Annotated in this window: 48 protein-coding genes and 1 pseudogene; 25 read left to right on the forward strand and 24 right to left on the reverse strand. The window is 68.3% G+C overall.

The features are described from left to right. A pseudogene (locus UK23_RS54795) lies at positions 1-332 on the forward strand (hypothetical protein); the annotation flags it as partial. Between the two features lie 123 nt (positions 333-455). Here UK23_RS54795 and UK23_RS10980 read toward each other — a convergent pair. From UK23_RS10980 to UK23_RS11005, 6 genes are all read right to left on the reverse strand, one after another. Then, positions 456-983, reverse strand: a complete 528-nt coding sequence (locus tag UK23_RS10980; RefSeq protein ID WP_045311370.1) for a pyridoxamine 5'-phosphate oxidase family protein — start codon at positions 981-983, stop codon at positions 456-458. Positions 984-1,374: 391 nt separating this feature from the next. Continuing rightward, positions 1,375-2,694 carry a hypothetical protein gene (locus UK23_RS10985; RefSeq protein ID WP_045311335.1) on the reverse strand — a complete coding sequence of 440 codons (1,320 nt, stop codon included), beginning with the start codon at positions 2,692-2,694 and terminating at the stop codon, positions 1,375-1,377. Between the two features lie 37 nt (positions 2,695-2,731). Beyond that, positions 2,732-4,228 carry a beta-xylosidase gene (locus tag UK23_RS10990; RefSeq protein ID WP_045311336.1) on the reverse strand — a complete coding sequence of 499 codons (1,497 nt, stop codon included), beginning with the start codon at positions 4,226-4,228 and terminating at the stop codon, positions 2,732-2,734. A gap of 79 nt (positions 4,229-4,307) precedes the next feature. Continuing rightward, a complete protein-coding gene (locus tag UK23_RS48510; protein WP_196777695.1) occupies positions 4,308-5,090 on the reverse strand; it encodes a phosphotransferase in 783 nt (260 codons plus the stop codon). A 5-nt stretch (positions 5,091-5,095) separates the two neighbouring features. Then, positions 5,096-5,740 carry a response regulator transcription factor gene (locus UK23_RS11000; RefSeq protein ID WP_045311337.1) on the reverse strand — a complete coding sequence of 215 codons (645 nt, stop codon included), beginning with the start codon at positions 5,738-5,740 and terminating at the stop codon, positions 5,096-5,098. Further along, a complete protein-coding gene (locus tag UK23_RS11005) occupies positions 5,731-6,855 on the reverse strand; it encodes a sensor histidine kinase (protein WP_045311338.1) in 1,125 nt (374 codons plus the stop codon). Before UK23_RS11005 ends, UK23_RS11000 begins: the two co-directional genes overlap by 10 nt. Positions 6,856-7,017: 162 nt before the next feature. On the opposite strand from UK23_RS11005, the gene UK23_RS11010 reads away from it, so the two are divergent. Next, positions 7,018-7,659 carry a DedA family protein gene (locus UK23_RS11010; RefSeq protein ID WP_156213025.1) on the forward strand — a complete coding sequence of 214 codons (642 nt, stop codon included), beginning with the start codon at positions 7,018-7,020 and terminating at the stop codon, positions 7,657-7,659. A 321-nt stretch (positions 7,660-7,980) separates the two neighbouring features. Here the strand turns inward: UK23_RS11010 and UK23_RS51410 are convergent, their stop codons facing one another. From UK23_RS51410 to UK23_RS11030, 5 genes are all read right to left on the reverse strand, one after another. Further along, positions 7,981-8,151: a hypothetical protein gene (locus UK23_RS51410; protein ID WP_156213026.1), complete on the reverse strand. Its 171-nt coding sequence runs from the start codon at positions 8,149-8,151 to the stop codon at positions 7,981-7,983. 237 nt (positions 8,152-8,388) lie between these two features. After that, a complete protein-coding gene (locus UK23_RS11015) occupies positions 8,389-9,342 on the reverse strand; it encodes an amidohydrolase family protein (protein ID WP_231114458.1) in 954 nt (317 codons plus the stop codon). 123 nt (positions 9,343-9,465) lie between these two features. Continuing rightward, the gene (katG, locus tag UK23_RS11020; RefSeq protein ID WP_045311341.1) at positions 9,466-11,697 is read right to left on the reverse strand and encodes a catalase/peroxidase HPI; all 2,232 of its coding nucleotides are present in this window, start codon (positions 11,695-11,697) and stop codon (positions 9,466-9,468) included. Positions 11,698-11,715: 18 nt separating this feature from the next. After that, positions 11,716-12,150 carry a Fur family transcriptional regulator gene (locus UK23_RS11025; protein ID WP_045311342.1) on the reverse strand — a complete coding sequence of 145 codons (435 nt, stop codon included), beginning with the start codon at positions 12,148-12,150 and terminating at the stop codon, positions 11,716-11,718. Positions 12,151-12,217: 67 nt separating this feature from the next. Further along, positions 12,218-13,612: a PLP-dependent aminotransferase family protein gene (locus UK23_RS11030; RefSeq protein WP_045311343.1), complete on the reverse strand. Its 1,395-nt coding sequence runs from the start codon at positions 13,610-13,612 to the stop codon at positions 12,218-12,220. Between UK23_RS11030 and UK23_RS11035 the strand changes: the two genes are divergently transcribed. Then, positions 13,611-14,525, forward strand: a complete 915-nt coding sequence (locus UK23_RS11035) for a DMT family transporter (protein ID WP_082114569.1) — start codon at positions 13,611-13,613, stop codon at positions 14,523-14,525. The genes UK23_RS11030 and UK23_RS11035 overlap by 2 nt on opposite strands. On the opposite strand, the gene UK23_RS11040 is transcribed toward UK23_RS11035, so the two are convergent. Then, on the reverse strand, positions 14,485-15,078 hold the full coding sequence (locus UK23_RS11040) for a suppressor of fused domain protein (RefSeq protein ID WP_045311344.1): 594 nt from the start codon (positions 15,076-15,078) through the stop codon (positions 14,485-14,487). The two genes, UK23_RS11035 and UK23_RS11040, sit on opposite strands and share 41 nt — an antisense overlap. A 72-nt stretch (positions 15,079-15,150) precedes the next feature. On the opposite strand from UK23_RS11040, the gene UK23_RS11045 reads away from it, so the two are divergent. Further along, positions 15,151-15,678, forward strand: a complete 528-nt coding sequence (locus tag UK23_RS11045) for a DUF6939 family protein (RefSeq protein WP_045311345.1) — start codon at positions 15,151-15,153, stop codon at positions 15,676-15,678. Between the two features lie 472 nt (positions 15,679-16,150). Beyond that, on the forward strand, positions 16,151-16,498 hold the full coding sequence (locus UK23_RS11050; protein WP_045311346.1) for an MmcQ/YjbR family DNA-binding protein: 348 nt from the start codon (positions 16,151-16,153) through the stop codon (positions 16,496-16,498). Between the two features lie 115 nt (positions 16,499-16,613). On the opposite strand, the gene UK23_RS50135 is transcribed toward UK23_RS11050, so the two are convergent. The 4 genes from UK23_RS50135 to UK23_RS11075 all read right to left on the reverse strand — a co-directional run bounded on the left by UK23_RS50135 (position 16,614) and on the right by UK23_RS11075 (position 20,621). Continuing rightward, positions 16,614-17,780 (reverse strand): hypothetical protein, encoded by a 1,167-nt coding sequence (locus UK23_RS50135; RefSeq protein WP_052684560.1) that lies wholly within the window; start codon positions 17,778-17,780, stop codon positions 16,614-16,616. After that, positions 17,777-19,273, reverse strand: coding sequence for a WXG100 family type VII secretion target (locus tag UK23_RS11065; RefSeq protein WP_045311347.1), 1,497 nt, complete (start codon positions 19,271-19,273; stop codon positions 17,777-17,779). The genes UK23_RS50135 and UK23_RS11065 overlap by 4 nt, the downstream gene beginning before the upstream one ends. Before the next feature lie 7 nt (positions 19,274-19,280). Next, positions 19,281-19,826 (reverse strand): YbaB/EbfC family nucleoid-associated protein, encoded by a 546-nt coding sequence (locus tag UK23_RS11070; RefSeq protein WP_330770086.1) that lies wholly within the window; start codon positions 19,824-19,826, stop codon positions 19,281-19,283. 69 nt (positions 19,827-19,895) lie between these two features. Next, the gene (locus tag UK23_RS11075; RefSeq protein WP_045311376.1) at positions 19,896-20,621 is read right to left on the reverse strand and encodes a tat pathway signal sequence; all 726 of its coding nucleotides are present in this window, start codon (positions 20,619-20,621) and stop codon (positions 19,896-19,898) included. Between the two features lie 295 nt (positions 20,622-20,916). Here UK23_RS11075 and UK23_RS11080 point away from each other — a divergent pair, with 295 nt between their 5' ends. The 3 genes from UK23_RS11080 to UK23_RS11090 are packed head-to-tail and all read left to right on the forward strand — an operon-like array spanning position 20,917 to position 22,501. After that, positions 20,917-21,339 (forward strand): hypothetical protein, encoded by a 423-nt coding sequence (locus UK23_RS11080; RefSeq protein ID WP_045311348.1) that lies wholly within the window; start codon positions 20,917-20,919, stop codon positions 21,337-21,339. Next, entirely contained in the window at positions 21,336-21,560 is a 225-nt protein-coding gene (locus UK23_RS11085) for a helix-turn-helix transcriptional regulator (RefSeq protein WP_419503875.1), read from the forward strand. Before UK23_RS11080 ends, UK23_RS11085 begins: the two co-directional genes overlap by 4 nt. Further along, entirely contained in the window at positions 21,557-22,501 is a 945-nt protein-coding gene (locus tag UK23_RS11090) for an NAD(P)-dependent alcohol dehydrogenase (protein WP_045311349.1), read from the forward strand. Before UK23_RS11085 ends, UK23_RS11090 begins: the two co-directional genes overlap by 4 nt. Here the strand turns inward: UK23_RS11090 and UK23_RS11095 are convergent. Together UK23_RS11095 and ribA are read right to left on the reverse strand one after the other, a co-directional pair. Beyond that, on the reverse strand, positions 22,459-23,640 hold the full coding sequence (locus UK23_RS11095) for an amidohydrolase family protein (protein ID WP_045311350.1): 1,182 nt from the start codon (positions 23,638-23,640) through the stop codon (positions 22,459-22,461). The genes UK23_RS11090 and UK23_RS11095 overlap by 43 nt on opposite strands. 31 nt (positions 23,641-23,671) lie before the next feature. Continuing rightward, the gene (gene ribA, locus UK23_RS11100) at positions 23,672-24,304 is read right to left on the reverse strand and encodes a GTP cyclohydrolase II (RefSeq protein WP_045311351.1); all 633 of its coding nucleotides are present in this window, start codon (positions 24,302-24,304) and stop codon (positions 23,672-23,674) included. A 94-nt stretch (positions 24,305-24,398) separates the two neighbouring features. On the opposite strand from ribA, the gene UK23_RS11105 reads away from it, so the two are divergent. From UK23_RS11105 to UK23_RS11120, 4 genes are read left to right on the forward strand one after another with little or no spacing between them, the layout of a single operon-like run. Beyond that, positions 24,399-24,809 (forward strand): 6-pyruvoyl trahydropterin synthase family protein, encoded by a 411-nt coding sequence (locus UK23_RS11105; protein ID WP_045311352.1) that lies wholly within the window; start codon positions 24,399-24,401, stop codon positions 24,807-24,809. Beyond that, positions 24,763-25,758: a glycosyltransferase family 4 protein gene (locus UK23_RS11110; protein WP_196777697.1), complete on the forward strand. Its 996-nt coding sequence runs from the start codon at positions 24,763-24,765 to the stop codon at positions 25,756-25,758. The genes UK23_RS11105 and UK23_RS11110 overlap by 47 nt, the downstream gene beginning before the upstream one ends. After that, a complete protein-coding gene (locus UK23_RS11115) occupies positions 25,755-26,534 on the forward strand; it encodes a class I SAM-dependent methyltransferase (RefSeq protein ID WP_045311354.1) in 780 nt (259 codons plus the stop codon). Before UK23_RS11110 ends, UK23_RS11115 begins: the two co-directional genes overlap by 4 nt. Before the next feature lies 1 nt (position 26,535). Continuing rightward, on the forward strand, positions 26,536-27,501 hold the full coding sequence (locus UK23_RS11120; protein ID WP_045311355.1) for a lysylphosphatidylglycerol synthase transmembrane domain-containing protein: 966 nt from the start codon (positions 26,536-26,538) through the stop codon (positions 27,499-27,501). On the opposite strand, the gene UK23_RS11125 is transcribed toward UK23_RS11120, so the two are convergent. Both UK23_RS11125 and UK23_RS11130 read right to left on the reverse strand, forming a co-directional pair. After that, positions 27,412-28,107, reverse strand: coding sequence for a creatininase family protein (locus tag UK23_RS11125; RefSeq protein ID WP_045311356.1), 696 nt, complete (start codon positions 28,105-28,107; stop codon positions 27,412-27,414). The two genes, UK23_RS11120 and UK23_RS11125, sit on opposite strands and share 90 nt — an antisense overlap. Next, entirely contained in the window at positions 28,094-29,071 is a 978-nt protein-coding gene (locus UK23_RS11130; RefSeq protein ID WP_045311357.1) for a zinc-dependent alcohol dehydrogenase, read from the reverse strand. The genes UK23_RS11125 and UK23_RS11130 overlap by 14 nt, the downstream gene beginning before the upstream one ends. Before the next feature lie 41 nt (positions 29,072-29,112). Between UK23_RS11130 and UK23_RS11135 the strand changes: the two genes are divergently transcribed. Together UK23_RS11135 and UK23_RS11140 are read left to right on the forward strand one after the other, a co-directional pair. Further along, a complete protein-coding gene (locus UK23_RS11135) occupies positions 29,113-29,847 on the forward strand; it encodes a CDP-alcohol phosphatidyltransferase family protein (protein WP_196777698.1) in 735 nt (244 codons plus the stop codon). Next, positions 29,840-30,241, forward strand: coding sequence for a DoxX family protein (locus UK23_RS11140; RefSeq protein ID WP_045311358.1), 402 nt, complete (start codon positions 29,840-29,842; stop codon positions 30,239-30,241). The genes UK23_RS11135 and UK23_RS11140 overlap by 8 nt, the downstream gene beginning before the upstream one ends. On the opposite strand, the gene UK23_RS11145 is transcribed toward UK23_RS11140, so the two are convergent. Beyond that, positions 30,231-30,857, reverse strand: a complete 627-nt coding sequence (locus UK23_RS11145; protein WP_231114459.1) for a dihydrofolate reductase family protein — start codon at positions 30,855-30,857, stop codon at positions 30,231-30,233. The two genes, UK23_RS11140 and UK23_RS11145, sit on opposite strands and share 11 nt — an antisense overlap. A 111-nt stretch (positions 30,858-30,968) precedes the next feature. Here UK23_RS11145 and UK23_RS11150 point away from each other — a divergent pair, with 111 nt between their 5' ends. After that, positions 30,969-32,543, forward strand: coding sequence for a sulfatase (locus UK23_RS11150; protein ID WP_045311379.1), 1,575 nt, complete (start codon positions 30,969-30,971; stop codon positions 32,541-32,543). Here UK23_RS11150 and UK23_RS11155 read toward each other — a convergent pair. Then, positions 32,540-33,055, reverse strand: a complete 516-nt coding sequence (locus tag UK23_RS11155; RefSeq protein ID WP_045311360.1) for a DinB family protein — start codon at positions 33,053-33,055, stop codon at positions 32,540-32,542. The two genes, UK23_RS11150 and UK23_RS11155, sit on opposite strands and share 4 nt — an antisense overlap. A gap of 189 nt (positions 33,056-33,244) precedes the next feature. After that, positions 33,245-34,168 (reverse strand): prenyltransferase/squalene oxidase repeat-containing protein, encoded by a 924-nt coding sequence (locus UK23_RS11160; RefSeq protein WP_231114460.1) that lies wholly within the window; start codon positions 34,166-34,168, stop codon positions 33,245-33,247. 57 nt (positions 34,169-34,225) lie between these two features. On the opposite strand from UK23_RS11160, the gene UK23_RS11165 reads away from it, so the two are divergent. Next, positions 34,226-34,945, forward strand: a complete 720-nt coding sequence (locus UK23_RS11165) for a hypothetical protein (RefSeq protein ID WP_045311361.1) — start codon at positions 34,226-34,228, stop codon at positions 34,943-34,945. A gap of 9 nt (positions 34,946-34,954) precedes the next feature. Continuing rightward, on the forward strand, positions 34,955-35,521 hold the full coding sequence (locus UK23_RS11170; RefSeq protein WP_052684561.1) for a DinB family protein: 567 nt from the start codon (positions 34,955-34,957) through the stop codon (positions 35,519-35,521). Here the strand turns inward: UK23_RS11170 and UK23_RS11175 are convergent. Continuing rightward, a complete protein-coding gene (locus UK23_RS11175; protein ID WP_045311362.1) occupies positions 35,452-36,579 on the reverse strand; it encodes an MFS transporter in 1,128 nt (375 codons plus the stop codon). The genes UK23_RS11170 and UK23_RS11175 overlap by 70 nt on opposite strands. Before the next feature lie 424 nt (positions 36,580-37,003). Here UK23_RS11175 and UK23_RS11180 point away from each other — a divergent pair, with 424 nt between their 5' ends. The 8 genes from UK23_RS11180 (at position 37,004) to UK23_RS11215 (ending at position 42,958) form a co-directional block, all read left to right on the forward strand. Next, positions 37,004-37,480, forward strand: a complete 477-nt coding sequence (locus UK23_RS11180) for a phosphatase PAP2 family protein (protein ID WP_045311363.1) — start codon at positions 37,004-37,006, stop codon at positions 37,478-37,480. 8 nt (positions 37,481-37,488) lie between these two features. Then, on the forward strand, positions 37,489-38,955 hold the full coding sequence (locus UK23_RS11185) for a sensor histidine kinase (RefSeq protein ID WP_196777699.1): 1,467 nt from the start codon (positions 37,489-37,491) through the stop codon (positions 38,953-38,955). Then, complete coding sequence (locus UK23_RS11190; protein WP_045311365.1) at positions 38,952-39,599, forward strand: response regulator; 648 nt, start codon at positions 38,952-38,954, stop codon at positions 39,597-39,599. Before UK23_RS11185 ends, UK23_RS11190 begins: the two co-directional genes overlap by 4 nt. A gap of 162 nt (positions 39,600-39,761) precedes the next feature. After that, positions 39,762-40,460, forward strand: a complete 699-nt coding sequence (queC, locus tag UK23_RS11195; RefSeq protein ID WP_045311366.1) for a 7-cyano-7-deazaguanine synthase QueC — start codon at positions 39,762-39,764, stop codon at positions 40,458-40,460. Beyond that, positions 40,457-41,092, forward strand: coding sequence for a 7-carboxy-7-deazaguanine synthase (gene queE / locus UK23_RS11200; RefSeq protein WP_045311367.1), 636 nt, complete (start codon positions 40,457-40,459; stop codon positions 41,090-41,092). Before queC ends, queE begins: the two co-directional genes overlap by 4 nt. Next, positions 41,089-41,577 carry a 6-pyruvoyl trahydropterin synthase family protein gene (locus tag UK23_RS11205; RefSeq protein WP_045311368.1) on the forward strand — a complete coding sequence of 163 codons (489 nt, stop codon included), beginning with the start codon at positions 41,089-41,091 and terminating at the stop codon, positions 41,575-41,577. Before queE ends, UK23_RS11205 begins: the two co-directional genes overlap by 4 nt. Beyond that, positions 41,574-42,182 carry a GTP cyclohydrolase I gene (gene folE / locus UK23_RS11210; RefSeq protein ID WP_082114570.1) on the forward strand — a complete coding sequence of 203 codons (609 nt, stop codon included), beginning with the start codon at positions 41,574-41,576 and terminating at the stop codon, positions 42,180-42,182. The genes UK23_RS11205 and folE overlap by 4 nt, the downstream gene beginning before the upstream one ends. Before the next feature lie 2 nt (positions 42,183-42,184). Next, positions 42,185-42,958 (forward strand): class I SAM-dependent methyltransferase, encoded by a 774-nt coding sequence (locus tag UK23_RS11215; RefSeq protein ID WP_196777700.1) that lies wholly within the window; start codon positions 42,185-42,187, stop codon positions 42,956-42,958. Positions 42,959-42,992 lie beyond the last annotated feature (34 nt).

The following is a 42,992-nucleotide window of genomic DNA, read 5'->3' on the forward strand; positions in this document are numbered from 1 at the left end:
CGTCGAAGTGGCCGGGCATGAACCCGTTGGCCCGTCGGCGATCGCGGCGCGCACCGACGTGTTCCTGTCCAGCGGTGCGGTGCGGTGCGGTGCGGTGCGGTGCGGTGCCCGCGCCCGTGCTGCGTGCGTTGAGCGTTGCCGAGGTCCGCGAGCAGGCGCAGGCGTTCGGTGATGCCGCTCGGTACGCGATCGAGGCCGGGTTCCACGGGGTCGAGCTGTACGGCGCCAACGGGTACCTGATCCAGCAGTTCCTGTCCTCCAGCGCGAACCTGCGCACCGACTCGTACGGCGCGAGCAGGGGGAGCGGTGGCTCGCCAACGGTGCCGACCTGATCAGCTACGGCCGCGCGTACCTGGGCAATCCTGACCTCGTGGAACGGTTCCGCCTCGGCCTGCCGCTCGTCAGCACCGATCGTGAGACGTGGTTCCAGACCGAGGCGGGGTACGTCGACTACCTCAGCTACCAGCACTGAACGTCCAGCGCGTCGCCCCACCCGGTCCGGCGGTCGCCACGGCGTGCGCGGCCGTCAGCGTGACGCGGTAGACGTACCAGGGCGCAGGGCCACCGCTCGGCGCGGTGTAGGGCGCGGTGAACGCCTGCCCTTCCCGTTCGGCCGGCCACCCGGACTCGCGGTACCTCGCGGCGATCCGGTCCAAAGTGGACTCGTCGGTGATCCGGTGGGCGTCGCCCTCCAGCACGAGGTCCATTCCGGTGAGCCGCACCGACACCGTGCAGGCCGGGTTCTCCGCGAGGTTGCGGGACTTGCGGGTGCCCGGCCCGCTCACGAAGTGCAGGGCGCCCTCGAACCAGACGGCGCCGATGCCGGCCGAGTGCGGCCGTCCGTCCGGTCGCACGGTGTTCAGGAAGAACGGCACGTCCGCCGACGCGGACTCCTCGGACAGCAAGCTTTCGGCTTGAGACCACGGCAGAGCGGCGTTTCCGTACTGGTCGAGGTTGCGGGTCTTGGCAGCTGAGTTCGTCATGCCCAATCGTCGAACGGGAACGCGCGTTTTCGACAGCCAGCTCGCGTGGTGGACCTCCTGCAGCCCGTAGACCGCCGTCTGCAGGCCCTCGAAACGTGCCTTGAGCTGCAGCGCGAGGTAGAGCGAAAAAAATCGCGACTGGGCCAGGTCGCCGCCGTGGAACCACAGTCCTGGCTGCTGCGTGGGCTTCCACATCGCGGTCGCGGGTGACAGTCCAGCCGTCGTCGTAGGAGTTCTCCTTACCTCGGACCGGGTCCAGTACGGGATCTCCATGACGCGCGTGTACATCCCGAGCCAGTCGGCGATCTCGTCGCGTCCCTCGGCGGTCTTGATGTTCCAGGTGAACGCCACCAGGTCGCGCCAGTAGCTCTCGGGCGCGCGGCGGCGCCTGTCATCGGCCCACTGAGCGGCACGGCACGATGAAGAACCAGTCCTTCGGCTCATGCTCCAGCCGTGCGTCCGCGGCTCCTGCAGCACATTGAGCACGGGCCCGTGCGACGCTCTCGTCCCACGGAACGCCCTTCAGCACGGTGTCGGGCTCACGGAGGTGGCCGAAGACGCTGACCACCACGGCGATCCCGACGAGGTAGCGGCTGCCGGCCACCACCGCGCGTTCCCACGTCCTCGCCGGCGTCGCGTCGAGACCCACGAAGATCGCGGTGAACAGGAACAGGCACGGCGCGATGCTGTAGCGCTGCCCGGCCATCACGACGTCGGGCGTCTGCACCTGCAGCACCTGCGCCCAGTTCAGCACCAGGCACGCGACGATGACGATCACGCTGTACGCGGCCGCGACCAGCACCAGCGTCCGTCCGGCCCGATCGGCGAACCTGAGGCCCGCCGCCATCGGCACCGCCGCGACCAGCAGTGCCAGCAGGATCACCAGGTTGCCGTGCGCAGGGTAGAACTCGCTGACCCGCTCGGACCCCGTGAACGCCACCACCGGCACCCGCAGCAGGCTCGCCAGCAACACCTGCACCGGATCGACCTCGTCGTGCGAGTACGCGTTCCTGCTCGCGAACACCATCACCACCGCCTGGACCGCCAGCCCGGCGAGGAACGTGAGCGGAACTTCCTTGCGCTGTTGCAGAAGCCGGACGAGCGCGATCGGCGCCAGGATGAAGACCAGCGGGCTGGAGACGGCGGCGAGGAACACGAAGATCGCGACCGGCACGCGCGGGGCGTTGCGCCACAACAACGCCCAGAAGGCGCCGTAGAGCAGGAACCAGTGCAGGTTCGACATGTTGTTCAACGTCTCGGAGTTTCCCGCCGGCAACACGATCACGAGAGCTGCCAGCGCGAACCGCCACGGCGTGGACCTGAGGTACGACTTGGAGCCCGCGAAGGCGATCAACGCGACCAGCGCCCGCAGCATCGCCGCGATGATCGCGAACCCGGCGGCGGTCCACTCGATCGGCAGCAGCGTGACCAGTTCGGCGACCAGGCGCGGCAACGTGTGCAGGTAGCCGCCGTAGGGCGTGACGAGGTTGTGGAGCGCGGGAAGGCTCAGCGCGTCGACGGTGAACCGGGCGCCGTCCTCGGCCCACAGGTGGTCGAGCCGGGCCCAGCCGGCCGGGATGAGCAGCAGGAACGCCACGGACGCGAGGTACGCGGCAGTCATGCCGAGCCACGCCCGTTCGTGCGGAGGGTCGGCGGGCAGCGGGATCACGCCGTCTGCGAGTGTCCTGCCGCGTTCGGTGGTCGTCGTCATCGGTCCCCCATGTGTCGAACGGGGAAAACCGTACGGGTCAGGTGGTCAGCCGCTCGAACCGGTCCCATTCCTCCTGGCTCACCAGGGTGACCTCGGAGGAGTTGAGCTCGGCGGCCTCGAGGGCGTTCATGATCATGAGCTTGTTGTTGACCAGCAGGCCCAGTTGGCGTGAGGGACTGCGGACAGCGGGAACACCCGCGGGGACGCGGACCGCGACCTTCAGCGAGTCGGCGATCTTCGGACGTCTGGCGAGCATGCCGGACGCGTACTTGGCCGCGACCGAGCCGCGTTCGAACCGGACGATCTTGCCGCCGACCACGACGTCCGCGGTGCGTTCGGGGGAGGGCATCGAAAAGCCGTTGAGCACCTTGGCCTCCTCGGCCGTCGCGCAGCCGTCGAGACCGAGCGCGTCGATGCCGAAGTGGCGGATGTTCGTCGGCGCACCGGAGCCGTCTTTGGCGGTGGATCGCAGGACGTCGATGCTCACGCGCTCGCACGGGTCGGCGGTGTTGATCGGCGCGTGACCCTCGGGGGTGCGCACCAGGCCGGGGCCTTCCGTCCACGGTCCGGGGATCACCACGGCCTCGTACGGGTGGCGGGTGAACTCCTTGTTCCAGAAGGTGATGGTGGTGCCGGTCTCGGTTTCGTGGGCGATCGCGAACGCCGACGCGGCCTCGATCCACATCCAGTCCGAGCTGTACGCCTCGACGACCGACCGGGTCCTGGCCTTGTTCGTGCCCTCGACCGGCTTGAAACCCTGCGGGGTCAGCGCCTCGACGCCGGTGGTGAACACCGGGTCCTTCGAGCGCAGCACGTACTGGCCGGCGCCGTTCGACGCCGCCGCGTACCCGGTCGTGTCGGTGAAGAGCAGGTAGATCCAGCCGTCGAGGTAGATCGCGGACTGCTGGCCGGCGCCATAGGCGTTCTCGCGGACGATGTCACCGGCCGGGCCGAGGATCGTCTGGCCGCCGTTGGCGCGCGTCCAGTTCGTGCCGTCCTTGCTGGTCGCGACGCCGACCGAGCTGCCGTTCGCGTGGTTGTCCCGCGAGGCGCCGGTGTAGTACAGGTAGTACGTGTCGCCGATCTTGATCAGCGACGGGTCGCACGTGTGCATCGCGTCGAAGCTGCCGCCGCTGCCGGACAGCACCGCGCGGGCCGTGCTGAACGGGCCGTCCAGGCTGGGGCCCTCGCTGTAGAGGATGTCGTCGCCGTTCGGCTTGGCGCTGCCCATCTGGCTGCACCACCACGTGCGGACCTTGCCGTTCTCGAGCATCACGGCCGGCGCGTAGTTGTAGACCGCGTCCTCGACCCCCGTGACGACCGTGCCGGGGCTTTCCCGCCCGTTCTCCGCGGTGAGCTTCAGATAGTTCCTCTGCTGAGGCGGCGGTGGTTCCGGGACGTGCTCTGACGTGGGCGAATGCTGGTTCGTGGGAGAGCCGGTGGGGTCGCCGACCGCAGTGCTGGTGCACGCCGTGACCGCGCCGAGCAGCGCGAGCGCAGCGAGCAGCGCAGGGGGTCGACGACTCAGGGGCACCCACTCATCATAGTGATCAAGTCCTCCGTCCGGGTGAAGTCCGCGTTCCGAGGTCCGATTCATCCCTTCTCAATGCATCTCAGCTGGTCGGAGGGTGTTCGCGCACCGCGCATCGGCGGCGGAACCAGGCGAGGAACTTCGCCGGGTCACCGCCGTGGCTGATCATGGACACCGCGCCGGTCAGCGGGAACATCGCAGCGTGCGTGAGGGCCCGTTCGTACAGGTCGGGCCGGACTCTTCGCACGAGAGGCCAGCCGTAGTTGGCGAACGCGGCCGCGTCCAGTGCTGGATCGCCGGCACAGGCGAAGTCCCAGTCGATGATTCCGGTGATCTTTCCGTTGTGCCAGCGCAGGTTCACGGGCGCGAGGTCGCCGTGCACGAAGCCTCTGGCTGCCGGTAGCTCTGCGAACCGCTGGAGAACCTCCGCTGCCTGCCCGCGTTCGTCGTCGGTGAGCAACGGGAACACGAGCTCGGTGATCGTTTCCGCGGTCCTGCTTCCACCCGCGTGGTGCAGTGGTTCGTCAAGCAGGGCAACGAGTTCCGGGCTGAGCTCGACCTTCGCCAGCGCGTCGAGGACTTCGAGGACCGCCTCGTCGCTCGCCGACTCCGAGGGTCCGCCGGGCAGGTACGAGATGATGACGTGAGCTCGGCCCAGCGGCAGGTCCAGCCGGTCCTCGATGACCTCCGGTACCACGAAAGGCAGATCGAGCCGCCCGATCAACTTGAGCGCCTGAGCTCGTCGGCGTGCGTCCTCCAGTTCGGTGCGCGGGAAGCGGGCGACCCACTTTCCCGGCACCACGACGGCGTCGTTGAACGTCCCACGCGCGAGCTCCGCGCCGGGTGTCCTGAGCAGCTCGTTCACGTCCATCAGCTGCCCAGGAAGCGCACGACGGCCACCACCCGGCGGCTCAGGCCGGACGAACCGGAGAGTCCGAGCTTGTCGAAGATCGCGTTGATGTGCTTCTCCGCGGAGCTCTGCGAGATGTGGAGGTGTTCGGAGATGCGGGCGTTGGTGAGGCCTCGCGCCATCAGTTCCAGGACGGCCTTCTCTCGCTGGGTCAGGGTCTCGAGCGGGTCGACCTGCGTGGTCCTGGTCAGCAGCCTGCGCACGACCTCCGGGTCGAACGCCGCACCGCCCGCCGCGACCCGGTCCAGCGCCTCCAGGAACTCGTCGACCTGGGCCACGCGATCTTTGAGCAGGTAGCCGACTTTGCCGCCGGTGCTGGTGATCAGCTCCGTCGCGTAGCGGTTCTCGACGTACTGGGACAGTACGAGCACACCGACGTCCGGCCACTTCTCGCGGATCGTGAGCGCAGCGCGCATGCCGTCGTCCTTGTGGTCCGGCGGCATCCGGACGTCCGTGACGACGACGTCCGGCCGGTGCTCCTCGGTGGCTTTCAGGAGCTCCGGTGCGGTGCCGACCGCGGCGACAACCTCGTGGCCCTCCTCGGTGAGCAACCGGATCAGGCCCTCTCGCAGCAGCGTCGAGTCCTCGGCCAGGATCACTCGCACGGCACCCTCGCGTAGATCGTGGTGGGACCGCCGAGCGGGCTGATGACCTCGAAGTCGCCGTCGACGGCCTTGACCCGGCGAGCTAGTCCGGACAGCCCGGTACCGGTCGCGTCCGCTCCGCCCGTCCCGTTGTCCTGCACCGTGACCGTGATGTCGTCCTCACCCGGCCGCACGCAGACCTCGACCACGGACGGGTCGGCGTGCTTGGCCGCGTTGTTGACGGCTTCGGACACGACGAAGTAGATCACCGTCTCCAGCGCGGTGCCCGGCGCCGATTCCAGCATGTTGTCGATCTCCACGCGCACGCTGGACCGTTCCGCGAGCACCTCCAGAGCCATGTCCAGCCCGGAGTCGTCGAGCACGGCCGGGTAGACCCGCGTCGCGACCTCGCGCAGCTCGTCGATGGTCTCGGCCGCCGTGTCGTGCGCCTGCCGCAGCAACCGCTGGAGCTGCTCGTCGTCCTTGGTCCTGCGTGCCCGGCCGATCAGCATGCCGAGCGCGACGAGCCGCTGCTGGACCCCGTCGTGCAGATCCCGCTCGATGCGCCTGCGTTCGTCGTCGATCGCCTCGATCACCTCGGCCCGCGTGCTCGTCAGCTCAGCAACCCGTTGGCGCAGCAACGCATGCTGACTGATGCCGAGCATCCTGGTGGCCAGCCACCGGTCCAGCGCCGCCACACCCGGCACACCGGCCGTGGTCACGAAGATGACCAGCGCACCCGGTATCGCCACCAGCGCGAGCAGTCGCGTGGGGACGTGGTCGCCGTCCTCGATGTAGGCCCACGTGCCGTCGAACAGCCACGCCGTGACCATCGAGATCGCGATGACGTACCAGAACATCAGCATGCAGATGACGCCCGCGCCGAGCCCTCCGACCAGCCACCGCACCGCGAGGTAACGCCGGCTACCGCTCCTGGTGAGCGGGTTCGTGTGCACCGCCCGGTCGAACCGCTCGATCCTGCGCAGCTCGTACTCGGTGAGCCTCGTCGCCCCGGCACCCACCGCCGCAACGACGAGCCCCACCAGCCCCGTCACCGCCCCGAGAACCAGCCCGAAGAGCATCCGGAACCACCCGCGCACCAACGACCTGGCGCTGAGCTGATCATCCTGATGCACATCACCACCGTACTGTCCCGGCGTGCCCCAGGCATTGCGGTTTACCGCAATATCGCGGTGCGGTTTCCCGCAACAATTCCCACGGTCAACCACGTGGCACCCGCCCGTCCAAATTCCTAGCGTTACCCCCGACCGATTCATTCATCACAAGGGGGAACCGCAATGCTGGCTGAGTGGGCCGTGGACCTGATGGAAACGCTGGGAGGCGTGGGCGCCGCCGTGGTCGTGGGCCTCGACAACCTGTTCCCGCCGATCCCGAGCGAGCTGGTGCTACCACTGGCCGGCTTCTCCGCGAGCAAAGGCGTGTTCAGCCTGCCCGCAGCCCTGTTCTGGACCACCCTCGGCTCAGTCGCCGGCGCCGTGATCGTCTACCTGGCGGGCATGCTCCTGGGCCGCGACCGCACCCGCCGCCTGGTAGCCCGAATTCCGCTGGTGAAGGTGACGGACTTCGACAAAACCGAAGCCTGGTTCACCCGCCACGGCACCAAAGCCGTGTTCTTCGGCCGAATGGTTCCGCTGTTCCGCAGCTTCATCTCCCTGCCCGCAGGCGTGGAACGCATGAACTTCCCGGCATTCCTAGCCCTCACCACCTTAGGCAGCCTGATCTGGAACACGGTCTTCGTATGCGCGGGCTACCTGCTCGGCGAGAACTGGCACCGCGTCGAGTCCTACGCGGGCATCTTCCAAAAGCTCGTCCTGCTGGCCGTGGCGGCCGCCCTCACCCTCTTCGTGGTGACCCGCCTGCGTCAGCGCTCGAAGGGCGACTCGGAGTCCACGGAGGTGCTCCCACGTGTCCGGCGCTGACCAAGCCCCACAACACAACCCACCCGGCCCCGAGCACCACCACCGCGCCTGGCCGGTGAACGACCTCGCCTCACAAGCCAAGTCGCTCCCGTCGGAGCAACACCGACCCACCTGGTCAGGGAATGGTCTTGCCGCGCAACATGATCTGCTTGGGTCGCATCAGCACGTCCGGGCGCTCAATCGGATCGGTGTCCTGTGCGACGACGTCCGTGAGCCCGTCGCCCACGAGCCCCGCAGCCTGAGCCAGGTGCGCGCGGTTCTCGGTTCTGTCCCGACAGCCGCCTTCAGCGGCGTCCTGGCTCTGATCGGTGGGTTGTCGGTTCAGGGAGTGGCCTTGCTGCGCAACATGATCTTCTTGGTCCGCAGCAATGCGTCCGCATCCTCGGTCGGATCCGGGTCGTATGCGACGACGTCCGTGCGCCCGTCGCCCACGAGCCCCGGCGGCCTGAGCCAGGTGCGCGCGGTTCTCGGTTCTGTCCCGACAGCTTCCACGGGCTTCCTGGCTCTGATCGGTGGGTTGTCGGTTCAGGGAATGGTCCTGCCGCGCAACACGATCGGCTTCGGCCACTACACGTCCGGTTGCTCCGTCGGATCGGCGTCGTACCCGACCACGTTCGCGAGCCGCTGGTCCACCGGCCCAGGCTGCCCGAGTCAGGTGCCGGCGGTCCGCGATCCTGTCCCGGCAGCCGCCTTCACCGGCGTCCCGGCTCTGATCGGTGGATCACCAGATCAGAGGATGGCCTTGCCGCGCAACACGATCAGCTCCGGCCGCGACAACACGTCCGGATCCTCCGTCGGATCCGCCGCATACCCGACCACGTCAGCGAACCCGCCATCCACCAGCCCCGGCAACCCGAGCCACGCCCGCGCCGTCCACGACCCGGCCCCGATCGCCGCCTCCACCGGCATCCCGGCCTTGATCAGCCAGGAGATCTCCCCGGCCAGCCGACCGCACGGCTTGTTGTCCGTCCCCGCCAGCACCGTCCCCCCGGCCTCGAAAGCCGCGCGCACAGTGGGGAACGCGTGCTCCCAGCCGGACCGGACCCACTCCTTCAACCGCGCGTCCGAGGACTTCTCGAGGTTCTCGATCGACTTCGCGAACGCCGAGAACGTGCGCACGAGCGCCGTCCCCTGCGCCGCCATCCGCGGCAGAAGCGCATGATCCAGGTGCATCCCGTGCTCGAGACTGTCCGCGCCGGCCAGCACGGCGTTGCGGCAGCTCTCAGCGGTCTGGCAGTGCACCGCGACGCGCCCACCCGCGGCGTGCACCGCGTCGACCGTCGCCGTCAGCACGTCCAACGGCACCGGCGGATCATCGGGCATCCAGTCACCGATGACCTTGCGCCACCCGAACGCGGCCTCCTCGACCGCGGCGGCGGGAAGCTCGGACTCCTCGACCCGCCTGCCCGCGCCGGGGAAGAACCGCCCCGGCGTGGCCAGCCACTGACCACTCCGGACCAGTCGCGGCAGGTCGGGATCATCAGCCCTGTCCCGCACCGGATCCGCCGAGCCGGGCGACCGCACCGTCAACACCCCGGCGGCGCGGTGAGCGAGCATGTGCTGCCGGAACACCTCGTGCGAGTAGGCATCGTCAGGAGCCTCGATCCCGGGATGCGAGTGCACGTCGACCAGGCCCGGCAGCAACCAGAGTCCGTCCGAAGTGGACGAACCGGAAGCGCGCAACCGTTCCCCGGAAACGACGAACGAGACCGGCGCGCGCGACGGCAGAGCGATCCCCCAGATCCTCGTGGAAACGACGGTACCCCAGGCCGGGGGAGTGGCCTGGGGTACCGGAACAGAACCAGATCAGACGTCGTAGCGGTCCGCGTTCATGACCTTGTTCCAGGCCTGGACGAAGTCCGCGACGAACTTCTCCGACGCGTCGTCACTCGCGTAGACCTCGGCGACGGCGCGCAGCTCGGAGTTCGAGCCGAACACCAGGTCGTTGCGCGTGCCGGTCCACCGGACGGCACCGGTGGCGCGGTCGCGGCCCTCGAAGTTCTCCTGGTCGTCGGTGACCGACTTCCACTCCGTCTCCATGTCGAGCAGGTTGACGAAGAAGTCGTTGGTCAGCGTCTCCGGCTTGGCGGTGAGCACGCCGGCCTGCGAGCCGCCGTGGTTCGCGCCCAGCACGCGCAGACCGCCGACGAGCACGGTCATCTCCGGCGCGGAGAGGCCGAGCAGGTTGGCCCTGTCGATCAGCAGGTACTCCGACGGCAGCGGGGTGGCCTTGTTGCCGTAGTTGCGGAAGCCGTCGACGGTCGGCTCCAGCACCGCGAACGACTCGGCGTCGGTCTGCTCCTGGGTCGCGTCCACCCGGCCCGCGAGGAACGGCACCTCGACGTCGTGGCCAGCGGCCTTGGCGGCCTGCTCGATCGCCGCTGCACCGCCGAGGACGATCACATCGGCCAGCGAGACCTTCTTGCCACCGGAAGCAGAGCTGTTGAACGCCTCCTGCACGCCCTCCAGGACGCGCAGCACCTGGGCGAGCTCAGCAGGCTCGTTGACCTCCCAGTTGCGCTGCGGCTCCAGGCGGATGCGCGCACCGTTGGCGCCACCGCGCTTGTCGCTCTGGCGGAACGACGAGGCGGACGCCCACGCGGTCTTCACCAGCTGCGAGACCGAGAGGCCGGTCTCCAGGATCTTGGCCTTCAACGAGGCCACGTCCTCGGAGGAGATCAGCTCGTAGTCGCGCACCGGCAGACGGTCCTGCCAGATCAGCTCCTCCTGCGGCACCTGCGGGCCGAGGTAGCGCTGGATCGGGCCCATGTCGCGGTGGGTCAGCTTGAACCAGGCGCGGGAGAAGGCCTCCGCGAACGCCTCGTGGCTCTCGGCGAACTTGCGCGAGATCGGCTCGTAGATCGGGTCGAAGCGCAGCGCGAGGTCCGTGGTCAGCATCATCGGCGTGCGGTTCAGCGTGCCGTCCTCGGGGTCCGGAACCGTGTTGGCGCCGGCACCGTCCTTCGGCTTCCACTGGTGCGCGCCTGCCGGGGACTTGGTGAGCTCCCACTCGAAGGCGAACAGGTTCTTGAAGAACAGGTTCGTCCACTTGGTGGGCTGCTGCGTCCAGGTCACCTCGAGGCCGGACGTGATGGTGTCGCGGCCCTTGCCGGTGCCGTGCGTGCTGATCCAGCCGAAGCCCTGCGCGTCCATCAGCGAGCCCTCGGGCTCGGCACCGACGAGCTCCGGGTCACCGGCGCCGTGCGCCTTGCCGAAGGTGTGGCCGCCGGCGATGAGCGCGACGGTCTCCTCGTCGTTCATGCCCATGCGGCCGAACGTCTCGCGGATGTCGCGGGCGGAGGCCAGCGGGTCCGGGTTGCCGTTGGGGCCCTCGGGGTTGACGTAGATCAGACCCATCTGGACCGCCGCGAGCGGGGACTCGAGGTCGCGCTCACCGCTGTAACGGGTGTCGCCGCCGAGCCACGTGGTCTCCGGGCCCCAGTAGACGTCCTCGTCCGGCTCCCACACGTCCGCGCGGCCACCGGCGAAGCCGAAGGTCGTGAAGCCCATGGTCTCCAGCGCGCGGTTGCCCGTGAAGATCATGAGGTCGGCCCAGGAGACCTTGCGGCCCCACTTCTTCTTGACCGGCCACAGCAGACGGCGGGCCTTGTCCAGGTTGCCGTTGTCCGGCCAGCTGTTGAGCGGGGCGAAGCGCTGCATGCCCGCACCGGCGCCACCGCGGCCGTCGTGGGTGCGGTAGGTGCCCGCGCTGTGCCACGCCATGCGGATCATGAACGGGCCGTAGTGCCCGAAGTCGGCCGGCCACCAGTCCTTCGACTCGGTCAGCACGGCGTCGACGTCGCGCGCCAGCTCGTCGAGGTCGACGGTCAGGAACTCCTTGCCGTAGTCGAACTCGCCGCCCATGGGGTTGGCCTGGACGGGGTGCTTGCGGAGGATCCGGAGGTTGAGCTGCTTGGGCCACCAGTCGCGGTTGCCGCCGCCCTCGGTGGGATGGCTGAGTCGCCCGTGCGCGACCGGGCAGCCGCCAGCCTCCTCCACGTTCAGCTCGCTCACCTTGGCGTCAGTGCTGTCGGACACGGGAATCCTTCCGGGTGTTCAGGAACTTTTCGCGGCGGTCGTGCACTCGGGGCAGGTGCCCCAGTAGATGACCTCGGCTTCGTCGATGACGAACCCGTGGTCGTCGGATGCGTCCAGGCAGGGCGCGGCGCCGGTGGCACAGTCGACGTCGGCGATCGCCCCGCAGGTCCTGCACACGACATGGTGGTGGTTGTCCCCGACGCGCGCCTCATACCGCGCTACCGACCCCTGGGGTTCGATGCGTCGCAACAGGCCGGCTCCGGTCAACGCGCGGAGCACGTCGTAAACGGCCTGATGAGAGACCGCGCCGAGGTTCTGACGCACGACACCGATGATCGAGTCCGTGTCGGCGTGCGGGTGTTCGTGCACCGCGGACAGCACAGCTATCCGCGGAGCCGTCACCCGAAGTGACACTCCACGCAACATGCGCTCGAAGTCGGAAGCCGTGGGCACGGGGGCTACCCTGCCGTCTTTTCTGGAGTGAGTCAAGTTAACGAACGATGCAATTCACTCGACCGGGTCATCGCCTCGTGGCGGCCACGGCGTCGGCCAACCGCCGCACGCCCTCGGCGAGCACGTGCTCAGGTGCTCCGCCGTAGGTCAAACGGAGAAAACAGCCCTGCGGTTCAGCGGCGAACCACGGCCTGCCGGGGAACACCACGACATCGCGGGCTGCCGCGGCCGCCGTCAGCTCCAGATCGTCCACGCCGTCCGGCAACTTCGCCCACAGGTGCAGGCCGCCCGACGACCGCGCGACCTCGAACTCCGGCAGGTGCTCGCGGACCTCGCGGGCCAGCGCGTCACGCCGGATCCTCAAGGACTGCTGCAGCGTGCGCAGGTGCCGGCGCCACACCGGCGACGTCACGAAGTCGATCGCCGCCTCCTGCAAGGGCCCGGCGACGTAGAGGTCCTGCCGCGACCGCGTGTTCTTCAGCCGGATGCCCGCCGGCCCGCGCGCCCCGATCACGGCGACGCGCAGCCCCGGCGCGGCCACCTTCGTCAGTGACCGCACGTAAACGACGTGCCCGTCGGCGTCCTGCGAGGCCAGCGTCGGCGGCGCGGTGCCGTCGATCGTGAAGCCGCGCGCCCAGTCGTCCTCGATGAGGAACGCGCCGGCCTTGCGGACGATCTCCATGACCTCGGGCCGTCGTTCCTCGGTGAGGACGGCGCCGTGCGGGTTCGCGTGCAGCGGCTGGCAGTAGAAGAGCTTCGCGTTGGTGCGCTCGAACGCGGCTTTCAGGAGATCGGGCCTGACCCCTTCCTGGTCCGCCGGCACTGGAACGACCTTGAGCCCGGCATCTCTGGCCGCCGCGATCGCACCGAGGTACGTCGGCGACTCGACGAGCACGGCGTCGCCTCTCTCGGCGAGCCCGCGGAACACCGTCGCGAGCGCCTCCTGCGCGCCCGCGCACACCGTCATGTCGCCTGCCCTGAGCTCGCCGCCCGCCTCCTTCGCGAACCAGGCGCGCAGCTCCTCCTTGCCCTCGACCGGCACCCGCCCCCACGACGCGGGCCTGCGCGCCGCTCTGGTGAGCGCGGCGCCGAGTGCGTCCGTCGGCTGCAGGTCGGGGTCGAGATAGCCGCTGGAGAGGGGGATGACCTCGGGCTTCGGCACCGCGACGAGGTTGGCCACGAGGTCCTCGCCCGGCCTGCCCTCGCCGAGCGCGACCGCCTGCCACGACAGGTCTTGGCTGCGTGTCGTGGTGCGCTGGGCGATGTAGCTGCCTCGGCCCGGCCGCACCTCGACGAGACCTTCCGCGGTGAGGTGCTGGATCGCCTGCTGCACCGTCGCGGGCGAGGCGCGGTGCTTCGTCATCAGGTCGCGCACCGACGGCATCCGATCGCCCGCGCGCCCGGCCTGTGCCGCTGCTCTCAGGTCCTCGATAACGCGGACGGCTGCGTTATCCTCATTCATGAGAGCCAAGAGTAACGTTATCGCGCCCGCAGGGGTAACACTCGGCGCTTTGGGTGTGCTGGGCTTCAGCTTCTCCCTGCCCGCAACCCGCCTGGCAGTGGCCGGACTCGACCCGTGGTTCGTCGCCTTCGGCCGCGCCCTGGTCGCCGGTCTGCTGGCCGTCGGGTACCTGGCGTTATCGCGCGCCCCGCTCCCGTCGGTAACGCAGATCCGCCGCCTGGTCGTCGTCGCGCTGGGCATCGTGGTCGGCTTCCCGCTCTTCACCTCTCTGGCGCTCACCACCCAAACCTCGGCCCACGGCGCCGTGGTGATCGCCGTGCTGCCGATGTCCACCGCGATCTGGGCGGTCCTGCGCGCCTCCGAACGCCCGCCTCGCGCCTTCTGGCTCTCCAGCGGCGCGGGTCTGCTGGCAGTGCTGGCGTTCGTGGCGAGCGGCGGTGGCTTCTCGGGTTCCCTGAGCCTGGCCGACGCCTACCTGCTGATCGCGGTCGTGTTGTGCGGCCTGGGTTACGCCGAGGGCGGCGCACTGTCCCGCGAACTCGGCGGCGCCCGCACGATCTGCTGGGCCCTGGTCGTCTCGCTGCCGGTGACGGTGCCGGTTTCGTGGTACACAGCGGACTTCTCGCGCGCTACAGGCGTCGTCTGGCTCAGTTTCGCTTACGTGGCACTGATCTCGATGTTCCTGGGCTTCTTCGCCTGGTACGCGGGCCTGGCCGCGGGCGGTGTCGCCAAGATCGGCCAAATCCAGCTGGCACAACCGGTTCTGACCCTGATCTGGTCAGCGCTGGTGCTGGGCGAACCAGTCGGCTGGCCGGCCCTCGCCACCGCCGCGGTCGTACTGGTCTGCGTCGTGCTGACCCAACGCAGCCGCGTCACACCGACGAAGGCCTTAGCGGATCAACCAGCTCGCTGATCCCGGCGCGGTCGAACGCCTCGATGAGCGCCCCCGACCCCTTCTCGATCTTCAACCGGATCTCGGCAGGATGCAGCGGGACTACGGCAAGCAGACTGATCTTGCCGTCGATCTCGCGCGCCTCCGCGGTTCGCACCTTGATCATCGGCGTGACGACCATGCCCGCGAACTCGGTGTTCGGCGCGTAAGGCACCGCCGGATCCCCGTTGGGCAGCAGGTGCCAAGGCCCGAGCCACGTTTCGTTCTCGCGCGGGAACGCCGCCAGGTACTTGAGCAGGTGCACGGGCCACGACTCGTCGGCCGTGAGGTCGTCGATCGGCCAGTCCGCCGGCAACGCCATCATCAACTCGACGAACGGGTTCGCCCCGTCCGGCGCGACCATGGGTTCGTCGCTCATGCCCTCGGTGACCAGCGTCCGGTGAGGACGCTCCTCGGTAGGCCCGGCCACCAGCACGTGCACCCCGGTCGACGGCATCGCGTGGAACACGAACTCGATCGGCCCGAAGTGCTGCTCGACGTGCCGCTCAACGGCGTCGTACCCCAGCTCACTCATGGCCGCAGAGCCTAGGGCTCCGGAATCAGCTCAGGGTCCGGAATTGTCAGACCTTCCTGCCATCCTCGGTTCATGCCGATCGAGGTGGCGAGCAAGCGCCGCAAGCAGACCCGCCAGGGCGCCGTGGTCATCGACGTGACCTCGCGCGGCCCTGATCCCTGGGTGCGCTTCAGCCCGTTCTACCCGCACGGCGGCATCCCGGTGCCGATGTCGCCAGGTGTTCTCAGCGCCTCGGTGGAAGGCGTGTGGCAGGCGTTGAAGGTCTTCGAGAGCTCCGATGTGGACGCGTCCAAGCTCGCGGTGACCTCCATGAAGGGCTTGAAGCGCACGGTCCGCCGCTTCGGTCCGGTGCGCGGTCACCGTGCGGGCCTGGACGGCGACCATCTCCTCGACTACCGCACGGCGCGCCACGAGATCTACTTGCCGACGTATCGCTGGGTCTTGGAGAACCGCCTGCAAGATCTCGTTTCGGAGTTGTGTCACTTAGCGGAGTCGGAGGCTGTCGTGCTGCTCGACTACACGACGAACGGCGACCCTGGCGACCTCAAGACCCCGCTGTCACATGCTGCTCTGATCGCCGCCCACTGCACGAACGGGTGATGTTCGTCCTGATCCACGCGTGACGCCCTCTAGTAGGTGTCACAAAAGCATGGTCATCTTTCTCCCGCAGGAATGCGGAACGCGGGGGCGGCCGGACCTGGACCACGGCCGGGCCGAGTTGGATCCCGGTCGTGCTGGATGTCGGCAGTGGATGTCGGCCGAGTTGGATCTCGGTCGTGCTGGATCTCGGCCGAGTTGGATCCCGGCCGAGTTGGATCCCGGCCGGACGGCCCTGGCCAAAGCCCAGGCCGGCGGGCGATCGGCGCCGGGTTGCCGCCGTGGGCGTTGCTCACGCCGGTGCTGTCGCCGGCGAGTGCGAGGAGTGATGTGTCGCCCGAGGCCGGGCCGGTCGTCACGGATTCGGAGCACCCGGCAACGCAGCGGTACCGCGTTGTCGTCGCGGTGGCACGGTTGATCAAACCGCGGCGTTGGGCGGACTTATACTGCTGCCCTTCGGCTTTGGGGGTCGGCAGTGGCGACATCGGAGAAGCAGCTCCGCAAGATCGTGGACGCGCTCGCCGAGGTGAAGCGGACGTCCGGCAGCTCGTACGACAGCCTGAAGGTGCGGGGCAAGGTGTTCGCGTACTTCTGGCCGCGCACGCAGACCGTCGGGCTGAAGCAGACGTTGTCCGAGCAGCTGGCGCTTGTCGCTGAGCGGCCGGACGTCTTCGAGGTGCAGTTCACCGCGGGTGGCTTCGGCTGGGTCGTGGTGTACCTGGAGGGAATCGAGGCCGACGAGCTCGCGGAGCTGGTGTTCGAGGCGTGGCGGTTGTCGGCGCCGGAGGATCTGGTGGCCCAGGTGCCGGACCTCGCGCGATGACCAGGGGTGAGTTCGAGTTGCTCCGGACGACCTGAAGCGTGCGACGGGGTTCGCGCGACGGCTTCGGGTTCTTGTGGGACGGCGGGGGCGGCGTGCTGCGCCTGTGGGAGTCCGGTCAGGGGTGACGCAGGTCCAGCCGCGAACCGTCGGCGAACGTCAGCCGCACGATCGGCTGCACGGGCAAGCTTGCGCCCACGTAAGGGGTTTCCAGTCGCACGGCGTTGCGCGGGAACTCCGCGAACGTCGTGAAGACGCTGGACGGCTTGGCCTCGAACAGATGCGTCGGATAAACCACGGCGACGCGCTGGTCGCTCACCGCCAGCCGCCCGTTGCCGCGGCTGAAGGCGAAGTGGTCGGCCAGCTGCACGGCCATTGAGGACGCACCGGGCGCTTCGACCCAGTAGCCGAGCGTCGGGTCGTCGGGCCAGTCCGGCGGTGACGGCGGTGCGGGGAGTGGCCACCGCAGCTTGTCGAGGGAGAGCGGAGGCATTGCGCCCACAGGACTCCACGGCACCTGCAGCGACCCGCCGACGACACCGCCCACGTAGCCGACGACCGGCGGCAGGCCTAGGACGAGGTTTTCGCCGCGCCGCAGCCAGTGCTTGGTCAGCTCCTTCTCGACGATCTTGTCCTGAGCGGGAGCAGGAGGGGGCACCAGGAACTCGAAGCCCGAACCATCGACCAGCACGACCCGCACGGACGGACCGAACTGGACGTCGGCGATCTGAGCGCGCGGAATCTCGGCGGTCACCTGGTAGTCCGGCACCGCGATCGGCTCGCCCTCCACGTGCTCGCCGAACTTGCGGCGGTTGTCCGTGAGGATCTTGCCGACGTCCTTGCCGAACCCGATCGCCTTGCCCAGGAACGACTTCGGCTCCGGTTCCGCAGGAGCCTCCACGGTGACCCGATGGGCGATCACCAGACGAGTAGACGTCAAGGCCCACAACCGGTTCTGCCGTCCGCCGGGCGAGAGTCCCGACACCGCCCGCACCGCGAGCGACGAACCGGAAGGCCCGAAGACCACATGATCGGCCTCAGGAGCCTTGTCGTCGCCCGAATCCCCGCCGCCGCCCACAAAGGTCAGCGCGAGATCGCCCGCTCCCCGGCCCACCGCCGACAGGCCTCGGGTGAGCACCGATTTGCTCGGTGCGCCGAGCTTGTCGAGGCCGTCGACGGCGTAGTAGAAGGTCTGCCGGTACATCGCCCACTGCAGGGTCTCGCCGGCCCGGCAGACGTGCTGCCGGGCGACGTGACCTGGGCCGAGTGGTGCCGAGAAGATCACTCGTACTCGAATCCTCGGTTCATGGCGTCAGCACGCTCGTCGTCGGACGACGGGTCCTGACCCTTGTTGTAGCCGTACTTGATGCCCTGCTCCACGGCGAGGCCGGGCGCGTTCTCCATGACACCGTTCTTGATCGCCGTCGGCACGTGGCCGGTGCCGCTCATTCCTGCCATGCGCAGGCCCGTCTCGGCGAGGTTCGTCGTCAGCGCGTGCTCACCGTCACCGCCCACGCCGAACCGCTCGGCGAAGCGGTTGCCCGTCTTCGACGCCATCGTCGCGGCCTCGGCGCCGTCGTCGATCTTGGTGTTGGCCTTGGTGAGGATCTTGGCCATCGGGTTGCCGTCGGCCTTGCGCATCAGCCACTTCTCGGCCTTGTTGCCGTTGCGCATGTCCTCGGCCTTCTCGACCAGCTTCTTCAACGGGCCCTTGCGCAGCTTGACCAGCAGCTCTTCCAGCTTCTTGATCAACGGCATGAGCTTGCCGAGCAGCTGCTTGACCTTCATGCCCAGGCGCGCCATCGTGCCGGTGACCTCGGCCGTGGTGGCGACACCGGCGGCGGCCATCGAGGCGCCGGCCGTGATCCACGAGGCGGCCAGCGCGGCCAGCCACTCGATGATCAGGCCCATCACGAGCTCTTGCAGGATGTCGATGCAGATCTCGACGAACGCGTCGAAGAGATCGGCGGCGAGATCCAGCATCTGCTGCAGGCCGCGGATCTCGTTCGAGAACGCCTCCGCGCCCATGCCGAACTCGTCCATCTGCTTGCGGAACTTGTCGCCCGCCTCGCCCGTCCACGGCTGTGACATCGCGGACGCGCGGGTCTTCTCGTGCTCGCCGGCCTGCTGCACCCAGTCCGCGACCTTGCCCCAGCCCGTGGCGGTGCTGCGCATCTGCTCCGGGTCGCCGATCGCGGGTTCGAGCACGAACTCGACGATCGGGCTGATCACGATGCCGATGAGGAAGCCGAGGCCGTTGTCGATGAACGACTTGCCGGGGCTCATCACGAGCTGCATCTGCTCCATGCGCGAGTTGACCGCCGCGATCGCCACGTCCGGCGGGCTGCTCGCTCGCGAGACGTCACCGCTGGTGCTCACCCACGAGCTGCCGTAGCCGGCGTTCTGCTCGAAGTTGCTCTTGCGCCCGGCGTCGCCCGCGCTGTTCAGATCGCCCAGCGTTCCAGGACCACCGCTGGAGCTGAGCTTCTGGAACCCCTGGTGGATCGCGTCCTCGACGTCGCGGTACGTCTGCGCCGTCGCCTCCGTGCGCTCGGCCACGCCCTCCAGGAAGCCCTTGGCCTTGTTGGCCATGTCCTGGCATTCCTGCAGGCCCTCGAAGTACTTGAACGCCATCAGTTCGCCGAGCGGGCCGAAGCAGTCGTCGCTCACCCGCGCCTGTTCGAGCAGTGTCGCCAACTGTCCGAAGTGGCCCGCGGCCTCCTTCGAACCGTTGCTGTGTGCCGTGAGGGCACCGCCCTGCACGTTGAATCCCGTCATGCCCCAGTCACCTCAGGATCGAGTTGCCGCCGAAGTCGTCATCGTCTGAGACCGGCCTGGGCCTCGGACGGTTCCCCGGTGCGGGGCGCGACACAGGCGGCGGCATGTGCCGCGGCGGTGGCGGTGGCACGTGCTGCTGCGGCGGCGGTGCGGAAAACTGCTGCTGCGGTGCGGAAAACTGCTGCTGGGGCGGGGCGTCCGGCATCATCACGCCGGCGTGCGCGTTGAACGCGTCCTTGAACTTCTCCGCCTGGTCGCCCAGCACCGGCACGACCGTCTCCTGCAGCATCTGCGCGGCCTGCTGCGTCGCCGCCCTGATCGTCGCCAGGATCTCCTGCTGCAGCTGCGTGTGGCTGTACTTCATCGCATTAGGACTGAGCTGCAATCCCAGCACCGCACCGGACGGCGCGACCGTGACGATCACCGAGCCGTCGCCGCTGCGAGCCTGTCCGCGCAGTTCCGAGATCTTGTCCTTGAGCTGGCCCGCTCTGGCGGCCTGCTCCTGGAACTCGCGGATCTTCTCTTCCAGCTGTGCCCTCCGGTCCGGCACCATCGACCCCTTCCCCAGTTCCGAGCAGGTCGAGGACAACGCTAGCAACCGGGTCCGACAGTCCTCTGACGTTCACCGGAAAAGGATGCGGGTGATCTCCGTGTCAGTCTGCCGACCGGCGTCGTAGCCGCCTTCGCCCCTGAGGTTGTTCATGATCGCCACGGTGTACCTGGCGTCCTGCCCGACGAAGCCGACGGAGTTCATCACCCAGCCGCCGTCTTCCTCTGACCAGCCGTTCTTGTTGCCGGAGTCGGGCCCGTAGACACCCCACTGCTGCTCGGGACCGACCTGCCGCATCTGCCCGACGATGTACTCGCGGTCCTCGGCCGGAACGGTGTCCAGCACGTAGTTGATCAATCGGTCGAGGTCGTTCGTCGTGCACTTCTGGAAACCCCAATAGGGAAAAGTCGACGAATATCCCTTTTGCGGTACCAATTCGGTCATTCCGTACTTCGGGAACGCCGCGTTGAACGTCGAGCCGGTGTACTTCTTCCACAGCGAGTCCGCGGCGTTGTCGTCCGAGCTGTGCAGCATCGCGGTCATCAAGCGGCGGTCGTCGGAGGTGAGCGTGATCTTGCCCGACCGGTTGCGCTCCAGCAGGTTCACCACCATCGCGAGCTTGATCGTCGAGGCCGTCCACGTCATGTCGCCCGCGTGGTCGTTGCGCCACGTCACGCCGGTCTTGCGGTCGCGCAGCACGATGCCGACGGTCCCCGGCCTGGTCTCGGCGTACGCCTTCGCGTCCACGATGCGCTTCTGGAACCCGCACTCGAAGCCGCTGTCGGGCAACGCGCACACCTCGGGTGTGACGACGGCTGCGGCGGGCGTGTGCGAAGTCGACGGGGACGTCGGTTGCGTGCTCGTGGGGGCGGAAGGAGCCGCCACCCCGGCTTGACCACACGCAGTGAGGGCAAGCGCGCACGCAACAAGGATCGGACGGAGCATGAGCCGCACGCTATAGGGGCCAATCGGCGGTAGTCGACCGCCATACGGACGCGGAGATCAAGTCCGGCGCAAGTTAAAGATGTTTGACACGGTGTCTGCTTCGTTTTACCTTGGCCGTGTCAGGTTTCTTTGACATCAGGGGTGGGCCGTGGCGGTTGAGGAGAAGCGGGCGTGGGCTTTGGCGGCGTCCGCGCTGGTCGGTTATGCCGTGTATGTCGTGCTTGTGCTGACGGGCAGACATGGGCGCCCGCTGGCTGAAACGCCGTACATCGGGGCGCTGCTGTGGACGATCGGGCTCGGGATCGTCTTCGGCGTCGTGACGGGGATCTGGTTCGGCATCGCCGCGCGCAACGACGGCCTGCAGGCCGACGAACGGGACCGCGAGATCGGCCGGTTCGGCGACCACGTCGGCCAGTCGTTCGTCGTGATCGGGGGCATCTCGGCGATGGCGCTGGCGATGTTCGAGGTGGCCCACTTCTGGATCGCGAACGTGCTCTACCTGTGCTTCGTGTTGTCCGCGTTGTTCGGCTCCATGGCCAAGATCGCGGCTTACCGACGGGGAATGCCGTGAAGCCCACGAAAGTCACGAACTCCATCCGCGCGCTGCGGTTCGCGAACGGCGAGATGAAGCAGGCCGATCTCGCGAAGGCCATCGGCGTGACGCGGCAGACGCTGATCGCCATCGAGCAGGGGAAGTACTCGCCCTCGCTCGAGGTCGCGTTCAAGATCGCACGCGTGTTCAAGGTGTCGCTCGAAGACGTTTTCCAGTACCCGGAGGAGGAAGAGCTGTGAAGGCTGTCGTGCAACGAAGATGGGGATCGGCGGTGCTCGGTGACCTGGACGTGCCTGTGCCTGGGCCAGGCGAGGTTCTGCTGGAGGTGCGGGCCGCGGGTGTCGACATGGGCACCTGGCACCTGCTGAGCGGGAAGCCGTACCTGGTGCGGTTCATCGGGTACGGCTTCCGCGGCCCGAAGTCACCGGTGCCGGGCATGGACGTCTCCGGTGTGGTGGCGGAGACAGGCCCCGGTGTCACCGGGTTCGCGCCCGGCGACGAGGTGTTCGGCACGTGCTCCGGGGCGTTCGCCGAGTACACCGTCGCGCCGGTCTCGCAACTGGCGCGCAAGCCGGCCGGGCTCTCGTTCGCGGAGGCGGCCGCCGTGCCGATCTCGGGTGGGACGGCACTCGAGGGGCTGCGTGAAGTGCAAGCGGGGCAACGGGTCGCGGTGCTCGGCGCCGGTGGTGGCGTCGGCTCGTACGGGGTGCAGGTCGCGAAAGCCCTCGGCGCGCACGTGACCGGCGTGTGCAGCACGCGGAAAGTGGAGCTGGTGCGGTCGCTGGGCGCGGACGAGGTCGTCGACTACACGGTCGCGGACTTCACCGGCACCTACGACCTCATCCTCGACTGCGGCGGGAACCGGTCGTTGTCCAGGCTCCGCAAGGCTTCCACGCCACGCGGAACCATCGTGCTCGTCGGCGCAGAGACCGGGGGAGCGATCACCGGCGGGTTCGAACGGGCGTTGCGCGCGGTCGCGTTGAACCCGTTCGTCTCGCAGAAGTTCGTGATGCTGATCTCGAAGGCACGCGCTGAGGTCTTCGACGAGCTGCGCGTGCTGATCGAGGCAGGTCAGCTCAAACCAGCCGTGGAAAGAACCTTCCCGCTGTCCGAGGCGCTCGACGCCGTCGAACACGTCTACTCGCGACGGTCCATCGGCAAGGTCGTCGTCACGATCTGACCGCCGATCACCACGGTGGTCACGGACCTCAACGCCGTGATGTCCCGCATGGGATCTCCTTGCACGGCAATGATGTCGGCGTCCCAGCCCGGCTTGAGCACACCCTTGGTGACGCCGAGCGCCTTCGCCGCCTGACTCGTCGCGGCGGCCAGCGCACCCGCGTTCGGCACGCCGCCCTTGACGAGATCGGCCACGGAGACCCCGATGATCCCGTGCGCCTTGCCCGCACTGATGCCGCCATCGGTGCCGGCCACGGTCTTCACGCCGTGGTCGAACATCCTGCCCGCCGTGTCGACCTTGCGGGCGTAGCTCATGCCCACCTTCGCCCAGAGCTCCTGCAGCTGCGGCGGTGGTGCCACGACGGTGCCCAGCGTGTGGCAGACGACGATGTCCGCCTCCGCGATCGCGTCCATCAGCTCGACCGGGACGTGAATTCCCTTGTCCGTCAAGCAGGTGCAGTGCTCGATGCCGTCCACGCCCGCGGCCACGGCGCGTTGGACGGAATCGAGGCTGTGGGCGTGGGCGGTCACCGGAAGGCCGTGGTGGTGGGCTTCTTCCACCACCACGCGCAGTTCCTGTTCGCTGAACTGGCATCCGCTCACCGCGGTGCCGGTGGTCGTGAACCCGCCACTGGCCATGACCTTCACGACGTCGACCCGGCGTTCGGCCCGCTCGCGCACGGCCTGGCGCAGCTCGTCCTCCCCGGTGGTCTCACCGCCCATCGACCAGCAGTGACCCTGGTTGCTGGTGATGGGCGGGCCGGAGCCCAGGACGCGTTGCCGGTGGCGATCCCGTTGGTCGATCACGGACCACTGGTGGTCGCCGAGGTCGCGAACCGTCGTGACGCCCGCCGCGAGCTGGCGTTCCAGCGCGGTCCTGATCACCGCGTCCAGCTCGTCGGACGTGTAGCCGGGGATGCGGTCGAGCGCACCCAACTCGCTGTCCCCGCCCAGGTGGACGTGGGTGTCGATCAGTCCCGGTAGGACGGTGGCGGTGCCGAGATCGACGACCTCGGCACCGGGAACGTCGGGACTGCCCTGCTCGACGGCCTTGATCGTGCCGTTCTCGGTGATGACCGTGACGGGGCCGGCGACGGAGTGCTCACCGTCGAACGCACGCCCTGCTCGCAGCGCCAGCATCGAGACATTCTGAGCGGCACGTGCGGGGAAATCAACGGGCGTGCGGCAGCGTGAACGAGTCGACCTGCGGCAGGTCGTGACCGAGCCGGTCGCGCTTCGCCGTCAGGTACGCGATGTTGTGCGGGTTGGGCGTCATCAGCGACGGCACCCGAGCCGTGACCGGGATGCCGTTCTCCTCCAGCGCCGCGATCTTGTCCGGGTTGTTGGACATCAGGCGCACCGACTGCACGCGGAGGTGGCGCAGCACGCGGGCGGCGGGCGTGTAGTCCCGGACGTCCACGGGAAGACCCAGCGACGTCGCGGAGTCCAGCGTGTCCAGGCCCTGGTCCTGCAGGACGTGGGTGCGGATCTTGTCCACCAGACCGATGCCCCGGCCCTCGTGGCCGCGCAGGTAGACCAGGATGCCGCTGCCTTCGCGCACGATGGTGTTCAGCGCGGCGTCCAGCTGTTCACCGCACTCGCAGCGCATGGCCGCGAAGATGTCACCGGTCATGCACTCGGAGTGGATGCGCACGAGGACGTTCTCGCGCAGCTTCGTCTTGCCGTAGACGAGAGCCATGTGCTCGTGACCGTCCGCCCGGAACGCGACTGCGCGGAAGGTGCCACGGCGGGTCACCAGGTCGGACTCCGCCACGTCGTCCTCGTTGAAGGTCTGTTCGAACATCTCGGGTCCCCTCGTCCACCTGGCGCCTCCCGAACGTTCAACTACGCTCGGATGCGAGGTCGCACCGTAACCCGACCGCACAGCGGAGGTCATCCTGTTCAGCATCACCGTCCGCGATCACGTGATGATCGCCCACAGTTTCCGCGGCGAGGTCTTCGGTCCGGCACAACGTCTCCATGGAGCAACGTTCCTGGTGGACGCGACGTTCAAACGTCTTGAGCTGGATTCGGACAACATCGTTGTCGACATCGGACTCGCCACACAGGAGCTGAACAAGGTCCTGGCGGCGTTCAACTACCGCAATCTGGACGAGGAACCGCAGTTCGCGGGCATCAACACGTCCACGGAGTGGCTCGCCAAGCACATCGCGGACCAGCTCGCGGAGAAGATTTCCGAGGGTGCTCTCGGTGAGGGCGCTCACGGCATCGATGCGATCGCCGTCACACTCCACGAGTCCCATGTGGCGTGGGCCGGCTACGAGCGTGCACTTCGTACTGCCGGCTGACGCCGACGACCCGGCCAGTCCCAGCGGCGGCAACGTCTACGACCTCAGGGTGATGGGAGACCTCACCCGTCTGAGCGTCGCTGGTGACTGGCCGTGCCCGGCCGATGTCACGGCGTTGGAGCAAACGCTTGCGGGCATTCCGGACGGCGAGGTCGTACTGCTCGACGGCCTGGTCGGCTGTGGTGTGCCCGAGGTCGTCGTGCCGCACGCGCGACGGCTGAAGCTGGCTGTGCTGGTGCACCTGCCGTTGGCTGACGAGACCGGCCTCGATCCCGCGACGGCCTCGATCTTGAACGAGAAGGAACGCCAGGTCCTGCGGGCTGCGAGCGCGGTCGTCGCGACCAGTCCGACGGCCGCGCGCAACATCAGGAGCAGGCACGGGCTGGACGCCGTGCACGTGGTGGTTCCCGGAACCGATGCGGCGCCGGAAGCTGCGGGAACCGACGGGGTCAGCGAGCTGCTGTGCGTTGCCTCGATCACACCCCGAAAAGGCCACGACCTGCTGATCAGGGTGTTGCAGAAGATCGACTACGAGTGGCGGCTCGTGTGCGCGGGGCCGATTCGGCCGTTCGCTGGGACATTGCCTGAGGACGATCGTGTCAGCTTCCCAGGATCGCTCACCGGCGAGGCTCTGACCAGGGCTTATGACGCCGCTGACCTGTTCGTGCTGGCATCGCGCAACGAGACCTACGGGATGGTCGTCACCGAGGCGCTCGCACGAGGTTTGCCGGTGATCGCGAGCGCGGTGCCGGACGCATTGGGGGACGGCGGGCTGCTCGTTCCGGCTGGTGACGAAAATGCATTGGAAGCTGCGCTAACGCGGTGGTTCCAAGATCAAGAATTCCGGGCTGGACTGCGGGCGCGAGCACGGGCGAGGCGTGCGGTTCTGTCCACTTGGGATGAATCCACAGAGGACCTGCGGAGGGTGCTGGCTAGTCTGCGGCCATGACCTTCGCCCCGGAATGGCTGGCACTGCGGGAAATCGCCGACGCTGAAGCACGCTCGACCGAGCTCGTGGATGTGGTCCGCGAAACACTGGTGAACCGAAACCGGCTGACGATCCGTGACCTGGGGTGTGGCACGGGATCGATGGGACGATGGCTCGCCGGGAGGCTCGGCGGCGTACAGCACTGGGTGCTGCACGACCGCGACCCCCGGCTGCTCGAGCTGGCGGAGGCCGGCATGAGCGCCTTCGAGAACGTCACCGTCGAGACGCGTGAGGGCGACCTCACCGAGCTCCGTGCCGCTGACCTCGCGGGCGCTGACCTGGTCACGTGCTCTGCGCTGCTCGACCTTCTCACTACCAACGAGATGAACGCTCTGGCGGTTGCATGCGTAGAAGCACATGTGCCCGCACTGTTCACGCTCTCGGTGGCAGGCCGGATCGAGTTCGACCCGGCCGAGCCGCTCGACGCCGCCTTCTCCGACGCGTTCAACGCTCACCAGCGCCGCGTCGTGGACGGGCGCAGGCTCCTCGGACCGGACGCTCCGGCCGCTGCTGAAGAGGCATTCGTGGCGGCGGGCGCTTCGGTTCGGACGGCTTCGAGCCCGTGGCGCATGAGTGCTGACGCGCTGCAGAGGGAGTGGCTCAAGGGTTGGGTGGGCGCGGCGGTCGAGCAGGAACCCGCATTGGCTGTGGAAGCTGACGACTACCTGCGTCGCAGGTCAGAGGCATCCGCAGTGGTCCACCACGTCGACCTGCTGGCGATACCGGGAGCTGTGTGACATGAAGCGTCTTTGGCCGTGGCTCCGTCTGTTGCTGGCGGTGGCGATCCTGGTGGCTGTGGGCATGCGCCTGGGCACCGGGGCGTTCGTGGACGGACTGCGCGCGATCGACGCGTTCTCCGTCACCGCCGCGCTGGCGATCGGGTTCGCGACGACGCTGCTCAGCGCGGGTCGCTGGGTGCTCGTCGCGCGCCGCCTCGGCCTGTCGCTGACCATGCGCGCCGCGGTCAGCGACTACTACCGCGCGTTGCTGGTCAACGCCGTCCTGCCCGCGGGCGTGCTCGGCGACGTGCACCGCGCGGTCAACCACGGGCGTGAGTCCGGCGACGTCGGACGTGGCGTGCGCGCCGTGTTCTTCGAGCGCTTCGCCGGGCAGATGGTGCTCATCGGGATCGGGCTCGCGGTGCTGCTCCTGCACCCGTCCCCGGGCCTCGATCTGCACCTGAGCGGCACCACCATCGGGCTTGTGCTGGCCGGTCTCGTGGCCGCTGCGGTGACCGGCTGGCACATCACGCCCGTCCGGAAAGTCCTGGTGAACACGCTGGCGGACGGTATCCGGCTGCTGTCGTTCAGGACCTGGCCCTCGGTGCTCGGGCTGTCGGCCGCCACGGTCGCCGGCTACGTGGCGATGTTCGTGGTCGCCGCCCGCGCCGCCGGGTCGGACGCCACGATCACGCAGCTCGCGCCGGTCGTGGTGCTGGCGTTGCTGATCATGGCGATCCCGGTCAACATCGGCGGGTTCGGGCCGCGCGAGGCGTTCCTCGCGGTCGCGTTCGGTGCGGCTGGACTGGGTGCGTCCCAGGGTTTCACCACGGGCATCGTCTACGGCGTGCTGGCGCTCATCGCCGCGCTGCCCGGTGCCATCCCGTTGCTGCTTTCACGCCGTGCCAAGACCGCCGAAAAGGTCGAGGTAGTGGCGGAAGGAGTCGACCAGACCCGCGAGCAGGAGCTCGCCCTTGCGCGCTGACGCGAGCGATGGCCGCCCGATGACGCCGGACTCCGTGTACGGCGCCAGCCCCAGGGTCAGCATGTGCCGCCGGTCCTCCGCCAGGTGGTCAGCGGTTTCGTAGCCGGGACGGATCAGATCGGGGTGGGCGTGCAGCAGGATCGAGGTCTCCAGCTCACCCGCGTGCATGTCGCTGAACGCCGAGGTCTCGATGCCGGCCTTCTCCCTGGCGTTCGCCCAGTCGTCCCTTCCGGGGAAGAGCGCGAGGTTTCGGCCCTCCTGCACGATGTTCGACAGCACGTAGTTGCCGCCGTGTCCGTTGACCAGGACGACGTGCTCGACGCCGTTGCGCCGCAAAGAGTCCGCGATGTCGTTGACGACTGAGATCAACGTGCTCGCGGAGATGCTGACGGTGCCCGGCCAGTCGGCGTGTTCCTGCGAGCACGAGAACTGGACGGGTGGCAGCAGACGGACTCCGTGTGCTTCCGAGATCTCTTTCGCGATCGTCCACGCGATCACCGAGTCCGTGGCCAGCGGCAGGTGCGGGCCGTGCTGCTCGGTGCTGCCGACCGGGAGCACGGCGATCCGCTGGTCGCGGACGTCGACCGTGGTGTCACTCGGGAACATGCGTCTGACCGTAGTCAATCCGGTGGCACAGCGCCGGAATCTCACCGTCGGCCAGCTTCGGCATCACGTCCGGGAGCTCCTCGAACGCGCTGTGGCCCGTGATGAGCGCGTCGAACCTGTCGTCGGCCAGCAGGTCGAGGGCGAGCGCCATGCGTTCGGCATAGCTGCGGTCCGGGCGGCCGACGACGCCGACCTGGCTGCTGCGGATCGTCAGCCTGCGCGAGTGGAAGAACTCGCCCAGCGGCACCGCGATCTTCCGGTCGCCGTACCAGCTGAGTTCGACCACTCGGCCTTCCGGGGCGAGCAGGTTGAGCGCGGTGGTGAGGCCGGGTTCCGTTGCACTGGCGTGGAAGACGAGGTCGCAGCCGTCGAGTGCGTTGTCCGGCAAGGCGAATCCGACGCCGAGCTGGTCGGCGACGGCCTGCCTGCCGGGATCCGCGTCCACGAGCTGGACGCGCGCGCCGGGGAAGGTGGCGATGACCGCCGCGATGCTGCTGCCGACCATGCCACCGCCGACCACCGCGATCCGGTCGCCGATCAGCGGATGCGCGTCCCACACGGCGTTGACGGCGGTCTCGACCGTGCCGGCGAGCACCGCTCGTTCGGCCGGAACGCCGTCCGGGACGACTGTGACCGAGGTTTCCGGGACCACGTAACGAGTCTGATGTGGATAGAGGCAGAACACAGTGCGGCCTTGGAGCTGCCCTGTTTCGACGACGCCGACGTTGAGGTACCCGTACTTCACCGGCCACGGGAAGTCACCCTCCTGGAACGGAGCGCGCATGGTGGCGTACTGGTTCTCGGGGACGCCACCGCGGAAGACCAGGGTCTCCGTGCCGCGGCTCACCCCGGAGTGCAGCGTGCGCACCTCGACCTCACCCGGTCCGGGCTCGGCCAGTGTGACCTGCCGAACCTCTCCTTTTCCGGATTCATTGAGCCAAAAGGCACTCGCCGTACGTGTCACTCACAACACCTCCGCCGCACGAAGTCCACTAGGGGCACCTGATGATCACACTTCAGCACACCAGGACATCTGCTGTCGTACGAGAGCCTGCCGCGTGGGCGGCCGCTCAGGTACTCCTGCTGGGTGTGGTCGGCGCCACGGCGGGCCTCGGGCCGCTGGGCTGGGCCGCCGGGCTCGCCTACGGGTTCGCCACCTGGGCGTTCCTCGGCTACGGCATGCAACGCCACCGCACGACGTCGCTCGGCCCTGCTGACCGCGTCACGCTGGCCCGCGGGCTGATGGTCGGCGCGGTGACGGCGTTGGTGGCCGATCGTGCTGGTCAGGACGTTCCGGTCGCGTTGGTCGTGACGCTGGCGGCGGTCGCGTTGTCACTCGACTGGGTGGACGGTCAGGTCGCTCGCCGCACCGGCACGTCGACTGCTCTGGGTGCGCGGTTCGACATGGAGGTCGACGCGTTCCTGATCCTGGTGCTCAGCGCGTACGTGGCCGTGCAGATGGGGCCGTGGGTGCTCGCGATCGGGCTCATGCGGTACGTGTTCGTGGCCGCGTCGTGGCGGTTGCGCTGGATGAACGCGCCGCTGCCGGCCAGCTACGCGCGCAAGGTCGTGGCCGCGGTGCAGGGCATCTTCCTGGTGGTGGCGGCCTCGGGGCTGCTGCCGTTCGCGGCCGTGCTGGTCGGTCTCGCGCTGGCATCGTTGGTGTGGTCGTTCGGTCGCGATGTGCTGTGGCTCTGGCGTCACGCCAGTGTTTCGGTGGGAGGATCCCGTCATGTCTGAACAGACCTCAACCGCGGCGAAGATCGGCAACGTCGTCGTCTGGATCCTGCAGATCCTGCTCGCCGTGACGTTCGTGAAGAACGGCTGGGCGTTGTTCGGCGACGACTTCGTCAAGAAGTTCGACGACATCGGCTTCGGCCAGTGGTTCCGCTACTTCACCGGAGCCCTGGAGATCCTGGCCGCGATCGGGCTCGTGATCCCGCGGATCTGCGGCATCGCGGCGCTGGGCCTGGCCGGGATCATGGGCGGGGCCGCGCTGACCGAGCTGTTCCTGGTGACCAACGGCGGCTTCGACGACGCCCTGATGCCGATCATCTTCATGGTGTGGGCGCTGGTGATCGCGATCTACCGCCGCGAGCAGATCCTCGGACTGCTCAAGCTCGTCAAGAAGTGACTTTCGGGAAGTAGCGGAGAACCGCGACGTCCCCGACTTTCGTGACTTCCTCCAGGTGGAATCGGCGTGCCGGTCCACCTGGGAATTCGGCGGGATTCACGAAACGCGGGGCCGTCGCCTGTCCGATCAGCATCGGTGCGACCGCGACTCTGATCTCGTCGGCGAGTCCCGCCTCGAGGAACGCCGTGTGAATGCTCGTGCCGCCTTCGACCATGAGTTTCCGGATGCCGCGCGCGCCCAGATCGTCCAGAATTTCTGAGAAATCGCTGAAGGTCTTGGTTTCAGCGAGGTGGTCCACGGTGGTTTCCTGGCTCTTGGTGTAGACCAGCCGTGCGCCGCCGCAGTGCCAAAACTGCAGCTCAGGGTCCAGTTGACCTTTCCTGGTCACGATGACCCGCAGTGGGAACTCCGGTTTGCCGTCCGCTATTCTCCGCGCACGCCGCTCGTCGCTGTAGACGAGCAGTCGCGCGTTGTCGCGGCGCAACGTCTCGGCCCCGGCCAGAATCGCGTCCGACTCCGCGCGCATCCGGTCGACGTGATCGAAGTCCTCGGCGTTGGAAAGCGGAAACCTCTCGGTGCCGCGGTCGTCGATGTGGCCGTCGAGGCTGACGGCCACGCTCAGCAGAACGTGCGGGCGGGTCACGAGGTCGATGGTAGTGCAGTTGAACCGCCTGCGGGTTGTGGCGCGTTTTACCTCATAGGTCAGGAAAGGGGATTCTCGGTGAAGATGTTGCTGCGACGGACGGTCACGCTGTTGGCGGGACTGTTCGTGTTGTTCGTGCTCATCGCACCGAGCGACCTGGACAAGTTCACTCCCGAGGCGTTCCTGCGGGTGCCGCTCGAAGGCCTCGTGGGTGTGCTCGTGCTGGTCCTGCTGCCGCCCCGCTTCCGCAAGCCCGCCGCGGTGGTGGCCGGCGTCGCGCTGGGGTTGTTCACGGTCGTCAAGATCATGGACATCGGGTTCGACATGGTGCTGTACCGGCCGTTCGACCTGGTGCTCGACTGGCCGCTGCTGGCGCCCGCCGTCGACTTCGTGGACGTGACGTTCGGCCGGTTCGCCTCCATGCTGGCCGTGGTGGCCGCTGTCGCACTGGTCGGCGTGATCGTGCTGCTGGCCTCGGTTTCGGTGCTGCGGCTCAGTTCTGTCGCTGCTTCGCGTCGACCGGTGGCGATCCGTGCGGTCGCTCTTGTCGCTGTTGCCTGTGTTTCGCTTGCCGTGCCTGGGATTCCGGTCTACTCGGACGCCGCTGCCACTTCGCTGGTGGATCACGCGCGGCGGGTTCAGGCCGGGTTGCACGACCAGGAGGTGTTCGCCGCCGAGGCCTCCGTCGACGCGTACCGCGGGCATCCCGGGCTGCTGTCCTCGTTGCAGGGCAAGGACGTCGTCATCTCGTTCGTGGAGAGCTACGGCAAGTCGGCGCTCGATCTGCCCGAGGTCTCCGCGAAGCTGGCGGACGGCAATTCGCGACTGAAGGCGGCGGGATACACGGCTCGCTCGGCGTTCCTGACCTCGCCGACTGCCGGTGGTGGCAGCTGGATGGCGCAGGCGACGCTGCTTTCGGGACTGTGGATCGACAACCAGCAGCGCTACCGCAACCTGGTGGCTTCGGACCGCTTGACGCTGCCGAGGGCGTTCCGCGAGGCGTCGTGGCGTTCGGTGGGCGTGGTTCCCGGCATCACCCAGGCGTGGCCGGAAGTCGACTTCTTCCACTACGACAAGGTTTACTCGGCACAGGACCTGGGTTACACGGGTCCGCGGTTCGGCTACGCGACGACACCGGACCAGTTCACCTTGGAGTCGTTCCAACGCAACGAGCGCTCGAAGGCCGCCGGTCCGCTGATGGCCGCGATCCCGATGGTGTCCTCGCACGCGCCGTGGTCGCCGACGCCGGACTCCGTTTCCTGGGACAAGCTCGGCGACGGCTCGATCTACCGCACGATGCCCGCCTCCGACGACCCGCCGGAGTCGATCTTCGGCCGCGACCCCGCCGCCGTCCGCGCCGACTACGGGCACTCGATCTCGTACTCGCTGGAGTCCGTCGTCTCCTACCTGGAGCGGTACGGCGACGAGAACCTGGTCTTCGTGTTCCTCGGCGACCACCAGCCGGCGCAGATGGTGACCGGCGAAGGAGCGTCGCGGGACGTGCCGATCACCATCGTCGCCAAGGACCCGGCCGTGCTGTCGAAGATCGAGGCCTGGAAGTGGGACGACGGCATCAGGCCGGGAGGGACGGCTCCGGTGTCGAAGATGAGCGACTTCCGGGACCAGTTCCTCTCGACCTTCTCGCCGCCGAAGGTCTAACCCATGGTCTTCTGACCGTCGATCGACTCGCGGATGATGTCGGCGTGACCCGCGTGCTGCGAGGTCTCGGCCACGATGTGCACGAACACCCGCCGCGCCGACCACGTCTTGCCCTCGGGGAACCACGGGGCGGCCGGCAGCGGGTGCGCGAGGTCCAGGTCGACCGTCTCGACCAGCTTGTCGGTGTAGGCCGCGACCTCGTTGTACTTGGCGATGATGCTCTCGAGCGTCTCGCCGGGCTCCATCCGGAAGTTCGCGGCGTGCTCCTCGTAGTCGGTCTCCTCGGCGGACTTCATGGCGCTGGTGCCGTGCTCGACGAACCTGACCCAGCTCTCCTCGACCGAAGCGACGTGCTTGATCAGGCCGCCGATGCACAACGCGCTGGCCGTGGGGCTGGACGCCGCCTGCTCGTCGGTGAGCCCCTGCGCGGTGAACGTCAGGAACCAGCGGTGCTGCCGGAGGGTCTCGAGGAGGTCCGCGCGCTCGCCGGTGAGGGTCTCGGTGGTGGTCATCGTTTGTCCTTAGCTCGTTTGTCCGACATGAAGGACTCTAGGACCGCTTGAGGCCAGCTTGTGTCCTAAACGAACGGTCGTTCTGACCAGTTTCGGATCGGTGGATGGGCCGTTTGCCGCTGGCCTGGGGTGCCCGGTCCTCTGTTCGGTCGAACGTTCGGGCTTGCTTTGTGACCAGAAGTGGAGCCGCTAGCCCCGCAGCGTCGCGAGGTTCGCGCCGGTCAGACCGAGCACGGCCTGCGTCGTCGCGCGGGGAGCGGTGGCCTTGTTGAAGCCTGACGCGTCGAACACGATCGCGCCCGCCTCCGGTCCGGCGCAGACCTGCAGCGAATTCAGGTAGTTGCGTGCTTTCACGGCAGACTGACCGGTCAGCACCTGCGCGGCGAGGCCGGTGCTGTTGGCGTTCGAACCGCCCTGCGCGCTCGGGAATCCGCCGTCGGGCTGTTGCTTGGACCGCAACCATGCCAGCGCGTTCCCGGCCGGCCTGCCCTGCGCGCGAAGTGCTTGGACGACGATCGCGGTGGCGTCGACGTCGCTCACGCACGGTGAGGCTTCGAACGTGACGGGGAAACCGCCGTCGGGGCACTGCGATCCGGCGAGGAAAGAGGTCGCCTTGGTGTCCTTGAGCGCGAGGACCGCGTAGGACTGGGTGAAGGCGTTGGAGAAGTCGCCGAACTGCGAGCGGTCGGAGTAGCGGCCGGACGGTGCCTGCAACGCCTTGAGCCCGGCGATCAGGTCGGTGCCACCGAAGTCCGCTGGGTTCTTGCCCCGCACACGGGCCGCGACGACGAGCTTGGCGTGCGCACCCGCGTACGACTCGCCGTCGGTGCCCAGGTAGGCGCCCTGCACGTCCGGCTTGGCGAGCCACGCGATGGCGCGGTCCGAGTGGTCGCGGGCGTTCCTGGCGGCCGCGAAGGCGAAGATCGCGTCGATGGTCAGGCCCTGGTCCGGGTACTTCACGCCACCGAACTCGGTTTCGAAGCGCTCACCGTCGGCCATCTGTCCCGCGAGCCACCCGGTGGCTGCCTGGACGCGATGAGTGCCGGCCTGCGCGGGAACGGCCGTGGCCACGAGCGAGGCGCCGAGCGCGGCGGCGATGATCAGTTTCTGCACGTACCCGACCTTCTCATTCGCGGGCGCCGGACCGACACGTTTTGCGAGACTCGTCGCATGCGTCTCGCCCTGTCGCTGCTGCTGGTCCTGACCGCTTGCGCCACGACTCCCGCGGATCCGAAAGCGTTGCTGGACCAGTGGCTCGAGGTCGTCCGCAGGCAGGAGTCCGTGCGGTTCAACGTCGTGATCGAGGTCGAGGGCAACGACCCGCGCCGGCAGACGTACGCGGGCGTGCAGCACATCAACACCGGCGGCGGTGCGGTGGAGCAGAAGGACGTCACCGCGCACGCTGAGAGCCGGTGGGGCGCAACGGACTACCGCGCCGTGATCCTCGACCGCGACACCTACCTGCAGCACAACGAGCTGACGTTGCCCGCCGGCAAGTCGTTCGCGGTGCTCGAAACCCAGGGTGCGAGCTGGACGTGGAACTACCTGACGAACCTGTCCCTGAACGAGCAGCAGTACGACCCCGGCAACGTGTTCGCCGACCTCGACCGCGGCACGCTCAGGCTGGTCGGACACGACGGCGACCGGTACGAGTTCAGCGCGGGCGGGGTGCCGCACTCCGGCGGATACACGCAGGGCGAGGTGCGGCTCGTCGTCGAGGTGGACGCGTCGGACCGCGTGATCAAGGCCGAGCGGACCGGGCCTTCGGTCGACCGGCAGCAGGAGCACCGCATCGCGTCGTACAGCCAGTGGGGCACAGCGCCGGACGTGCTGCGGCCCGCTGCCGAAACCGTTGCGAAACCGGCTGAGGTCGTGGTCCGCACGCGTTAGTGTCGGGGAATGATCGCCGCAGATCTCCAGCGCTACCTGCAGGAGTCACGTGACTCTGTTGTGTCCTCTTTGGACGGACTGGGCGAGTACGACGTGCGCCGCCCGCTCGTGCCCAGCGGCACCAACCTGCTCGGCCTGGTGAAGCACCTGATCGGCATCGAGCTCGGTTACCTCGTCTCCAGCGTGGGCCGTCCCGCGCCGCTGTTGCCGTGGGTCGAGGACAAGTCGGTGTGGGAGAACGGCGACCTGTGGGCCAAGCCGTCGGAAAGCCGCTCGTACCTCCTCGACCTGTACCGGGACGCCTGGCGCCGCACCGACGAGTCGATCGCCGTGCTGCCGTTGGACGCTCCGGCCTCGGTGCAGTGGTGGCCGGAGCACCGGCGCCAGACGACGTTCGGGCACCTGCTCGTGCGCGTCGTGGCCGAGACCGCGCAGCACGCGGGCCACTGCGACGTCGTGCGTGAGCTGATCGACGGACGCTCCAGCGCCGACAACCCAGAGGGCTACTACGACCTGGTCCTGAGCATGGCGAGCGCGCCGATCACCGGCCCCGGCACGAGCAGCAAGAACGCGTAACGCCAGGTCGCGAGCTCGGCCAGCAGTGGCACGAGCTGGATGCTGACCACCGTCAGCCCGAACCCGACGGCGGTCAGCGCGGTGAGCGCCGTCCCGACGTAACGCGGGTCGGCGACCTCGCTCAACGACGCGCTGAACACCCCGGAGTCCGCGATCACCGCCGCGCCCCACACCGCGCAGAACGCGATCAGCAGCGGCGTGCCCCAGGCCAGCGGCGAGAGCAGGCAGCAGAGTCCGCTCACCGTGAGCGCCCCGACCGCGGCGGGCGCGCGGCCGAACCGGTCCGCCGCCCAGCCGCCGACGAGGCAACCGGCGAACCCCGCCACGCCCATCGTCAGGAACACGGTGAGGCCTGTCCTGGTGTTGCTGCTCAGGAGGAACGTCGGCAGCCACGTCCACAGCGCGTACAGCTCCCACATGTGCCCGAAGTAGCCGAGGTTCACCAGGCGCGGCTTGCGTTCGCGGAACATCTGCACGGCGTAGCGCGGGTTGAGCTGGGCGGTCGTGGCGGTGAGGAACGGTCCCGGCCGCACGAGCGTCAGTGCCGTGATCGCACCGAGGAACGCGATCGCGGCGGCGGCCACGAGCACTTCGCGCCACGGCAGCTGCCCGAAGACGTGGGGGAGCGCGCTGCCGAGCGTCAGCGCCCCGATCAGCACGCCCAGTGCTTTGCCGCGGTCTTTCGGCTCCGACCAGGACGCCATCAGCTTCATGCCGACGGGGTACACGCCGGCCAGCGCCACCCCGGTGAGGAACCGCAGCGGAATCGCGGCCGCGAGCCCGTCCACGGTGAGCCCGAGGATCAGGGTGAGGGTGGCACCGGCCGCCGCCGAGATGGCGAGCAGCAGGTGCGGGCGCACGCGGTCGGCCAGGTTGAGCACGGTCGCGCCCACCGCGCCCGTGACGAACCCGAGCTGCACCGACGCCGTCAGCCACACCGCCGCACCTGCGCTGATGCCCCACTCGGTGCGCAGCGACGGCACCACCGCGGACATCGAGAACCACACGGCCAGGCCGAGGACCTGGACGCCCGCGATGGCCGCCCGCTGGATCAGCACGCCGCGCCTCCTTCACTCACACGGGTGAAGCTTGTCCGGTTTCACGCTCGGGCTCGTCTGTTGGATGTCCGGAAAGCATGGTCATCTTCGCCGCGCAAACAAGGAAGCGCGCTGGGGGCGTCAATGTTCCACCTGCAAGCCGCTCGGCTCGGGTGGTGAGGAGCACGCCGGCCGCCCGGCTCGCCATCAGCACACTGGCAGACTGGCTCGCGATCGGCATGCTCGGACGAGGAGCAGATTCTTGAGGTCTTCGACGAGCGTGTCCGCGATGTTCTCCAGCCCGCCGACCGCGAGTGGCGGACTACCTCGGCGAGCCCGTGCTGCCGATCGTCCGCGAGCTGGAGGCCGACCTTGTCGAAAGTAAGGTCTGATCGGTTCCGATCGGCAGAGGTGCGCGAGCCGCGATCTTCGTAGCTTCGGCCGGGTGACCTGGCTTGTGATCGGCACCGACGCGGTGCTGGGTGTGTTCGTCCTGATGTTCGGCTGGCTGGTTCTGCGGCACCGGCTGCGCGGCTTCCTCGCGGGCGCTGGTGTGGTGGTGGCGTACGCGGTGAGCGAGCTCATCAAGTTCGTGGTGCAGGAGGAACGGCCCTGTCGCACGGCTTCGTCGATCGCGGAGTGTCCCGCGCCGGGCGACTGGTCGTTCCCCAGCAACCATTCGGTGATCGCCGGGGCGTCCGCGATGGCGATCTGGTCGCTGCACAAAGCGCTCGGCTGGGTGGCGGCGGTCTGCGCGGTGGCCGCGGCGGCTTCGCGGGTGGTCGTCGGTGTCCACTATGTACACGACGTCGCGGCCGGGCTGCTGCTCGGAGTGCTGGTCTCGTGGGGGATTGCGGCTCTGTTGAAGAAGAAGCGGAGCAACGAGGACGCGCCGACCGTGGTGCTGCAACGACTGCGATGATGGGTGCCGTGTGGGCTCGGCTGATCCTGTGGGTGTGCGCGGCGTCGTTGGTGGTGGCCGCGGCGGCCACGTCGCGGCCAGGGCGGCTCGCGATCTGGGAGGTCGTGCTCTACCTGGCTGTGCTCGCGGTGGCCTTCGTCGTCGTGCGGAAACGGCCGGCGGTGGCACTCGGGCTCGCGCTCGGGGCCTGGCTGGTCTGCTACCTCGTGCGCGTCGAGTTCGACAGCGCCACCGGGGTGATCGCGCTGGCACCCGCGCTCGCGATCACCAGCTTCCTGGCCGGACGCCACGCGAAAGACCCCAGGGCCACCGCGATCGCGCTCACGATCGCCGAGGTCGCCGGTGTCGTCGTCGCACTGACCGAGCGCGGCGGGTCGGACACCGCGCTCGCCGTCACGTCCGGCATCGGTGTGCTCGGCGTGGTGCCGTGGGCGTTCGGGCGGTTCCGCCGCAGGTATGCCGAGCTCCAGGAAGTGGGCTGGGAGCACGCCACCCTCCTCGAACGCGACGCCGACAACGCCCGCAACGCCGAACGTGCCCGCCTGGCAGGAGAAATGCACGACCTGGTCGGCCACGAACTGGCACGGGCCGCGCTCCTGGTCGGAGCGCTCGAACTGGAACCGGCGCTCACCGCCCAGCAACGCGAAGCCGCCAAGACCGCGCGAGCGAGCGTGACCGCAGCGGCGGAACGGCTCGCCGACGTCATGCAGGTGCTGAGAGCGGACGAGGACGAACCCGTGGCGACGATCGAAGAAGTCGTCCAGCGCAGCGGCCTCGACGTCGAGCTGATCAACAAACGCATCACGGCAATCGACGGCATCATCGCCAGAACCGTGCACCGGGTCGCCGCGGAAGCGCTGACGAACGTGATCAAGCACGCTCCCGGCGCGAAGATCACCGTCGAGCTGAGGCAGAACCTGGAGCTGCGCATCACCAACGGACCGGCCCCGAAACCACCCGCCGTCGGCAGCGGCAAGGGGCTGGTGGGCCTCGCGGAACGCGTCGCGCTCGTCGGCGGCAGGTTCGACGCCGGGCCGAAGGACGGCGGGTTCGAGGTCAGGGCGAAGCTCCCGGAACGCCCGCTGCCCCGCACCACGCCGACCCACGTCAGACGGGAAAGCACCGAAGCGGAGATCAGGAAGAGCGCCCGCAGAACCGTCCTGATCACATCCGCGGTCTGCGCGGCGATCGCGATCGGCGTGCCCGGCTACATGGTGTTCGACGCGGTCACCTCGGTTCTGACACCGCAACAGTTCGCGCAGGCCCGGCTCGACACGGCCGAGGACGACCTCGACCTCCCGCTGCGCACCCGCGTCGACAACCCGCTCGGCGTCACCGCGCCGAAGAACGCGGAGTGCCGGTACTACTCCACGCACGCCAACCCGTTCGACCACGCCCGCCACGACCTCTACCGGCTGTGCTTCCGGGAAGATCGGTTGACGCACAAGGAGTTGCTGGTCAGGAGGTCCGGGTGATCAGGGTGGTGCTCGCGGACGACGAGCCCGTGGTCAGGTTCGGCGTGAAGGCGGTGCTGGCCACCGCGCGGGACATCGAGGTCGTCGCGGAGGCGGAGAACGGCAGCGAGGCCGTCGATCTGGTCGCGAGACACCGGCCGGACGTCGCCGTGCTCGACATCCGGATGCCCCGCCTCGACGGGCTCGACGCGGCCGGCCACATCCGCGAGCGCCACCCCGACACGAAAACGCTGGTGCTCACGACGTTCGCGGACGACGCCTACATCAGCCGGGCGCTCGGGGAGGGGGCGGCGGGGTTCGTGCTGAAGACCGGTGACCCGCAGGAGATCATCGCCGGAGTCCGCGCCGTCGCAACTGGTGCCGCGTACCTGTCTCCTTTGGTGGCCAGGAGAGTCGTTGATCAACTCTCCAGAGCACATCCGCGACCCGCTGCCACGCAACGGATCGCGGCGTTGACGGCACGCGAGCGCGAGGTGCTCGGGCTGGTCGGCGCGGGCCTCTCGAACGCGGAGATCGCAGCTCGGATCCACGTCGTCGAGGGAACCGTAAAAGTGTACGTAAGTACCATTTTGAGGCAGCTCGGCGTGCGCAACCGCGTTCAGGCCGCGATCATCGCGCACGAGTCCGGGATCATCCCCAGCTGAAACGCGAACACTCGCGTATCAACGATCGCAATTCAGGTGTTGACGGCCCGAATTCCGGCGCTCTACGTTTGAGGCCAATCGGATTTCTTCCGCCGGGCATCCGGTCGCCTTTTTCCCCTGCTTCGACCGTGCATTGACACAGCCTGAAAAGGTGATGATCACATGAACACGCCCGCAATCGTTCTGCTGAGCGGCGGCCTCGATTCCACCACGACGCTCGCCATCGCGAAACAGCGAGGATTCCTCCCGTACGCGCTGAGCTTCAGCTACGGCCAGCGGCACAGCGTCGAGCTCGAGGCCGCCAGGCGGGTCGCCGAACAGGCGGGCGTGGCGCGGCACATCGTCGCCGACATCGACCTGCGGGTGTTCGGCGGTTCGGCGCTGACCGACGACATCGCCGTGCCCAAGGGGCGTGACGAGGAGCAGATGGCCGGCGAGATCCCGCCGACCTACGTGCCCGGCCGCAACACCATCTTCCTGTCGTTCGCGCTGGCATATGCCGAGGTCGTGGGCGCGCGGGACGTCTTCACCGGGGTCAACGCCGTCGACTACAGCGGCTACCCGGACTGCCGCCCCGAGTACATCGAGGCCTACGAGGCGATGGCCAACCTCGCCACGAAGTCGGCCGTCGAAGGCGACGGACGGATCCGCGTGCACGCGCCGTTGATCGACATGACCAAGGCCGACATCATCCGCAAGGGCATCGAGCTCGGCGTCGACTACTCGCTCACGACCAGCTGTTACGACCCGACCGACGACGGCGTCTCGTGCGGCACGTGCGACACGTGTGTGCTGCGTTTGAAGGGATTCCACGAGGCGGGTGTCGCCGACCCCGTGCGCTACCTGGCAGTGCCGGCATGACGTACTTCGTGAAAGAAATCTTCTACACGCTGCAGGGGGAGGGCCGGCACGCCGGCCGTCCTGCTGTGTTCTGCCGATTCTCCCGGTGCAACCTGTGGACAGGTCTGGAGAAGGACCGTCATCGCGCGGTCTGTCAATTCTGCGACACGGATTTCGTGGGCGCCGACGGCATCAACGGCGGAAAGTTCACAACGGCCGAGGAATTGGCGAATGCCGTCGCGAACGTCTGGGAAGGCGACACGGACGAGGAGCGGTTCGTCGTCTGCACCGGCGGCGAACCGCTGCTGCAGCTCGACATCGCGGCCATCGACGCGTTGCACGACCGCGGTTTCGAGATCTCCGTGGAGACCAACGGCACGCAGGTCCCGCCGCCGGGCATCGACTGGCTGTGCGTCAGCCCGAAGCTCGGTTCCACGCTCGTCGCGACCAGCGGCCACGAGCTGAAGCTGGTCTTCCCCCAGGTGGACGGCGAACCCGAACGGTTCGAGCACCTGCGGTTCGAGTCGTTCCGGCTGCAGCCGATGGACGGCCCGGACGTCGCCGCCAACACCGCGGCCGCGATCGCCTACTGCAAGCGCAACCCGAAGTGGAGCCTGTCCGTGCAGACCCACAAGTACCTGGGCATCGCATGAGCGCCCACTCGGTGTCCGTGCGGCACAACTTCGAGACGGCGCACCGGCTGCCGCACCTGGCCGGCAAGTGCGTGAACCTGCACGGCCACTCGTGGTGGATGGAGGCCGAGGTGTCCGCGCCGGCCCTGCACGCCGGGGCCGTCGTCGAGTTCGGCGCGCTGAAAGCCCGTGTGCGCGAGTGGATCGACGTCCACCTCGACCACGGCGCGATGCTCGGCGCCGACGATCCGCTGGTGAACGTGCTGGCCGAGCACAAGAGCAAGGTCTACCGCTTCGGAGCTCAAGATCCGGAACCAGCCGAGCAACTCGCGCACGGTCTCGCCCATCCCACCGTCGAGGCCGTCGCCGAGCTCCTCGCCCGCGTCGTCGAGGACGCCCTGCGCTCCCTGCCGGCCGCACCCGGCGCGCGCGTCGCCGAGGTGACGGTCCGCGAGACGCACGTGAACTCGGCCTCGTGGCGTTCGACCGAAAAGGACTCCTCATGACAGTGATCACGGTGTCCCGCGCCGACTCCGGTGTGGCAGAAGCGGCCGAGCACGCGCGGGCGATGTTCACCGCACTCGGCATCCCTTGCGACACGACGTCAACCGAACGAACGCCGTTGCGGTTCGTGAGGGCGTTGGCCGAGCTGACCAGTGGGCTCAGGCTCGACCCCACCCGGCACCTGCGCGTCCAGTTCCCTCCGGAGTCGGTGAACCAGGGCGTGATCGCCGCGGTCGACGTGCCGTTCGTGGCGTTGTGCGAGCACCACGTGCTGCCGTTCCTCGGCCGGGCGACGGTTGCCTACCTGCCGTCGCCGGGTGGACAGATCGTCGGGTTGTCGAAGCTGGCCAGGGTGATCCAGGAGTTCGCGGCCCGGCCCCAGGTGCAGGAACGGTTGGGAGAGCAGGTGGTCGAGGCGTTGATGGGTCACCTGGCGGCTTCGGGCGCGGCTTGCCTGATCCGGTCCGAGCACGCGTGCCTGACGATGCGCGGGGCCGAGGCGCACGGCGCGGTGATGGTGACTTCCCACCTGGCCGGGGACTTCACCACGGATGCGGCGTTGCGCACTCAGGTGATGGGCCTCGCTCCGACCTGCATCAGGAGGTGACCGTGCTGTCCACTGGATACCGAGGGCCTCACGCGCTCAGCAACCGCGGGTGGCTCGACTTCGTGGCGCGCCTCGAGCGCCGTGAGGAGATCGCTTTGGTGCGGTCGCTGACTTCGGGCAACTCCCGGGCGCTCGACGTCGGTGGCGGCACCGGGGAGTTGACTCACGCGGTCGCCGTGCAGCTGGGCGGGTGCACGGCGGTCGAACCTCACACGGATCGGGCAACGCGGCTGCGGGAAACGGGCATCGAGATCCTGCCGGGCAGTGCCGAGGAGCTGCCGTTCGACGACGGCACGTTCGACGTGGTGCTGGCCAACTGGATCCTGCCCTACGTCACCGATCTCGAAGCTTCGGTGCGGGAGATCGGGCGGGTGGCCGATCTTTCGCATCCCGAGGCCAAGGTCGTGTTCATCGGTGGGGCGCCGGACAACGAGCTCGTGGCGTTGCTGAACGAGACCTGCGTCCCGGTCGCCGGTGAGCCGCCGGACGACCAGGGTTATCTGCTCGCCGTCGCCGAAGAGGTGCTGGGACGGCAGGGGTTCAGCCGGTTCGACCTGTACCGGACGGAAGCCGCGCTGCACTTTCCCGAGGCTGATCTGGACGACCGGGTGCGGGCGGCGGCGCGGACCCTCGTCAACTTCTGGTACGAGGAGCATCCGGCGGCACCCGAGATGCTCACCGCCGTGGAACCCGCGCTGCGGCGGCATTTCGCCCGTCGCCCGCACGCGGTGGGCGATCAGGGAGTGGTGCTGGTCGCCCGGCCTGGCCCGGCTTGACGGCGTCTGCAAGTACTACCAACTGCGAGTTGGT

The organism is Lentzea aerocolonigenes, assembly GCF_000955955.1.
GTDB classification, from domain to species: Bacteria; Actinomycetota; Actinomycetes; order Mycobacteriales; family Pseudonocardiaceae; genus Lentzea; species Lentzea aerocolonigenes_A.

Bases quoted from the DNA above. Each gene is read 5' to 3' on its own strand.
- UK23_RS10980 (WP_045311370.1), bottom strand. From the start codon at position 983: ATGACGAACTCAGCTGCCAAGACCCGCAACCTCGACCAGTACGGAAAC.
- UK23_RS10985 (WP_045311335.1), bottom strand. From the start codon at position 2,694: ATGACGACGACCACCGAACGCGGCAGGACACTCGCAGACGGCGTGATC.
- UK23_RS11010 (WP_156213025.1), top strand. From the start codon at position 7,018: ATGCTGGCTGAGTGGGCCGTGGACCTGATGGAAACGCTGGGAGGCGTG.
- UK23_RS11035 (WP_082114569.1), top strand. From the start codon at position 13,611: ATGAGAGCCAAGAGTAACGTTATCGCGCCCGCAGGGGTAACACTCGGC.
- UK23_RS11030 (WP_045311343.1), bottom strand. From the start codon at position 13,612: ATGAATGAGGATAACGCAGCCGTCCGCGTTATCGAGGACCTGAGAGCA.
- UK23_RS11040 (WP_045311344.1), bottom strand. From the start codon at position 15,078: ATGAGTGAGCTGGGGTACGACGCCGTTGAGCGGCACGTCGAGCAGCAC.
- UK23_RS11045 (WP_045311345.1), top strand. From the start codon at position 15,151: ATGCCGATCGAGGTGGCGAGCAAGCGCCGCAAGCAGACCCGCCAGGGC.
- UK23_RS11065 (WP_045311347.1), bottom strand. From the start codon at position 19,273: ATGACGGGATTCAACGTGCAGGGCGGTGCCCTCACGGCACACAGCAAC.
- UK23_RS11070 (WP_330770086.1), bottom strand. From the start codon at position 19,826: ATGGTGCCGGACCGGAGGGCACAGCTGGAAGAGAAGATCCGCGAGTTC.
- UK23_RS11095 (WP_045311350.1), bottom strand. From the start codon at position 23,640: ATGCTGGCGCTGCGAGCAGGGCGTGCGTTCGACGGTGAGCACTCCGTC.
- ribA (WP_045311351.1), bottom strand. From the start codon at position 24,304: ATGTTCGAACAGACCTTCAACGAGGACGACGTGGCGGAGTCCGACCTG.
- UK23_RS11110 (WP_196777697.1), top strand. From the start codon at position 24,763: ATGTGGCGTGGGCCGGCTACGAGCGTGCACTTCGTACTGCCGGCTGAC.
- UK23_RS11115 (WP_045311354.1), top strand. From the start codon at position 25,755: ATGACCTTCGCCCCGGAATGGCTGGCACTGCGGGAAATCGCCGACGCT.
- UK23_RS11120 (WP_045311355.1), top strand. From the start codon at position 26,536: ATGAAGCGTCTTTGGCCGTGGCTCCGTCTGTTGCTGGCGGTGGCGATC.
- UK23_RS11125 (WP_045311356.1), bottom strand. From the start codon at position 28,107: ATGTTCCCGAGTGACACCACGGTCGACGTCCGCGACCAGCGGATCGCC.
- UK23_RS11135 (WP_196777698.1), top strand. From the start codon at position 29,113: ATGATCACACTTCAGCACACCAGGACATCTGCTGTCGTACGAGAGCCT.
- UK23_RS11140 (WP_045311358.1), top strand. From the start codon at position 29,840: ATGTCTGAACAGACCTCAACCGCGGCGAAGATCGGCAACGTCGTCGTC.
- UK23_RS11150 (WP_045311379.1), top strand. From the start codon at position 30,969: ATGTTGCTGCGACGGACGGTCACGCTGTTGGCGGGACTGTTCGTGTTG.
- UK23_RS11155 (WP_045311360.1), bottom strand. From the start codon at position 33,055: ATGACCACCACCGAGACCCTCACCGGCGAGCGCGCGGACCTCCTCGAG.
- UK23_RS11165 (WP_045311361.1), top strand. From the start codon at position 34,226: ATGCGTCTCGCCCTGTCGCTGCTGCTGGTCCTGACCGCTTGCGCCACG.
- UK23_RS11170 (WP_052684561.1), top strand. From the start codon at position 34,955: ATGATCGCCGCAGATCTCCAGCGCTACCTGCAGGAGTCACGTGACTCT.
- queC (WP_045311366.1), top strand. From the start codon at position 39,762: ATGAACACGCCCGCAATCGTTCTGCTGAGCGGCGGCCTCGATTCCACC.
- queE (WP_045311367.1), top strand. From the start codon at position 40,457: ATGACGTACTTCGTGAAAGAAATCTTCTACACGCTGCAGGGGGAGGGC.
- UK23_RS11205 (WP_045311368.1), top strand. From the start codon at position 41,089: ATGAGCGCCCACTCGGTGTCCGTGCGGCACAACTTCGAGACGGCGCAC.
- folE (WP_082114570.1), top strand. From the start codon at position 41,574: ATGACAGTGATCACGGTGTCCCGCGCCGACTCCGGTGTGGCAGAAGCG.